Source organism: Mesorhizobium sp. M0139, assembly GCF_040322455.1.
Lineage (GTDB): Bacteria > Pseudomonadota > Alphaproteobacteria > Rhizobiales > Rhizobiaceae > Mesorhizobium.
In genome coordinates this window covers 1-40,507 of sequence record NZ_JAMYTN010000032.1, presented here as the reverse complement: position 1 = coordinate 40,507, position 40,507 = coordinate 1, and the positions used below count along the sequence as shown (strand labels likewise).

Genomic DNA, 40,507 nt, shown 5'->3' with positions numbered 1-40,507 from the left:
GCCAGGGCTGATCTTGCCGCATGGCTTGCCAAATGGTCGGCACGCTATCCGCGCCTGACAGGCTGGGCCGAGGATGCCATCGAACAAACCCTGACCTTCTTCAGGCTGCCGAGACAGCACCACAAGCATCTCAAATCCACCAACATGCTGGAGCGGCTCAACGAGGAAATCCGCCGGCGCACCTATGTCGTGCGCATCTTCCCCAACACCGAAAGCTGCCTGCGCCTGGTCAGGGCCTTGGCCGTCGAGACCAACGCAAACTGGATGGAGGCCAACCGATACATCAACATGGACGACCTGCGCGAGCACAAGAAGCTCGCTCTGCGCCAAGCCGCATGACCAGCATCATGGCTGCCCCATTTTGCAGAACTTGACGCACACAACCAATGGTTGCCGATAGCCGCATGCCGAGGCCTAAGCTCATCAACAGTCGCACGATTTGGGATCGTGTCACCCTCGATATCGCTTTCTCCTCCCTGCCAGACAAAGATAACGGCCTCCAAGAACTGTTAGATCGGAGTAAGCAGAAGGCGGCAACAAGATAGGAAGCTACGCGCATTGCGTATACGCTGTGGGCGTAGTACCATTATCCTCCGAGTGGAATGATGACGTGAACGAGAATGACAAGCTTGCGCGAGATGTGAAAGCCTGGCGTTCGAAGGGAGGTTTCACTGCTGAGAGTGCAGCGAAGGTGTTGGGAATACCGAAACGCACATACGAGGGCATCGAGCAAGGTCGAGGTTTCCCGTACCCGAAACTCCTACGCGTTGCCCTCGAAAGCAAAAACCTTTCGCTTGAAGCGATGATAGAGGTCTCTCCGCATGTGAAAAAGCGGCGGTAGAGGACTGGAAGGAGGCCTAATCGCCCGGCCATTCAAAGATGACACTTTCCCCGGCGTTTCGTCGCGCCTCAAAAATGGAAAGACAGTCTATCGCTATCGTGCAGAGGGAATGCCTGAAATCCGCCTCCCCGGCCAGCCCGGTGATCCGGAATTCGAGGCTGCCTACAAAGGGCGACCCAGAGCCAGGGCCTAAAGGCAATTATTATCGACCTACCCGGTCGGGCGTTGCCAAAGACGTTCGGTCATGCAGCGCGGCGACTTGAAGGGACTATGGAATGGCTGGACGAAGCAACGCAGCGGAAGAATGCCAGGCTGATTGAACGCTTCCTTCGGAGCAGGTCGAACCTGCCTACCCGCTGACTTGGCGCGATACGCCAGTAGAACATCTCGACGCCGACCATCTGCGTGCGATTGTCGAAAGCGCCTTTGCCGCCAACCGGACGGTTGCCAAGCACCTGCTGGTCGCAATCAAGAAGCTCCTGTGGGTGGGGATCGAAGTTGAGAAATGGATCAAACCGCAGAACAATCCCTCACTGTCGATCCGCGTCCGCATTCCTAAATCCACCACCAATCCCGCGTGGCCGGTCCCCATTCGTGAAAAGTTCGAGGCGCGCCATCCGATCGGCTCCCCGCCGCGCACCTGTTACGCGCTCGCCTTTTGGCTCGGCAACCGACGAGGCGATATCGCCTCGTTGCAATGGGACGATTTGGTTTTCGAGGAGATCGAACTGTTCGATGGCTCCCTAGGGGTGATCGAAGCCTTCGATTTCCGGCAGAAGAAGAACCGCAACCGTCACGGCGGTCGCGAGATGTTTATCCCCATCCTCGACAAGCTGGCGCAAGCCTTGGCGCCGCTCGACCGTTCGAAAGGCGGAACGGTACTGAAGAATGCCTATGGGCGTCCATTCGCGGAAAAGAGCCTCACCGGCATGATGGCACATTGGAACAAGCAGGCCGGCATTCCGGAGGGCTACACTCTCCACGGGCTACGCCGCACCTTCGGCACGTATCTCGCCGAATGCAACATCCAATCGCGTGCCATCATGGAGGCGATGGGGCATTCTTCCATGACGGTGACGGACGAATATGTCCGGGAGGCTAACAAGAAGCGAATGGCCGTCGACATAGCCCGCGCCATCAACGAGCGCGAGGCCAAACGATGCGATGAAGCACCGAGCGGCCCTGCGCGTCGTCAAGTAAGTGAAATCAACCGACCATGAGCAGGGTCCCATATCGGGTGCCCTTTTCTTCGGGCCCATAATGGGCCCAAAACGTTTTGGGCCGAGGCATATCTTTAATAATGAAATCAATGGTTATGGTGGGCCCGGAGGGACTCGAACCCCCAACCAAGCGGTTATGAGCCGCCGGCTCTAACCATTGAGCTACAGGCCCCACGCGCGCTGGATTAGTGTTTTTCCTTGCGCGGCACAAGGCTTTCCGGACGGGCTGGCCGAGATCGCCCAAATCAGCCCATATTCGCGCCCTAGTCGACAGGCGCGACTGGATCGCACACCGAGGAGATTTTCATGACCAGACATATTTTGCCGCTCGCACTTGCCGCCGCGATCGCTTTTCCGGCGATGGCAAGCGCTGCCGATTCGCTGCCCCCGCCCCGCATCATCGTGTCGGGTGAAGGCCAGTCGACCGTGGCGCCTGACCTGGCGCTGCTGACGCTCAGCGTCATGCGCGAGGCCAACACCGCACGCGCGGCACTCGACGCCAACAACGACGCCATGGCCGCCGTGATCGCGGCAATGAAGTCGGCAGGGATCAAGGACCGCGACCTGCAGACCGCCGGCATCCAGATCAACCCGCGTTACAACTACACCAACAAACCGGACGGCAGCCAGGAAGCCGAGCTTGTAGCCTACCAGGTGACCAACACACTCTCGGTGCGCATCCGCGACATCGACAAGACAGGTGAGATTCTCGACAAGGCTGTGTCGCTCGGCGTCAACCAGGGCGGCGGCATTTCGTTCTCCAACGAAGACCCGAAAGCTGCCGTCACCGAAGCCCGCAAGAAGGCGGTCGCCGATGCCATGGCCAAGGCCAAGACGCTGGCCGAAGCCGCCGGCGTCAGCATAGGCCGGGTGCTGGAAATCACCGACCAGAACGTTGCGCCGGCGCCGATGCCGATCAATGCCAAGGCCTTCGATGCGGCAGGCGCCGCGGTTCCCGTGCAGGCCGGCGAGAATGCCTACGCCGTGCAGGTAACAGTGACATTCGAGCTTAAGTAGCAGGCCGCCGGGCCGGGCGCGGTTCTGCTGAACCCGTCGGCCGGAACCGCAGATTTCCGACATGAAAAACCCCGGAGGACTGGCCTCCGGGGTTTTTTCGAGCCGCACCTTTCCGCGGAGGGAAAGGGGCTCCTGGCTGACCCTAGAAGGGTCATGCCGCTACTCCAGGCTGATCCTCGCAGAGGAACATGCCTCCGGATCGACCTTCGCAGAAGGTCGTATCCCAGACTGATCTTCGCAGAAGATCAGTCTGGTTCTCTTAGCGATAGATAACCGGGCAGCCGCGCTCATTGGCGAACACGACCACTACGCGATCGCCATACTGGCGGCCGGCGACCTTCACCACGCGGCGATTGACATCGACGATGCGGACGCGGTGCAGGCCCATGCGCTCGGCCTTGTCGAGGGCGCGGTCCGGCGAGCAGCGGCGCCAATTGCGGTCACGGCGAAAGCCGTCCTCATCGTCGCCGGTGTAGACGCCGACGCGGCGGTCATGGTTGTTGCCGAAGCCGAGATAGATCGAGTCCGCCTGAGCGGGCACTGCGGCAAGGGTGCCGAGAGCTACGAGACCCGAAAGGGCTGCCGTCTTGAATGAGTTGAACATTGTCTTCTCTCCTTGTTGAGGGCTTGCGCCCGTCTTGGTCGAACCGATGGGGGGAGAATGCTCCTTGCAATCTGAACTGTTCGCGAACCGGCCGTTCATTTTCGGTTAATCTGCCCGACAGGTTGAAAGCAACCGCCCCTTCCACCGCTGCAAACGATCCTGATCGTCAAAAACGTCCAATGGCGCAGAACGCCCTATGGCAGCGTCCGTTCCAGAATGCTCAGGGCTCGTCATCGAGCATATAGTCGAAATAGTCGTCCGGCTCGGCCAGATCGGTCTCACTGGCGCGGACGCGGCCGCGCATGGAGATGCCGGCATCATGAACGGTCTCGGCACTTCCCGACACCAGCCTGTGCCACCAATAGAGGTCGTGCCCCTCGGCAACCAGCCGGTAGGCACAGGTTTTCGGCAGCCACGTGATGGTGCGCACATTCTGCGGCGTCAGCCCGACACAGTCCGGCACGCGCGCCAGCCGGTTGGCATAGTCCGAACAGCGGCAGCTTTGCCCATCGAACAGCCGGCAGCCGACTGATGTCCAGTAGATCTCGCCGGTATCCTCGTCCTCGAGTTTAGACAGGCAGCATTTTCCGCAGCCGTCGCACAGCGATTCCCACTCGGTGGGCGTCATCGCTTCCAGCGTCTTGGTCTTCCAGAACGGCGTTTCCATTATGGGTCGAGATGTGGCCTCCGCATGCGGCAAGGTCAAGCTGTTGTGTGACTTCAAGTTCCGGCCGCACCATAGGAAAAACATGAAGTTGCCTTCAAAACGCCGGTCAATCGTCCTTGGGTGCGGGTAATGCCTGCAAACCGGAACCAATCCGGTCAAGGACAGTTTGGGCAGGGATGGGACCCCACAAGGAGAATTTAAGATGAAACGCCAACCACGGGTACTGGCAGGTACGGCACTTGGCCTGCTTATGGCATCCGCGCCGTTGGGCGCATCCCCGTTGCAGGGCAACGCCGTTTTCGGCCCCTTGCAGCACACGGCCGCGCCACTGATCCTGGTCCAGGACGACCCTGCTGCAGATGGTCAGCAGACCGACCAGGAACTGCCGCGCAAAAAGAAACGCCAGCAGGCCGAACAGGCAGCGCCGGCCGCCGAGCAGCCTGCACCGGCTGCAGAGCAACCCGCCCCTGCCGCCGAGGAACAACAGCCGCGCAGGAAGAAGCGGGATCAGCAGCAGACCGAGCAGGCCCCGGCCGAACAGGCCGCACCTGCCGCCGAGGAACAGCAGCCGCGCAAAAAGAAGCGCAATCAACAGCAGCAGATCGAGGCGGCGCCTGCGGATGAGGGCGGCGCCCAGGCAGCGCCGGCGACCGATGAGCAGCCGCTCAAGCCACGCAAGAAGAAGCGTGACCAGCAGCAGATCGAGGCAGCACCGGCTGAACAACCGGCCGAACAGGTAGCTCCGGCAAATGAAGAACAGCCGCTAAAGCCACGCAAGAAGAAGCGCGACCAACAGCAGATCGAAGCGGCGCCCGCTGAACAGCCGGCCCAGCAGCCTGCCGAGCAGGCAGCGCCCACCGAACAGGTGGCGCCGGCAAACGACAACAAGTCGGGCAAGAAAAAGCGCAAGCAGGATCAGCAGATTGAGGCCGCGCCTGCCGACAAAGCGCCAGACGTCAAAGTTGCGCCTGCCGGAGAGCCCGCGCCGCAGGCCGAGCCGATTCAGCCCCCGGCCGATCAGCAAGCGGCTCCCGCCGAAGGTGAACAGCCGAAGGATCAGGCGAAAAAGCACGGCAAAAAAACTGTCGGCGAACAGCCGGTGACGGGCGAACAGCAGCCTGCGACCGGTGAACCACAGCCTGCGGAGCAACCGGCCAATGCCGAGCAGCCCGCGCAACGTGAGACGCCGACGCAAGGCGAAGCCACGGCCAACCCCGACGAAGCACCCATCCTGGACAGCCAGAAGGATGCCAGGCGCAAGCACCGCAAGGACCAGGGCGGCAACAGCCAGAATGGCGACGGCCAAAATGGGAACGGCCAGAATGCTGGCGGCCAGACGGGCGAGCAGCCCGCGCAGGGCGGCACCGAGGCGCAAGCCCCGAAGCCGGCTCCGGTCGACCAGGGACCGCCGCCCACCGACGACAAGTCAGCTCAGCAGGCAATTCAGCCAGAAAAGATCGCCCCGGTGACGGAGGAAAAAGGCAAACGCGTCGAGCGTGCACCCGATGAGAACGTCCGCGACCGCCGGCGTCCGAAAGGCGTCGACGTCGTCAAGGAACTCGGCGACCGCGTCATCCTGCAGTTCAACAACCAGACGATCGTGGAAAGCAATGACGCTCCGCGCATGCACCGCGGCGCCAGGAATGTTTACTATGAGGAACTGTCGGGCGATCGCTCTCGGGAAATCGTCGAGCGCGACAATGGCATCCAGATCGTCACCATCCGCAACCGCAATGGCGACGTCATCAGGCGATCGCGCATCACGCCGGATGGGCACGAATATGTGCTGAGCTATGTCGACGAGCGCAGCTATGACGACGACAATGACTGGCGCGATCCCGGTGACGACCTGCCGCCGATGCGGCTCACCATCCCGCGCCGCGAGTACATCCTCGATTCGGAAGATGTCGAAAGCCCGGACGATTATTACGAGTTCCTCGAACAACCGCCGGTGGAGAAGGTCCAGCGCCTCTATTCCATCGACGAAGTGAAGCGTTCGGCGCGCGTGCGCGACATTGCCCGTCGCGTCGACCTCGATACATTGAACTTCGAGTTCGGCTCGGCCTCGATATCCGACACCGAAGTGCAGAAACTGGAAGGCGTCGCCACGGCCATGGAGAAACTGTTGAAGAAGAACCCGGCCGAAACCTTCCTGATCGAAGGCCACACCGATGCGGTTGGCACGCCGGAAGCAAACCTTGCTCTGTCCGACCGGCGCGCTGAGTCTGTCGCCGAAGCGCTGACCAATGCCTTCGGGATCCCGCCGGAAAACCTGACCACTCAGGGCTATGGCGAGGAATACCTGAAGGTCAACACCACGGCGCCCAACCGCGAGAACCGCCGTGTCGGCATCCGTCGCATCACCTCGCTGGTGGCACCGGTGGCGAGTAACAATTGATCTGCTTTCCAATGGCTTGAGCAGCTTTCTGGAATCAGATCGACAACAAGGACCCATCCCGGCAGATCGGGATGGGTCGAGCTGCGGACAGCAATCCCGGTTCAGCAAGAATTGTACTGGTATTAGAACCGGCTCATTGAATAGAGCGGCCGCCCTCCCCAGATTCAACCCTGGGCGTTCCCTGCCCCGTCCCGACTCCAGCGGGATGCATCGAACCCCGCCGGCCCTCCCGGCGGGGTTTTTTTGCGTCGCAATTTGCCTTGCAAACTGCGGCAAGCTGATCGAAATACCCCAGTCGACCTCAGAAAGCTGACCGGAACCGCTGCATGAAACGTCTCGAACTCGCCATCGAATCGATCATCCTCGCCTCACGCTGGTTGCTGGTGGTTTTCTACATCGGGCTGGCCCTGGCGCTCGCCGTCTATGCGCTGTCCTTCGGCAAAAAACTCTACGAGTTCGTCATGGTCGCCTTCACACTCGACGACACCGACACCATCCTGAAGATGCTCGGCCTCATCGACGCCGCACTTGTCGCCTCGCTGGTGGTGATGGTGATCATCTCCGGCTACGAGAATTTCGTCAGCCGCTTCGACGACCAGGATGGCGGTGTGCACTGGCTGGGTACGATCGATGTCGGTTCGCTGAAGGTCAAGGTCGCCTCGACCATCGTCGCTATTTCCTCGATCCACCTGTTGCAGGTGTTCCTGAATTCGTCTTCCTATACGATCGACCAGCTGATGTGGCTGACCATCATCCACCTCGCTTTCGTCGTCTCGGCGCTGATGCTGGCCTATATCGACCGGCTGATGGGACTGAGCAAAGGCAAGAAGGGCGAGGAGTGATGAGCCCCTTTCTCCCCGTTCATGGGGAGGTGAGGCTGGTCCGCACAGCGGGCGAAAAGCCAATTGCTTGGTTTTTCGAAAAACGCCGGCAGGTGGATGAGGAAGCAGCGCCGTCGGCCCGTGATTTCCGTCAGTAGATGCTTTTGACGTTCGTCGGCGAATTGGCAAATACCGCGTCCGGCACGAAAAAGTCGCCGGCCAGCGGCCCGGTCGCGCCCGGCGCATAGACCGCGAAATCGGTCACGCCCTCGGCCCGCAGCACCTCTTCATCGATGTAGAAATTGCCTGATGTCTCGCGCGATGAGCGCATGAAGATGGCGTGTGCGGCATCGGCCATGATGTCGGGTAAGCGGCTCATCGCCGCCACCGTCGCGCCGCCGAGCAGATTGCGCACCGCAGCCGTGTCGATGGTCGAGATCGGCCACAGCGAATTGACCGCGATGCCGTCCTTGGCAAACTCGGCGCTCATCCCCAGCGTGCACATCGACATGCCGAACTTGGCCATGGTGTAGGCGACATGGTTCTTGAACCATTTGGCCTTCATGTCGAGCGGCGGCGCCAGATTCAAGATGTGAGGATTGCTTGCCAACTTCAGGTGCGGAATGCACATTTTCGACACCAGGAAGGTGCCGCGCGTGTTGATCTGGTGCATCAGATCGTAGCGCTTCATGTCCGTCTCCAGCGTGCCGGTGAGCTGGATGGCGCTAGCATTGTTGACGCAAATATCGATGCCGCCGAACTTTTCGACGGTCTTGGCAACCGCCTCAGCCACCTGCGCCTCCTCGCGGATGTCGCACAAAACAGGCAGCGCCTTGCCGCCGGCCTGCTCAATCTCCTCAGCTGCCGAGTAGATCGTGCCCGGCAGCTTCGGGTGCGGCTCGGCGGTCTTGGCCGCGATCGTCACATTGGCCCCGTCGCGCGCAGCGCGCAGCGCGATCGAAAGACCGATGCCGCGCGACCCGCCGGAGATGAACAGCGTCTTTCCCTTGAGCGACATGTCTTGGCACCTCCCTTGCTACATCACTGACGCGAACCATTGCGCGGCGGCAATGCACTGCGCAAGGCCTCGGCAGCCTGCAACGGGTTACGCAACGTAGGCTCAAACGGAAAAGGGGGTTAGACCAGCACCAGGCCCTGCCGCATCGCGATCGCGATGGCATCCGTGCGGTTCGCAGCACCCAGCTTGATCAGGATCGCGGCGACGTGGAACTTTGCCGTATGCACGGAGATGTTCAGCCGCCGCGCGATCACCTTGTTGGGCGCGCCTTCGGCCAGCAGCGCCAGCACTTCGGCCTCGCGCGGCGACAGCGCCGGACGGGCGGTAGCGCCATCGTCCAACAGCTCCTCGCCGAACAGCCCGCTATGGCTTCCGCCGTTGGCGGCGCCATCGAAATCGTCGTGGCGAGCGGGCGTCGAACGCCCATCCCTGGACACCCGGTAGCCGGCCGCCGCTAGTCTGACGGCAGCCGCGATCAGATTCGCATCCGACGCCAAAGGCAGCACGGCAAGCACCCGGTTTTCTGGCCGGCCAGCGCTCGCGGATAGCAGCACCCGTGGGATTGCGCTGTTGCCACCATCGGCCCGATCGAGCCAGGCCGCACTGTTCGCAACAGCGTCATCGACGACAGCGACGTCGGCAATCCCGCTGCCGGCCACGACCGGAAGCAGATCGTCCGCCATGGCAAGCGAAGCCGACAGGCGCTCGGCACGCGCGGCATCGTGCAGCGCGATCAGCACCACGAGCTGGCGTCCGCCGCCCGCCACCTCCGGCCCACCCACCTCCGGCCCACCCGCCTCCGGCCTTGTCAGCGTGTCGCTTTCCATCGGCCCTCTCAGCTCAGCGGCTTTTCACCGACGGTCAGCGCGACATCGCGCTGCTCGCCGCCGCGCACCACGCCGAGCGTCACCGCGGCACCCGCGCTATCCGGCCCGAGCTTTCGGATCAGTTCGCGCGGGCCGTGCACGGCCTCGCCATTCCACGCCACGATGATGTCGCCCAGCGCAAGGCCGGCGGCCTTGGCCGGACCATTGTCGTCGAGGCTCATGACCATGGCGCCGCGCGCCGCGCCGTCACGGATCGGGTGCAGGCCGGCGCCGAGATAGCCGCGCGCGACATGGCCCTTTTCACGCAGCGTCGCCACGGCCCGCTCGACCGTCTCATAAGGCATGACCAGCGCACGACCACGCGGCCCGAACAGCAGCATGCCGATCAGCGCGCCCTTGGCGTCAAGCACCGGCCCGCCCTCGAAACGGCCGCCGGCATTGACGGCGAGATTGATGCGCCGATCGATGCTGCCGCCGCGCATCGAGCGCCAGGCGGGGCCGACCTCGCCGACCGAACCCGAGACGGCCAGCGCCGAACCCTGACTGCTGCCGATGGCGATGGCAAGATTGCCGGGCCGTACCGCGTCAGCCTTGGCGAGCGCAGGCGCCGCGACCGCGCCGGCCGGCTTCAGAAGCGCTACGCCGGTCGACGGATCGCGACCGACCAGTTCGGCCTTCACCGCTTCGCCCGAAGCCAATGTCAATTCGATCTCCTCACCGGCCTCGACCGCTTCCTCGGCGGTGACGAAATAGCCGTCACGCCAGTGGAAGGCGCTGGCGGTGCGATGGTGATGGGTGGTGAAACTTGCCGTTGCCGGCGCAGCCTTGGCGGCGAGATCGGCGATGGCCTCGGAAAATGCATTAAGGTTGAAGTCACTCATGATGATCTCCTGGGTTTTCTCATGCCCCAGATATCGCTCGGCAGTGCGCCCGGAGGTACTCGTCTGACGGCTAGTTACTGGTTTGACTGGCCATCTGGTCAGGTCGCGGCAGTTCGAGCCGCTCCGCACATATAGTCATCATAGCGCCTGAAAACACGGAGCCCCGCCAATGGCCCTCGCCGCCCACAAATTCGAAACCGACGACACACTGCTCGACGCCTATTCGACGACAGTCGCCGACGCCGTCGACCGCATCGGCCCAGCCGTCTGCCGCATCGAGCGCGTCGGTGGCCAAGGTGGCCATGGCTCCGGCTTCGTCATCGCGCCGGACGGGCTGGTCGTTACCAATTTCCATGTCGTTGGCGATGCCAAAACGGTGCGCGTCTCTATGCCCGACGGCGCCTCCAGCGAAGGCCGCGTGCTAGGCCGCGACCCTGACACCGACATCGCGCTGGTGCGCGCCGATGGCAGCTTCACCGAAGTCGCGCCGCTCGGCGATTCCAAGCGGCTGCGGCGCGGCCAGATCGCCATTGCCATCGGCAATCCGCTCGGCTTCGAATGGACCGTAACGTCAGGCGTGGTCTCCGCACTTGGCCGTTCGATGCGCGCCTCGACCGGGCGGCTGATCGACGATGTCGTCCAGACCGATGCCGCGCTCAATCCCGGCAATTCCGGCGGACCGCTGGTGTCGTCGGCAGGCGAAGTCATCGGCGTCAACACCGCCATGATCCACGGCGCGCAAGGCATCGCCTTCGCGGTCGCTTCCAACACCGCCAACTTCGTCATTTCGGAGATCATCCGCTTCGGCCGCGTGCGGCGCGCCTTCATCGGCATCTCGGCCGACACCACCAGTTTGCCGCGCCGCGCAGCGCTCCTGTCGCAGGTGACCACCAGTACTGCGGTGCGGCTGCGCAGCGTCGAGAAAGACGGACCCGCGGCGAAGGCCGGCCTCAGGGAAGGCGACATCATCGCGGCGATAGACGGTCGCCCGGTCACCGGCGTCGACGACCTCGTGCGCATGCTCGACGCCGAACGCATCGGCCGCGAGACGCTATGCACAGTGGTGCGCCGCACCGGCGTCAGCCAGGTGACGGTGACGCCGGTAGCAAGGGCGAGCTAAGCCTTTATCGAGGCTTGAGCACCCGCCCGAGCAGCGACACCAGCAGTCGCGCAAGGTCACCGGTCGGGTCGAGGTCGGGATCGTAGATCGTCATGTCCAAGCCGGTGCAGCGCTGGTCCGCTGCCAGCGCCGACAGAATGGCAACGAGTTCATCGGGGTCGATGCCGGGGCTGCCGGGCGAATCCACCGCCGGCATCACCGTCTGGTCGAGCACATCGACATCGAGATGCAGCCAGTAGGGACAGCCGGCGCGCGCCAGCGTCGCTCTTGTCTTTTGCAACACTCCAGCCGCGCCGAGTTCCTGCGCGGCAAAGACGTCGATGCGCGTCACGGCGGTCGCATTGATGTCGGGCCAGGCAAAATCGGCATCGCGGCTCTCGCGTTCGCCGATCTGAACCACCGCCTCGTCGGCGACGAGCGGACCGACAACACCTGGCCATTGCGCCAGCAAAGCCTCGCCGCGTCCGGTGGCAAGTGCCAGATCCATGCCGGCAACCGAGCCGAGTGAGGCATTGACATCGTAGTTGCCAGGATGGCGGAAATCGCTGTGGCCATCGAAATGGATCAGGGCGACTGCGCCCGAGCGCCGCGCGGCGACCAGTGCGCCAAGCAGGATCGAGCAGTCGCCGCCGATGATCAGCGGGAACTCGCCTTGCCCAAGCGCACGGGTGACGATCTCGGCAAGATCGAGGTTGAAGCGGCGGATCGCCGGACCATTACGCAGCCTAGTGCCCGGTTGCGGTTCGGTACTGTAGGCGGGTCTGTCGAGATCGACCACCCGCCCCGGCGCCAGCGACTCGATCAAACCAGCTTCGCTCAGCGCCTGCGGCGCACGCCAGGTGCCGGGCACATGGCCCGGCTCCAAGGGCCGAAGGCCGAGATTGGATGGCGCACGAACAAGGCAGATGTCACGCATGCGGCAGGCCCAGCTTCAACATCACCAACATAGACCGCATGGTGCGGGTCCGGCCACAGCGGCCGGAGCCGCTGCCGACATTTGCTGCCATTGTTCAGGCGCCCGCCGCGCCCGCCGCGAATTGCGCCTGAAATTCCGGGCTGAGCGGGATCGGCTTGATGACGTCGATCAGCACGCCATTGGGATCCCTGGTGATGAAATGGCGCTGGCCGAAGGGTTCGTCGCGCAGCGGGCACAGGATCGGCAGGCCGGCCGCAACGATCCGTTCATAGACAGCATCAGGATCCCTCACCTCGAAATTGAGCAGCAGCCCCGATGTGCGGCCGCGCCCCCCCTCGGGGATCGTCTCGTGGTCGCCCTGGACGATACCGAGATTGACCCGGCGATCCTCGGCAGACTGCAGATGCACATACCAGTTGCTCGCAAACAGCGGCTTGAAGCGGAAGTGATTGATATAGAAGGCTTTTGTGCCGGCTACGTCGCCCGTCATCAGCACCGGATAATAGCTCGTCGTCTTCATCTTTCTTTCTCCCGTTAGCCAACATACAGTTTGCATGTAATTCGAAATAACATACAGGCTGCATGTATGCAACGAGAAACCCCGCGCCGCTCCAACCGCGACCGCACCGAAGCGACGCGCGCCGACCTGATCGCTGCGGCGCGCAAACTGTTCATCGAAAAGTCCTATGCCGAGACCGGCACGCCGGAGATCGTTGCGGCCGCCGGCGTCACCCGCGGCGCGCTCTATCACCACTTTGCCGACAAGCAGGCGCTGTTTGCCGCCGTGGTCGAGCAGGAGGCGGCGGCGGTGGCGCAAGAGATCGAGCGCGCCTCGCCGCCTTCTTTGTTTGCCCGCAATGCGCTGATTGCCGGCTCGGACGCCTATCTCGCCGCCATGCGCGCGCCCGGCCGCACGCGGCTTTTGCTGCTCGACGGGCCGGCCGTGCTTGGCCGCGCCGCCATGGATGCGATCGACAATCGCCACGGCAACCGGTCGCTGCGCGAAGGCCTGGTTGCGGCAATGCGCGAACAGTCGATGACCAGACTGCCGGCCGATGCGCTGACCGCTTTGCTCGCCGCTGCCTTCGACCGCGCAGCACTTGCCGTCGAGGCCGGCGCCTCGGCCGAAGACTATCGCGCCGTGCTCATGGCTCTGATCGATGGGCTGTCTCCGGCTCATCCTCAGGCAGGTCGTCCGGGTCGAACTCGTTGAAGCAGCCGAGCTGGCGTTTGAACTGGTCGATCAGCCAGGCCGCCGCCGGTTTCGGGCTGCGGTCGGCGCGGTGCATGGCATAGAGCGATGAGCGCACCTCGCTAAAGGGTTCAAGGTCGAGTTCGACCAGCCTGCCGCTGGCCAAATCGTCCGCGATCAGCCAGCGCGGCAACCCGCCCCAGCCCAGCCCCTCGCGCATCAACGTATGCTTGATACGCACATCTGTCAGCCGCCATGTACGATAGGCAAAGACGCCGAAGTCGCGTCCCTTGGTGCGTTCCGACTGGTCGCTGACAACCAGCTGGGTGTGCTCTCGCGCATCCTCGAGCGCCACCGGTTTCGGCAGCAGTGCCAGAGGGTGGGTGGGGGCGGCAGCCAGCACGATCGACATGAAGCCGATGCGCACGAGATGCACGTCGACCTCGCCCAGCAAGCCACCGATGCCAAGATCCGACTGTCCGCTGACGACATGGTCGGGGATCAGACCGAGCGTGCCGATATGCAGTCGCATCATCACGGTCGGGAACTGCGCCTCGAACGCCTTCAGCACCCGCACCAGCACCGGCGAGGGCAGCGCCGCGTCAACCGATAGCGCAACTTCAGCCTCCAGCCCCTGATGGTGACCGTCGGCACGCGAACGGATGCGCTGCAGCACGCCGACCATGCGCCGGGCGTCCTCCAGCATCGCCCGGCCGATTTCGGTCAGCTGCGGCTCGCGCGTGCCCTCGCGCTCGAACAGTTTCAGGCCAAGCTGCGCTTCAAGATTGGCGATGCCGTAGCTGATGACGGACTGCGCGCGGTTAAGCTTGCGGCCGGCGGCTGAGAAGCTGCCGGTGTCGGCGACCGCAACCAGGATCTGCAATTGGTCGAGCGTCGGATTGGGTTGCACGGCATACCTACTTTATGGATGGATCGTATAGAAAATATACCAGTTTTTTGAATGGGTCGGTAGGCCCATATCAGGCGGGAGAAATCAATTCCCACTGGAGAGAACCGCTATGTCTATCCTGCTTGTAACCTCGAGCCCGCGCGGCGCTGCCTCGCACTCGACCCGTATCGCTACCGAATTCGCTGAAAAGCTCGTCGCCGCCGACCCGTCGAATACGCTCGTCGTACGCGACCTCGTGGCCAACCCGCTGCCGCACATCGACACCGATTATGCGACCGGCATCTACACCCCCGTTGAAGCCCGCACGCCGCGCCAGGCCGAAGTCGTCGGCGTCTCCGACATCGTGCTTGACGAACTGTTCGCAGCCGACACCGTGATCCTGGCCACCGGCTTCATCAACTTCAACATCTCCTCAACCCTGAAGTCCTGGGTCGATCACATCTCCCGCTCCGGCAAGAGCTTCTCTTATGGCGAGGGTGGTCCCAAGGGCCTCGTCACCGGCAAGAAGGTCTATATCGTACTCGCCTCGGGCGGCATCTATTCCGAAGGTGCGGCCGTGCAGTTCGATCACGCCATCCCCTATCTGCGCGGCGTGCTCGGCTTTCTCGGCATGACCGATGTCGACGTCATCCGCATCGAAGGCGTCGGCATGGGCCCTGATGCCGTCACCGCCGCACTTGCCAAGGCGACCGCCAAGGTCGATGCCGTGGTGGCCAAGACCGCGAGCGCGCAAATCGCCGCGTAAGCACACCCCGTCATTCGCATTGAAAAGGCGGGCGCTTCGGCGCCTGCCTTCTTGCTGTCCGGGGCCGAGAGCAGGGTCCACCGGCAGATGGCGTGGTGTTCGTGGCGGGGTTTTCGATGGCTGCCAACTATTCTTGCCCGTTCATCAGCTGGCCCTCATAGGCTTGGAGCCCCCGGCATCGCCATCGGATTTGCCGTTGGTCCACGGCCAATCTGTTTTTGCACCGACGGATCGGGCTAAACTCGTGCAACCCTGTCAAAACAGAGAGGCAACTTATGGCCGAATGTCCGAGTGGAGGAGAGAACAACGGAATTGTCGCAAGCGCTGTTGCCGACGATGATCCGCGTCTCGCGTTCATCTATCAGGAGGCGGTGAGAGGTCTCACTCAACAGCAGACGCTTGTGGAGAACATGAGCACCCGCGCCGGCAGCCTTGTCTTTGCCATCGCATTTGCCAACTCGCTACTCGGCGGTGCGGCGCTTTCCAACGGGCTTGGGCTTTGGGATTGGACCGCAGTGGCCCTGTTGTTCGGCATCGGCGGGCTGATCGTCTTCATGCTTTGGCCCTATCACCAATATACATTCCGCTTCGATCCGGAAGATCTGCTTGATCAATATGTCGACGGCGACAGGCCGACGACAATGTCGGCCATGCGCCGCGCGCTTGCCCTTCGGATCAAGGCGGACATGGCCGGCAACTGGCGAATTATCCAGCGGCTCCGGCTGGCGTTGCAGATTGCGCTGGTTTTTCTGCTGCTCGACATCCTGGCTTGGCTTTTGGCAATTGCGGGCATCTGATCACGTCTCAAGGTGCACCGGCCTCGGTCGCGCATCATACCTGCGTCCTAGGAAATGGACAGAATCTCAAGTTCGCGCGGCCCTAGCTGGACAAAGTCGCCAACGGTTTTTCCGGTCAGCGCGATGGCAACCGGCGAACCATGCGATATGGAAGCTTCAGACGGGTTGGCCTCATCCTCTCCGACGATGCGGAAGGTCTGAGTGCGGCCATCATCACGTTTGAAGGTAACGGTGTGCCCGAAGGCGATCACCTCATTAGAGGTGGGCACCGGCATAAGCTGTGCCGTACGGACGCGCTCGGCATAGTAACGCATATCTCGAACCGGAACCGCTGACTGGCGTCGCCGCTCATTGACATCTTCCAGCACGCTAGCGGCCTCGAGAGCTTGCTGGGCGCGAGTCAATTCAACCTGCAGCGTCTTGAGGCCCGCTTCCGTGACAAGGTTGACCCGATCGGAGACAGGGCGAGCCGGCAGGATGGTTTCCGATGCTGCCTCGGCGCTTTCCTCCTTGGCAAACGCTACGCTCAATTGTCGATACTTTCTGCTTGCCGCCCACTGCCGTTATTCGAGATTCTGGCGACGGATGACCGGCGCAAAACCTATGTTCGGCGCCTCGACCAGTTCGGCCCTTACCCGAACATCCTCTCGCCTTGCTCGTCGACCAACTGCATGCCCTTCTTGATCGAGATGTCGACGGCGTCGTCCAGTCCGGCAAAGCGATCGGCGCGGATGAATTTGTGTTCCTTCATCACGCCGTCGACTTCCTTCGAAACCACGCCGCAGGTCTGGTATTGGCCCCCCTCCGCCTTGTAGGGCGTGGCGCTGATCAAAAATCCCTTGTGCTCAACCTGCTTTGCCGGTGCTGCGCTCTTGGGCTCGCCCCCCTCACCGCCACCACCGAAAAGACGCTTCAGAAAAGACATGGGGCTTCCTCCAACGGCAATCATCCTGCACCACGTCTCGCGGTGCAGGATGATTTTCAGTACCGTTCCTCAGTCGAACGGGCAAGCGTTCTCGCCAGGGGTCAACCGTGCGATAGCGCTTCCAGGGCTTCAGCGGCGGCTTCCAGGACTGCAATCGCCTCAGCCTGCTTTTTAGCCGGCGCGTCGACGAGATCGCCGAGAGCGGCACGCAGCCGGTGGCGCACGGCGCGGAACTCGTCGCGGGCTTCCGAGCGACCACCACGCCGTGCGCCTTCCTCGCCGTCGTCGTTCCAGCCGAACCAGTCCCGCGCTTTGGCCATCTTGCGGCCGAAGCGCTCGAGATGCTCCAGCACGCCGTCGATCATTTCGCGATTTTCGTTGAGATGCGCCTGGCCCGCCTCGGTGATCGAAAACACCTTCTTGTTGCCGTCGGCGGCTGAAGCCGCATAGCCGGCCTCTTCCAGGAAGGTCAGCGTCGGATAGACGACGCCCGGGCTCGGGCTGTAGATGCCGCTGGTGCGCTCTTCCAGCGCCTTGATGATGTCGTAGCCGTGGCGCGGCGCCTCGGCCAGCAGCGACAGCGTGATCAGCTTGAGATCGCCGTCGGCCAGCATGCGCCCGGCACGAAACATGTCGCCCGGGCCGCCGCGTCCACCGCCGCGTCCGCCGTGGCCGAACGGACCAAAGCCGCCCCCTCTGCCACCAAATTTGCCGGCCATATGCAGGAAAGCGCGCTCGGCGCGCTCGCCAAAGGGATGATGTCTGTGCATGAATTGCTCCTTGAGTTATATCTTACGATACATCTTAATTAGGTTTGCCCCGCCGATGAGTCAAGATATATCTTACGATGTATCTAAAGACGGCGCCAGAAGGTTGATTTCGCCGCCGCCGGCAGCTAGAAAGCGCGTGAGGGCCAAAACCTCTCCGTAAGCGTCTGACGTCAAGCAACGCATCCACCCCGGTCTTTCCGGGCAGTTCCGCCGGAAACCCGGCGCAATGGATGCCAAATGCGACGGACCGGATGTTCAGGAAAATCCAAAAATGACCACGACCCGTAAGCGCGGCAAGCTGCCGGCGCGCTATGCCGCGATCGTCAGCCCGCTGGTGCTGTCGCTGCTGATGACCTTCATCGTCTCGTTCATATCGACGCTGAAAAGCCTTGGACTGCAACCTGATTTGCCGGCTGTCTGGCTCACTGCCTGGGGCCTGTCCTGGCTGGTAGCGTTCCCAACGTTGCTGATGGTGCTGCCGGCGGTGCGCCGCATTGTCGGCTGGCTTTGCGAGCCGGCGTCCCGGTAACGCCCATGACGGTAAGGCCCGCAGTTATCTTCGGGCCTTGCCTCGCTACCAGCGGCCCTTGCGCCGGTTCCAGGCATAGAGAAGATCGGCGAAACGATCATAGGCCAAGCGCGTCAGCGGCAGCGCGACCGGATTGCCGAAGAGCGTCGCCAGCCAGCCCTCGCCCGGCGTCGCCCGCCAGACGGCAACCGCGACATCGGCGCCGACCAGCAGCCTGCCTTCGGCATCGGTGGCATGCAGCCGGCGGCGTATGTCCTCCAGCGAGGCGCTGTAGCCAGAGAGCGCCGCCGGTTCGAGGTTGATGTCGCGGAATTCGATCCGCCCGGCCTTGATCGCCTCGATCAGCCGCCGTTTCTGCCGGGTGATGCCGCCATCGCAAACCGGGCAGCGTGTGTTGTACCAGACGGTCAGCGCAGGCTTGGACATGGCGCGACTATCACCCTGACGGCACGGCCCCGCAATATGACGCCGAGCCGCACGGACCCGCGCCCAGCGCTATCCAAGCGAAGTGACGATCTCGCGATAGGCAAATTCCGGGAAAGCCTTGAGCGTTCGCGTCTTGACGCTGCCACCCGTTGCCAGCATCAGGGCGAAACGAGCAAGCACAGCATCGTCGGGCGCCTCGATAATCGCCACCATGTCATATTCGCCCATAGTCAGGTAAAACGCCTTGAACGAGCCGCCCATGTCGGCCAGTTGCTTCTTGGCGGCATCGAGCCGCTTCGGCGACTCTCGGATATTTCTGGCGCCCTGTTCCGTCCAGTTCATCAGCAGGATGTAGGTTGTCATCACACACCTCCCTCCGGCGCCACGGAGCACGGCTGAGGACATCAGCCGGGGCGGACATCCGGTTTTTCGCCCAGAACATGCATCCGACCAGGCAAGTATCCTCCCGACGGAGATGGGCGACAAGAGCCTTCACCCGGCAACAAAAAGGGCGCCATCGGCGCCCTTTTCGAATGCTGGTCTGTTGCCGGTATCAGCTGTCGAGGAAGCTCCTCAGCTTGCGGCTCCGGCTCGGGTGCTTGAGCTTGCGCAGCGCCTTGGCTTCGATCTGGCGGATACGCTCGCGCGTCACCGAGAACTGCTGGCCGACTTCTTCCAGCGTGTGGTCGGTGTTCATGCCGATGCCGAAGCGCATGCGCAGCACCCGCTCCTCGCGCGGCGTCAGCGAGGCGAGCACCCGCGTGGTGGTCTCGCGCAGATTGGCTTGGATCGCCGCATCGATCGGCAGGATCGCCATCTTGTCCTCGATGAAATCGCCCAGATGCGAATCCTCTTCGTCACCCACAGGGGTTTCGAGCGAGATCGGCTCCTTGGCGATCTTCAACACCTTGCGCACTTTTTCGAGCGGCATTGCGAGCTTTTCTGCCAGTTCCTCCGGCGTCGGCTCGCGGCCGATTTCATGCAGCATCTGGCGCGACGTGCGCACGATCTTGTTGATCGTTTCGATCATGTGCACCGGGATGCGGATGGTGCGCGCCTGGTCGGCGATCGAACGCGTGATCGCCTGCCGGATCCACCATGTCGCGTAGGTCGAGAACTTGTAGCCGCGGCGGTATTCGAATTTGTCGACCGCCTTCATCAAGCCGATATTGCCTTCCTGGATCAGGTCGAGGAACTGCAGGCCGCGATTGGTATATTTCTTGGCGATGGAGATGACGAGGCGCAGATTGGCCTCGACCATTTCCTTCTTGGCGATCGCGGCTTCGCGCTCGCCCTTCTGCACCTGGTTGACGATCTTGCGGAATTCCAGGATTGAGATCGCCGTCTCGGTTGCGAGGTTCTGGATTTCCGAACGCAGATCCTTGATCGCGTCTTTCTCGTTCTTGGTGAATTCCTTCCAACCGCGCGAGGTCAGGTTGCCGATCGAGCGCGTCCAGTTCGGGTCGAGCTCGGAGCCCTGATATTCCTTGAGGAACTCCTCGCGGCGCACGCCATAGCTTTCGGCCAGGCGCAGCAGCTTGCCTTCGTTCTGCACCAGCCGCTTGTTGATGTCGTAGAGCTGCTCGACCAGCGCCTCGATGCGCGCCGTGTTGAGTGACAGCGACTTCACCGCCTTGATCAGTTGGTCCTTCAGCTCCTTCAGGCGGCGGTCCTGGCTTGGCGACAGCGTGCCGGTCGCGGCCAGACGGTTCTCGACCTGCTGGTCCTGCAGCTTGCGCAGCTTCTTGTAGGTGTCGGCGATGACGTCGAGCGTCTCCATCACCTGCGGGCGCAGTTCCGCTTCCATCGCCGCCAGCGACAGGCTCGCCTCGTCCTCGTCTTCCTCGTCGTCATCGACCAGGCCGCGCGTGTCGGCGCCGACATTGGTGATGTCGTCTTCCTCGTCGCGTCCACGCCTCGGCTTGTCCTCGGCCTTGGGCGCCTCCTCGATGCGCTCGACCACCGGCGCCTGCTTGGCTTCGGGGCCGGCATAGGTGGCTTCGAGGTCGATGATCTCGCGCAGCAGGATCTTGGATTCGTTGAGCTCGTCACGCCAGATGATGATGGCCTGGAAGGTCAGCGGGCTTTCGCAGAGGCCCGCAATCATCGTCTCGCGGCCGGCCTCGATGCGCTTGGCGATCGCGATTTCGCCCTCGCGCGACAGGAGCTCGACCGAGCCCATCTCGCGCAGATACATGCGCACCGGGTCATCGGTGCGGTCGGTCGGCTCTTTCTTGGTGGTCGTGGCGGCGACGGCGGTGCCGGTCTGCTCGGCCAGCTCGTTGGCGTCTTCCTCGGCGTCGGCATTGCTGTCGGCGGCCTCGGGCTCCTCGCTCTGATCGTCGTCCTCGACCACGTTGATGCCCATGTCGGACAGCATCGCATTGATATCTTCGATGCGGTCCGGATCGGTCTCTTCCGACGGCAGCACCGCGTTCAGCTCGTCGAGAGTCACATAGCCGCGCTTCTTCGCGGCCTTGATCATCTTCTTGACAGCATCATCGGAAAGGTCGAGCAGAGGCCCATCGGTGGCGCCTTCACGTTCGGTCTCGACCTCTTCCTTTTCCTTTGTCGCCATAGTCTTTATCTTCTCCTAGCGGCCGAGCATCGAAGCCGCGTAGCTGCCGCACCGGTCAAACTACATGCGCTGGTGGCGCTTAACCGGGCCGGTAACCGAATCAACTCTTTTGTTTGTTCATATCGTGCCCCCAAAACCGGTTTTCACTTTTGGGCGATATGCATTAAGTCCAGATTAACCCTGATATCTGTGGCAGGCTGACAGCCTGTCCAGTGATCAGCACCTCGCGTCAGTGCATTTCCATCGACGCCGGCGCGGGCTAAGGTTTCGAATCGTCCTGATTCCGTCATTCTGCCAGAAGGTCAAGCGCCTCTCGCATGATTCGCATCAAAAAAGCGAATCAATTACCCGACTTAGAGGCGTCGATTCGACGCGCAGCACGTACAACATTCATTCTTGCGCAGGTTTCGACCTAGACGCGCCCACCCCTGCCCGAGGATACACCGAACCCTTCGATCAGCGCTTCCGTTGCTTGTACATCACGGAATTGCGCCTGAATCTCGATGAGGTGCCGGTAGTTTTCGTCAGTGGGATCGCTGGCGAGCGCTGCTTCCGCCTGTTTCAGCTCCTTATGTAAGGTGCGCGCGCTGCGCTGCAAGTGCAGCGCCTGGTTGAAGGCGTCGCGGGCATCGTCAAGCGCTGCGGTTTCCAGCGCGGGCCATTGCCTGGCCCGTTGGATGAGCGCCACGGCGCGCCCCCAGATATCGCTGCAGCCGGCACGTTCGATGGTGGCGATCACCGCGCTACGGTCATTGGCCATGTCGTGCGCCATCGCATCGAGGATGGCGGCGTGCAGCCGCTGCAGATCGGTGTTGGCGAGATCGAGGAACTCGACATGGGCGAAGTTCTCGTCGATCAGCGCCGGATGGTTGACGAGGGCTACGATGATCGTCGCCTCGCGCACCGACATCATCTCGCCACCGCGTTTGACCATGGCGGAGCGGCCGAGGCTTTCGGTGATCGCGGCGCGCGCGCCTGCCCCGCTGCCTTTGGCGAACTGTCCGCCGGGTGCGGGCGTTTTGCCCTGCCCAGGTTTCCAGTCCTGGCGACCTTGCCGCACTTCGCGCTGGGCGCTGAAGAAGGTCAGCTCCCGCTCGCGCATCCACTGCTGGTAGTGGTAGCGCTGGCTCTCATCGCGGATGCGGCTGGTCAGTTCGCGCAGCGTCTTTGTCAGCCCCGCCCGCCGCTCCGGCGTGTCGAAGACGCCACCGGATGTCTCACGCATCCACAACAAATCAGCGAGAGGCCGCGCTTCCGCCAGCACGGCACGAAACGCGTCCGGCCCTTCTGCCTTGACCAGATCGTCGGGATCCTTGCCCTCCGGCAACAGTGCAAAGCGCACCGACCGCCCGGCCTGCACCGACGGCAGCGCGAGATCCGCGGCCCGCCACGCCGCCTTCAGCCCGGCCTGGTCGCCGTCGAAGCACAGCATCGGCTCAGGCGCCATGCGCCACAGAAGTTCGAGCTGGTTTTCGGTGAGCGCGGTGCCGAGCGGCGCCACGGCATTCTCGAAGCCGGCCTGCGCCAGCGCAATCACGTCCATATAGCCTTCGACGGCAATCACCGTGCCGCCTTTCGCCAGCGCTTTGCGGGCTCGGGCGAAATTGTAGAGCACGTTGCCCTTGTGGAAGAGCTCTGTGTCGGGCGAATTCATGTATTTGGCCAGCGCATCGGGCGCCAGTGCGCGGCCGCCAAAGGCGATGATCTTGCCGCGCGAATCCGGGATCGGGAACATGATGCGATCGCGGAACCAGTCATAGGAGACCGGGATGTCGTCGCCATGACGCACCAGCCCGCAGGCCTCGATGTCGGCCTTGGGCACACCCTTGGCGGCAAGATGTTCCTTCAGCGCATTGCGGCTGTCGGGCGCAAAGCCCAGCCGGAACGATTGCTGCGTCGCCGGCGTCAGCCCGCGATCCCTGAGATAGGCGCGGGCTTTTGCACCCTCCGGTCCTTGCAGCCGCTCCTGGAAGAAGGCAGTCGCCATCTCCATGACATCGGTCAGGCTGGCGCGTTCCTTCTCACGCTGTTCTTCCCGCTCGTCGCGCACCGGCATCGGCACGCCGGCCATGTCGGCGATCTTCTCGACCGCTTCGGGAAAGCTTAATCCGTCGAGCTCGGTCAGGAACTTGAAATGATCGCCCGACACCGAACAGCCGAAACAGTGATAGCGGCCCTTCTTGTCCTCGCAGTGGAAGGAGGGGCTCTTTTCGCCATGGAACGGACAACAGGCCCAATAGTCGCCGCGCGAGGCGTTGGTCTTCTTCCTGTCCCATGCGACGCGCTGGCCGATGACCGATGAAATCGGCACACGGTCGCGTATCTCATCGAGAAAGGCGGGCGGAAAGCGCATTGGGGAACTCGTTTGTCCCTCATATAATCATGCTCGCGGAATCCGACGACCCTTATTGCGGACCATACCCGGTTTCCACAGCCAAAAAGCCCGGTTTCTACAGCCAAAAGAAAGGCGGCCCTTTCGGGCCGCCTCCTTTCAAGTCTCTGCATTGCGCCGGCGAGGCCGGGCTTAATGCGCGGCAATGGCGCCGAAGATGATGCCGGACAGGACGCTGACCAGCACATAGTCGTTGCCGACGCGGATCCATTCCTGGCCGCGGCCGGGGCGATGCAGGCCATAGCGGCCATAATCGCGGATCGGCTGGTGCCGCTTCCAGCTGGAATATTTCCGGCCATTGCGCCAATGGCTGCGCTTGACGACCACCGTCTTCTTCACGACGCGCTTCCTGATATCGACATGCTTGCCGGGCCTCTGCCAGTCGACCTGCGTGTAATTCGACTGCGGTGCGACCGGTGCGTTCACCGGTGCGGCCTGGCCGGTAAGCGAAGTGGCGGCCAGCATCGAGAAAGCGAGGGCGGAAAGAACAATACGTTTCATAGCGGGGCTCCTTGGTGTCGATGCCTAGGGAATAGCGCCCGAAGGATGAACCGAAACTGAACACTAGCATTACATTTACGCAATGAAATCCGGCGCTTATCCTGGATATTTGAACATCATCGCAAAGGCGATTGCCGGGAGTCCGGCAAACCGGGACGATCCGCTGCCATCACCAGGGATCCGCCATGCAACCATTTGCGCATCCGTCCATTTTCCGACACGCCCTGTCGCGCCGCGACGGCTCTTGAAATCGACAAGATTTTATTACCCGGCTAAAATATTCCGGATATTGTTCAAGACTGTCATGACCATGATTCGCAGCCCCGTTTTCATCCCTGCACTGCGCGCCCTCCGCGTCGCGGTAGCTGTCTGCGTGCGGGTTTCGAAATGAGCGGCTCCGTCGTCCTGCTGCATCTGGCGGGCTCGGTGGCGCTGATGCTGTTTGCCACCCGCATGGTCAAGACAGGCGTCGAGCGCGCCTATGGCGACGTGCTGCGTCACCGGCTGCGCTCCACCATGCGCAATCCGATCATGGCGGTGCTGGCCGGCTGCGGCCTGTCCATCGCGCTGCAGAGCTCGACCGCCGTCACGCTTCTCGTCGGCTCCTTCGCCGGCGCCGGCATCGTCTCGGGCATGTCGGGCCAATTGGCTGTGCGCGGCGCCGAGATCGGCTCGGCGCTGGTGGTCAAGCTCTTGACCTTCGATCTGACGCTGCTGGTGCCGATCTGCCTCGTCGCCGGCACGGTCATGTTCATGGCCACCGAGCGGCGCGACTGGCGCCAGTTCGGCCGCATCCTGGTCGGCATCGGCCTTTTGGTACTGTCGCTGGAGATGATCGGCCAGGCCTCGGAGCCGCTGCGCCAGAGCACGCTGATGCCGCTCATCATCGAATATTTCTCCAGCGACTACGTCACCGCCTATCTGCTCGCCGCGCTCGTTACCTGGCTCTTCCACTCCTCGATCGCCGCCGTGCTTTTGATGGTGACGCTGGCCGGCCGCGGCTTCATCCCGCCCGAACTCGGCATCGTGCTGGTGCTCGGCGTCAATCTCGGCTCGTCGATCATCGCGCCGCTGCTCACCCGAAGTGCCGAACCTGGCGTGCGCGTCGTGCCGATCGGCAATCTGTTGATGCGCGGCATGGGCTCGCTGGTGATGCTGATCCTGTTCATGACGCTGAAGCCACCGGTCGCCTTCCTCGGCGCCACCGTGCCCGACCAGATCGTCAACGCCCACATCCTGTTCAATGTGCTGATCCTGCTCGCCGGCCTGCCGCTTGCCAGCCTGATCTATCGTGCTTCCGAGAAGATCGTCGCAATGGGCACCAAGCCGGCGCTGGCTACAGAGCTCGATGTGGTCGAACTCTCCGCCCTCAACGACGGCGCGCTCGACGTTCCGAGCCAGGCGCTGGCCAACGCCACCCGCGAGGTGGTCCGCGTCTGCGAGACGGTCGAGATCATGCTCAAGCGTATCATCGAGCTGTATGAAAGCGCCGACGGCGACAAGATCAAGGCGCTGGCCGCCCTTGACGACCGCGTCGACAGGAAGCACGCGGCGATCAAGCTCTATCTGGCCAAATTGACCAGGAACTCGCTCACAGAGGACGAGGCGCTGCGCTGCCAGGAGCTGATAGGCGCCTGCGTCAAGCTCGAGCAGGTCGGCGACATCATCGTGCGCAACATGCTGGTGCATGTGAAGAAGAAGTTCGAGCGCGGGCTGGAGTTCACGCCCGAGGGCTGGAGCGAGCTGCTCGCCTTTCACACCTCGGTGCTGGCCAATGCCAGGCTTGCCTTCAACGTGCTGGTGTCGCGCGACCCTGAGACTGCCCGCCAGCTGGTGCTGGAAAAGGACCGGCTGCGCGACCGCGAAAAGGAAACCAGCGCCAGCCATTTCGTGCGCCTGCGCGACGGCACCGCCAAGAGCGTCGAGACAAGTTCCATCCACCTCGACACCATCCGCGACCTGAAGCAGATCAACTCGCTGCTGGCGTCGATGGCCTATCCGGTGCTGGAAGAGCGCGGGTTGCTCGGCGGCTCCAGGTTGAAGGCGAGCTGATCAAGAAAACCTAAACCGGCCGCAAAAATTTCTGCATTGCCGGCAAGCGCCATCCATGATTTGAGGCCAACTCATTCAAGGATCGCTTCCGCGCCATGCTTCCGCTCATTGCCCTGTTCATCGCCGCCTTCGCTTTCGGCACCACCGAATTCGTCATTGCCGGCGTGCTGCCGCAAGTGGCCGACGGCCTTGGCGTTTCGATCCCGACCTCCGGCTATCTCGTCTCAGGCTATGCCGGCGGCATCGCGATTGGCGGGCCATTGCTGGCGCTCGCCACCAAGGGCATTTCCCGCAAGACGCTGCTGCTTTGCCTGACCGTCGCCTTCACCATCGGCCAGGCCGCTTGCGCGCTGGCGCCCGATTTTACCTCGATGCTGGTCTTGCGCATTGCGGTCGCCGTCGCACACGGCGCCTATTTCGGCGTCGCCATGGTGGTGGCTGTCGGCCTCGTGCCCGAGGACAAGCGCGGCATGGCCGTGGCTGTGATCCTCTCCGGCCTCACCGTATCCAATGTCATCGGCGTGCCGGCCGGCACCGCAATCGGCAATCTCTGGGGCTGGCGCGCCACCTTCTGGGTGATGTGCGCGCTGGGCGTGGTGGCGTTTGCCGCCATGGCCGCCCTCCTGCCGCGCAAAACGGGCGCATCGAGCCCATCCACCAGCCTTGGCAGCGAGGTTCGCGTGCTGGCGCGCCAGCAAGTCTGGACCTCGCTGATCCTGATGCTGATGTTGATGATCGGCCAGTTCGGCCTGTTCACCTACATCACCCCGACACTGCTTGAGGTGAGCCATCTCGACGAGAGCCTGATCCCCTGGGTGCTGCTGCTCAACGGCGTCGGCGCCACGGTCGGCGTCTTTCTCGGCGGCAAGCTTTCCGATTGGAAGCTGATGCCGTCGCTGATCACCATGCTTGCGCTGCAGGCGGTGATGTTGGGCGTGATCTATGCCGTCAGCCCCTACCCCGTGCCGATGGTCATCGCCATCGTTGTCTGGGGTGGCCTCAACTTCGCCATAGGCACGCCGATCCAGACCCGCATCCTGGCCTGGACGGCGGACGCCTCCAACCTCGCCTCCTCGCTCATCCCCTCCGGCTTCAATGTCGGCATCGCGCTCGCCGCGTCGCTGGGCGCTGCCATGCTCAATGCCGGCTACGGCTTTCGCAGCCTGCCGGTTGTGGGCGCTGCCGCCATGCTGGTGGCGGTGGTGGTGGCACTTGCCTCCTACATCTGGGAGGGGCGCAGCCGGGCAGCGCCACCGCTGCCAGCAGCGGCCGAATAGCGTCGGACTACAAATCGATCCGGAACAACAAACTCTCGGCGCCGCCATACGCGGCGTCCTTGATGAACGGACCGACCACACGGCCGCCATTGGCCAGCACCACCTTCTGCGAGGCCGGATTGTCGAGGTCGGTGGTGAGCTCGACATATGGCAAACCAACAGCCCTCGCCTCGTCCAGCATCAGCCGCAGCGCCTCGGTCGCATAGCCTCGTCCGCGCTTCCACGGCACCACGGCATAGCCGATATGGCCGAGCACATGCGACGGCAGTGCGGCCGTACCCGGCTGCCAGCGAAAGCCGATCGAGCCAGCGGCCTCGCCGTCCCAGATCCAGCGCCGGAAGCCCGGCAGCCGCGGCACGGTCGTGCCGTCCGGCAAGGTAATCGGGCCTCCTTTGGCCTCGGGATCGTCGAGGCTGGCAAGGAACGCCGCGGGATCCTCGTCGATCGCCGCAAGTTGCTCGCGCGTCGCTTCCATCAGCCGGACATTGTCCGGCGACCAGCCACGCTCGAGCGCCGCCTTGTAGGAGGGCAGATGTTCGAGCGTGGGTTTGACGATTTCGATTATGGTGGGGCTCTCCGGCAGGTCAAGGCTTGGCTCGCTTAAGCCGGTGCGGACCGTTTCTTGCCCAGAGGTGATGTCCCGCCCCCTGCTCTCCTTCGCCATTGAAGTGGTGTCGGCTCCTACTGCAGCAGGCCTTTGACGATGCCGCTGGCCTTGCCGAAATCCATCTGGCCGGCATATTTCTGCTTCAGCACAGCGATCACCTTGCCCATGTCCTTCTGGCTGGTCGCACCGGTAGCAGTGATCGCTTCGCGCGCTGCTGCAGTCACCGCCGCCTCGTCCAACTGCGTCGGCAGGAAGCCGCGGATGATCTCCATCTCGCCACGCTCCTGCGCCGCCAGTTCCGGGCGCTTGCCGTCCTCGAACGCCTTGGCCGATTCCTCGCGCTGCTTCACCATTTTGGCCAGGATCTGCAGGATCTCCTCGTCGCTGGCGGGGTCCTTGGCCGAGCCGCGATTGGCGATGTCGCGGTCGTGAATGGCGGCCTGGATGAGCCGCAGCGTCGGCAGCCGGTGCTTGTCCTGCGCCTTCATCGCGCTTTTCAGGGATTCGGCGATTTTTGCGCGCATGATGCTTTCTCCTTCGAACGGCGCGGACAATAACCGCGGCCCATCCGCAAAGCAAACGCGCCAAAGCCCTGATATCGTTCGACGAAACAAATGCTCGCCGTTTTTGGCACGGGCATCATTGACCGCTCTGGCGCCTTCCCCTATGTACTCGGCCTTGCACAAGACAAAGAATTGATGCGCGCAGGCTCGAGAGATCGGCCGCGCCGTTTGCTGCGCAGATGGCCCGCCATCGAAGCGCGCAGCGTGACAGGAGCGTCGCCATGGCCGAGATGACCCCCGAACTGACCCCGCCTTGGGCAACCGAAAAGCCGACCGCCGTCCTGGTGCTGGCCGACGGCACCGTCATCGAGGGTCGCGGCCTCGGCGCCACCGGTTCCGCCGTTGCCGAAGTCTGCTTCAACACCGCGCTCACCGGCTACCAGGAAATTCTCACCGACCCGTCCTATGCCGGCCAGATCGTCACCTTCACTTTCCCGCATATCGGCAACATCGGCACCAATGACGAGGACATCGAGGACCTCAACCCGGTCGCCCGCGCCGGCGCCGTCGGTGCGGTGTTCAAGGCCGATGTCACCAACCCGTCCAACTACCGCGCCGGAGCCGGGCTGGACCAGTGGCTGAAGAAGCGCGGCATCGTCGCGCTGTCGGGCATCGACACCCGCGCGCTCACCGCGCTGATCCGCGAAAAGGGCATGCCCAACGCCGTCATTGCGCACGCGCCCGACGGCATCTTCGACATCGACGATTTGAAGCGGCGCGCCGCCGCCTGGTCGGGCCTGATCGGGCTTGACCTCGCCAAGGAAGTCACCTCGGGCCAGTCCTCGGTCTGGCGTGAAACGCCCTGGGTGTGGAACGAAGGCTTTGGCGAACAGGCCGAGCCGTCGATGCACGTCGTCGCCATCGACTACGGCGTCAAGCGTAACATCCTTCGCCTGCTTTCCGGCCTCGGCGCCAAGGTCACCGTGGTTCCGGCCGGCACCGGCTCGGAAGAGATCCTGGCCATGCAGCCCGACGGCATCTTCCTCTCCAACGGGCCCGGCGACCCGGAAGCCACCGGCGACTACGCCGTGCCGGTCATCCAGGATCTGCTCAAGACCGATATTCCGGTGTTCGGCATCTGCCTCGGCCACCAGATGCTGGCCCTGGCGCTGGGCGGCAAGACCGCCAAGATGCACCAGGGCCATCACGGCGCCAACCACCCGGTCAAGGATCATACCACCGGCAAGGTCGAGATCGTCTCGATGAACCACGGCTTTGCCGTCGATGCCGACTCCTTGCCCGAGGGCGTCGAGGAAACCCATGTCTCGCTGTTCGATGGCTCGAACTGCGGCATCGCGCTGACCGGACGTCCGGTGTTCTCGGTCCAGCACCACCCCGAGGCCTCGCCCGGCCCGCAGGACTCGCACTATCTGTTCCGCCGCTTCGTCAACCTGATCCGCGAAAAGCGCGGCGAGGAACTGCTGGCCGAACGGGCCTGAGCCCTCTGTGTAGCAGCGATAATATCGCTTAGCCTCGAGCGATAAATCTGCGGTATTGCGCGAGTGAAGACGATCATCCTCTCGGTGTCGGCAGCTCGCGATCTCGACAACCTGCCGGCCGATGTCCGCGAGCAGGTCTCTGAGGGTTTGAACACTTATGCCATCAGCGGGCGTGGGGATGTAGAACGTCTTGCCGGCCGAGACGGTTACAGACTTCGGATCGGTTGCTACCGCGTTATATTGATGAAGATCGCACGACAATCCTCGCGATCTACATCGGCAAGCGCGAAACGACGACCTACAGCCGGCCATAGGACAGCACATCATGAACGCTCCGCAAATCATAAGGACTTCAACCGGGGAAGAACTGGTCGTCATCCCGAAGGCTGACTACGAGGCATTGCTGCATGCCGCCGAAGAAGCCAGAGAAGACGCTGCGGATGTGGCGATCTACGATGAGCGGAAGGCCGAGTTCAAAACGGAAAAGCCTCTGCCCGCCGAGGTGACCATGGATATTTTGCGAGGTTCCAGCCGGGCTCAAGGCGCTGCGCAACTGGCGCAAGCTGACGCAGGGCGAGTTCGCTGATGCCATCGGTGTCAGCCAGGGCTTCCTGTCGGACCTTGAATCCAATCGCCGCAAGCCATCGGCGCAAACCAGCACCATGCTGTCGAAGGCATTGGACGTGCCCAGCGAATGGATCGAAGCCTAGTATCTAACCTTACGCCACCGGCCGGCCTTCGCTGGCCTCCAGTATGGCAAACCATTGCTGGCGGTCGAGGTCGATCTCCAGCGCCTTGACCATGACGGCCAGCCGCTCGGGCTTCATCGTGCCGAGCACCGGCGCCAGCCGCGCCGGATGACGCAGCAGCCAGGCGATGGCGACGGCGGCGAGATCGCCGGCGCCGATCTCGGCAGCCACCGCCGCGATTGCCGCCCTGACCCGCGCCTCGCGCCCTTCCTTGCCGGTGAACAGCAAGCCGCCGCCGAGCGGCGACCAGATCATCGGCGCATAGCCGAGGCGTTGCGCGTGATCGAGGCTGCCATCCACCAGCGCATTGGTTTTCAGCACCGACATCTCGATCTGGTTGGTGGCCAAGGCAAACGGCAGCCGCGAAGCCAGAAGGTCGAACTGCGACGGCGTGAAATTGGAGACCCCGACCGCTCTCACCTTGCCCGACTTGACCAGCCCGGCAAGGGCCGCCGCCGTCTCGTCGGCATCCATCAGCGGATCCGGTCGGTGCAGCAGCAACAGGTCGAGATAGTCGGTGCCGAGATTGGCGAGCGAACGGTCGACCGAGGCGGCAATGTGGGCCGCACTGGTGTCGTAATGCTTCAGCCGGTTCTGAGGCCGGTTGGCCGATGCCAGAATGATGTCGCATTTCGAGATCAGCTCGATGCTGTCGCGCTTGCCCTTCCAGCGCGACAAGCCGGCGCCAAAGGCAGCTTCCACCTGGTAATGCCCGTAAATATCGGCGTGGTCGAAGCTGGTCAGGCCGAGATCGACCGCAGTGCCGATCAGCCGCGCGATCTGGTCGGCGTCCGGGCGCGCGGCGTTGTCGAGCAGGCGCCAGGCGCCGAACACCAGCCGCGACAGCGACACTCCGTCCTTGGTTAGCTCTATGCGGCTGTCATGGCTCATATCTGGGCTCCATCTTCCGCAGCGCCGGTGGCAACGCTTCTCACCGCCGTCGGCCTCGCAACTTTCGTCACAAAGACAATGACGGCAAGCGTCAGGAAGCACGCGCCAACCAGATAGGGGGCGCCGCCGAACACTACGGGCGCATTCGGTCCGGTGAACCAGGAAAAGATCGCGGTGTAGAGCAGCGGCGTGATGATCGAGGTGATCGAGAAGATCGACGTCATCGCACCCTGCAATTCGCCTTGCGCCGATGGCGGCACCTTGGCGGCGGCAAGGCTTCTCAGCGGCGGATCGGCCAGTGCTTCGAGGCAGCCGACGACGATCACCGCATAGATCATCCAGCCTTGCGAGGCGAAGGCGTAGCCGAAGGCGCTGGCCGCAGTAAATGTCAGGCCGATCACCGCCGTCCTCCATTCGCCAAGTTTGGGGATCACGCGCGGCAGCACCGTCGCCATGACGATCGCCCCACACAGGCCGAAGGCGCCGAGCGAGAAGCCGATCTGCTGCTCGCTCCAGCCATAGCGGTAGTTGGACACGAACGACCACACCGCAGGATACATCATGTGGCCGAGCGTCATCAGGAAGAAGGCGAGCCCGATCCAGCCGATGCCCTGATATTGGCGCATCTGCAGCAGCGTGCCGACCGGGTTGGCGCGTTTCCACTCGAAGCGGCGGCGGTGCTTTTCATCGAGCGTTTCAGGCAGGAAGAACATGGCGATGAGGAAGTTCACGAAGGCAAGCCCGGCGGCAAAGTAAAACGGCACTCGCGGCCCGAACGTGCCGAGCAGCCCGCCCAGCACCGGCCCAATGACGAAGCCGACGCCGAAGGCGATGCCGAGCAGACCGAAATTCTTCGCCCGGTTGTCGTCGTTCGAGATGTCGGCAATGAAGGCCGACGTCGTCGAATAGCTGGCGCCCGAAACGCCGGCCAGCACGCGGCCGATGAACAGCATCGGATAGGACCAGGCGATGGCGCAGATCAGATTGTCGATCGAGAATGTAAGCACCGAGGCAAGCAGGATCGGCCGCCGCCCGAAGCGGTCGCTCAATCCACCCATGATTGGCGCGAAGAAGAACTGCATCGCCGCATAGACGAAGAACAGCCAGCCGCCTTCGATCGCCGCTTCGCTGATGCCGACGCCGGAAAGCTCCCTGAGAAAGGCCGGCAACACCGGCATGATCATGCCGAAGCCGATAATGTCGAGCAGCAGCGTGGTGAAGACGAGCGCAAGGCCCCGCCTGGCGGTTTTGGGGTCGATCATGATGGCGTCTGCTCCCTGAGACCGCCCTTGGGCGGGCGCCCGTTATAGGCGAGGCGCCACTTTGGAACAATAGGAGAACGCCTCAGGCGTTCTCCTCCTGACATCTGTTGCCGGTGGTGAATCGGCCCGCCGACGGATGCGCTTTGAACCGCGGTCGGCTGGAACTTGCGAGCGCCTCAAACCGGACCGGTCAGCGTGTTGCAATCCGACAGCTTGCCGCTCTTGTAGCCGCGCGCCAGCCAGGTCTGCCTTTGCTGCGACGTCCCGTGGTTGAAGCTTTCCGGAACGACATAGCCCTGCATCTTCTTCTGCAGCGTATCGTCGCCGATCTGCTTGGCGGCGTTGAGCGCCTCTTCGATGTCGCCCTGTTCCAGAATGCCCTTCTGCGCGGTGAAATGCGCCCAAACGCCGGCGAAGCAGTCGGCCTGCAGCTCGATGCGCACCGACATCTGGTTGGCTTCCGCCTCACCCATCGACTGCCGCATCTGGTTGAACTTGGGCAGGATGCCGGTGAGGTTCTGCACATGGTGACCGACTTCATGGGCGATCACATATGCCTGGGCGAAATCCCCCGAGGCGCCGAACTGCTGGTCGAGCTGCTGGAAGAAGGTGGTGTCGAGGTAGACCTTGTGGTCGCCGGGACAATAGAACGGTCCGGCTGCCGTCGAGGCGGAGCCGCAGGCCGAGCGGATCTGGCCGCTGAACAGCACAAGCTTCGGGTCCTCGTATTTCAGGCCCTGCGACTGGAAGATGCCGGTCCAGGTCTCTTCGGTCTCGGCCAGCACGGTCGCCACGAACTGCTTCATCTCGTCGGAAGCAGGCGTGCCGGCGCCGTCGTCCTGGCCGCCGCTGTTGTCGGTAATCTGGCCACCGCCACCCGGCAGCACGCCGCCGCCGTCGCCGCTGCCCAGGATCTGCGACGGGTCGAAGCCGAAATACCATCCGGCCAGCACCACGAGGACGACCAGCAATATGCTGCCGCCGCCGCCGGTGCGGCCGCCGATCGGGATGCGGAACTGGCCAGGGCTGCCGCCGCCGAAACCACCACCGCCGCCGCTGTCGCTGCGCTCGTCCTCGACATTGTCACTCTGACGGCGGCCCTTCCAGAGCATGGCAACTCCCCGTATGCAAACTTCGGCTGGCGTGGCCGATGTCGTGGCCCAGTCCGACCCAACAGACAATTATCGCAATGGTTGCGCCAAGTCACAGTATTTTTCGTGGCAGCGGCATCGTGTTCGCACTCTGGTCGAGGCGGCATGCGCGCTGTAGCATCCGGTTCGAACGGGGGTGTCGGGGACTTGCGGACAATCGGTCGATTTCTGCTGCTGGCGGTGGTGCTATGCCTCGGCCCGTCGCCGGCGCGCGCCGTGACGCTCGATTCCAGCGTCGCCGTAACCGATCCCGAGACATTGCAGGCGCTTGAGCGTGGCGGCCTCTCGATCAGCCGCCTGCTCGGCCCGGCGCTGGGTCTCACGCGCGAGGTCGACAATCGGGGCCTGTTTTCGGTGCGCGCGCTGACCCCTGTGCGCAACGCCGTCAAGCAGGAGATCGCCGACGAGCCTGCCAATAGCCCCGATCCTTACGTCGCGGCCATGGCCAAGTCGAAGGACACCAGCCAGAAATTCAACCCGAAATACATCGACGATGACGGCTCGACGCTCGACCTGACCGGCGTCGTCAACCGCATGGACCGCGGCTATCTCGGCCACACCGAATGCGGCGAGATCAGGCTGATCTACCGCTTCCACTATTCGGTGGCGGAGAAGCCCACGAAGGGAAAGACAGCGCAACGCATCTCGTCGCGGCTGCCGCTGACCATGGGTCTGGTCTTCAACGCCAGGCCCGGCGAGGCTCGCCCCCGCGCTTCGAGAGACCGTCCAAGCGCCACCGCCGTTTCCTGTGCCGAAATCGCCAAGCGCTGGCTCGCCGCCGGCCAGAAGAACCTTGCGCCCGAGCAACTGGCAGCCTGGCTGCGCTCCGACGAAGGGCCGCTCTCCAACGCCATGCTGAATTCGTCGCAGATCATGCGGCTTGAGCTGAACATGCAGGTTCTCCGGCTGTCGGCCTCGAGCCGCCGCGACTTCGGTGGCCACGCCGAATATCTCCTCAAGATTTTCAAATGGGACCCAACGACGTCCACCTTCCAGGAATCGAAGATGGAGAACCAGATCGACCGGAAAGTGGTTCTGGCCGACCGGCCGGCCTTCGCCAAATGGCTGCTCACCGACCGCAACCTCTACGACCTCGATCGCGGCCGGCTGGTCATCGACGACAAGTTCCTGGCGACCAGCGCCGTCTCGGTCGCACCCGGCGGCATGGCCAGGTCGCAAAACAATATCGCCTATGGGCTGCTCGACGATGCCGACATCGACAAGGCACTGCAGGACTATGTCGCCAAGGGCAACGAGCTGCGCAGCGTGAAATCGGTGGCCGGCTTCAATCTGCGTCTCAACGAAATGACCTGCACCGGCTGCCACCAGACGCACGGCATTGCCGGCTTCCATTACACCGGCGCCGATCCGGCCAGCGAGCCGCGCCGCAACGCCGTCTTCGTCCCCGGCTCGGCGGTGTTCTTCGCCGACCTGCCGCGCCGCCGCGCGATCGTCGAGGACTTCGCCACAGGCGGCCATCCGGATTTCTCACGCGGCTTCGCCGCCCGTCCGGACGCCAAACTCGCCGAAGCGCTGAAAGGCACCGATCTCTACAATGGCTGGGGGTCGATCTGCTACAGTGGCGAGGATACGAGCTTCAAGGACTGGAACTGCGGCGAAAGCCTGCGCTGCGCCGGCGTCCATGAAAGCGACATCCATCCGGGCTTCGGCACCTGCGTCAGCGAGGCGGCCACCGCAGTCGGCGACCCCGTCGAGTTCGGCGAGATTAAGATGTCGAGCTGGGGCAGCGACAAATATTGCCGCCTGTCGCCGGCCACCGCAAAAGCCTGCGCCATCGATCCGGCGCGCGACAAGAAACCGGTAATCAAGCTCGCCGGCTATGGCGCGGCGCGCCAACGCTACGACAACCCCGAGCAGAAGACCGGTGGCTTTCCCGGGGGCATGCTGCGCAAGGCAAGCTGCGACAAGCTTCCCGACGAGGCGACTTGCGGCCGCCTCGCCAAGACCGGTTTCAACGACTGCATCGCGTCGGGCAAGGACCACAAATTCTGCACCAAGGAATTCACCAAGACCGCCGGCCTGCGCGCCTGCGACAAGGCGCATCCCTGCCGCGAGGACTATATCTGCACCGCCGGCTACGACGATCTGGCCGCAGCCAAGCCTGGCAAGGGCTCCTGCATTCCGCCCTATTTCATATTCCAGTTCCGCGTCGACGGCCATCCGCGCAGTTGGGTGCAGGACACCGAGGAATGAGCGGCAGGTTGCCGCTTGCGAACAGAATCAGATCTTCTGCTTGGTGCCGGCGCTTTTGCCGTCCGAGCTTTTGGAGCGTTCCTCGAAACGCGCGGCGCCCTTTTTCAGCGCATGGCCGGTTTCGACCTCGGTCTTGCGTTCGTCCTTTGCCGCTGCCTGCCTCAAACCCTCGGCCGCCTGCTTGCCCTTCGCGGTCGGTGCCTGTTCGACGCCCATGTTTTCCTCCTTGGCGCGCGACAATCACGCGCAACGTCAGGAGCAACGAGCCTGACGTGCGGAGGTTCCAGTGGTGCGGCCCCGGCACCCCTCAGCGCGGCGCGATCATCGCCTTGCGAAAGGCTTCCAGCGTCTCGGCGCTGACATGATGCTCGATGCCCTCGGCATCGATGCGCGCCGTCTCGGCGCTGACACCGAGCGAACGCAAAAACGCTTCTACCGTCTGGTGGCGGATGCGGCTCTCTTCCGCCACCTTGCGCCCGGCGTCGGTCAGGAACACACCGCGATAGGGTTTTCTGGAAACGAGCCCGTCGGCGCACAGCCTGGTCAGCATCTTGGCCACCGTCGGCTGGGCGACACCGAGCCGCGCAGCAATATCGACCTGACGCGCCTCATTGCCGTCCTCGATCAGGTCGGCGATCAGCTCGACATAATCCTCGACCAGCGCGCCGCGGCGCGCTTCGCGCTGCTGCCGGAACCCTTTCGAATGAATCTCGGCGTCAGGCAGCGGCTCCTCGCGTCCAACCGGTCTGTGCTTCAGCGCCAACACGCGCTCCTTCCTATCTTTTGACAAGAATCGGCTTTGGGCAAAGCAATCGCCCTTTGCCATTCATAGCACGGGCTTAACTGTTCCAGCCGTTTATTTCCATTCCATGGTAGGCGCAACCGGCGTTTGCGATCCCCGGCCGGCCTGCCGGTCGGCGCAACAGGAAGCACATACAATGAAATATAGCCTATTGCATAATGTTGAGCCCTGGCATAGATAGGATGACGTCAACCGATCCACCCAGTGGAAAGCCCTCCATGTCCGAAGCTGACGCTACCTTGGGATCATCCTGGCGATTTGACAGGCCGGAGGACAATCCTCCCAGCCTGCGCGAGGTGAACTCCACGATCGCGGTGCCGCAGTCCGGCGTCTGGTTCCGTCGCCTGTTCGCCTTCATGGGACCGGGCTACATGGTCTCGGTCGGCTATATGGATCCGGGCAACTGGGCCACCGACCTCGCCGGCGGCGCCCAGTTCGGCTACACGCTATTGTTCATCATCATGCTGTCCAACCTGATGGCGATCCTGCTGCAGGCGCTTGCCGCCCGGCTTGGCATCGCCACCGGCCGCGACCTCGCCCAGGCCTGCCGCGCCTATTATCCGCGTCCCGTCAGTTTCGTGCTGTGGATCGCCTGCGAACTCGCCATCATCGCCTGCGACCTCGCCGAGGTGATCGGCACGGCGATCGCGCTGCAGCTTCTGTTCGGCATTCCGCTGATCGGCGGCGCGTTGCTGACGGCGCTCGACGCCTTCATCGTGCTGCTCTTGATGAACAAGGGTTTCCGCTATCTCGAAGCCTTCGTCATCGCGCTTTTGATCATCATCTTCGGCTGTTTCGCCATCCAGATCTTTGCCGCTGCCCCTCCGGTCGGCTCGATCCTGCATTCGATGTTCGTGCCGTCGACGGAGATCGTCACCAATCCGGCGATGCTCTACATCGCCATCGGCATCATCGGCGCCACGGTGATGCCGCACAATCTCTACCTGCACTCCTCGATCGTACAGACACGCGCCTATGAACGGACCGAAAAAGGCAAGCGCGACGCCATTAAATGGGCGACGACGGACTCGACCATCGCGCTCGTCCTGGCGCTGTTCGTCAACGCCTCGATCCTGATCGTCTCGGCGGTGGCCTTCCATGGCACCGGCCATCAGGATGTCGCCGAGATCGGCCAAGCCTTCGAGCTCTTGTCGCCATTGCTCGGCCTCGGCATCGCCTCCATCCTGTTTGCGGTGGCGCTGCTGGCCTCCGGCCTCAACTCGACGGTTACGGCAACGCTTGCCGGCCAGATCGTCATGGAAGGCTTTTTGCGCCTGCGCATTCCGCAATGGGCGCGCCGGCTGCTGACGCGCGGCATCGCCATCGTCCCGGTGGTGGTCGTCACCGCGCTCTATGGCGAAAAGGGCACCGGCCAGTTGCTGGTCTTCAGCCAGGTGGTACTGTCGATGCAGCTGCCCTTCGCAGTCATCCCGCTGGTGCAGTTCGTCTCCGACAAGAAGAAGATGGGCAACCTTGCCATTCCCCGCGGCGTGGCGGTCCTCGCCTGGGTCGTCGCGGCGGTCATCCTGGTGCTCAACTTCAAGCTGCTCTACGACACCGTCTTCGGCGTCGGCTGAGTTTCATTCCCGACCGCGACAAACCGGCCGCTTGCGCTATCTTGATCGCCATCATGACAAGTGTCGAAGACGCCAGGAAATTTTACGCGCAACTGATGGCGGCCAATGCCGGCTCGGCCGACCCGCGCCTCGAAGAGGCGTTTGCCACCGTGCCGCGCGAGGCCTTTCTCGGTCCCGGACCCTGGGCGGTCGTCGCCGGCAGGGCGCTCACCACCGGCAACGGCAAGATCATGACGCCGAGCGCCGATCCTGTTCACATCTATCAGGACGTGCTGGTGGCGCTCGATGCCGACAAGGGCATCAACAATGGCGAACCCTCCCTGCACGCCATGTGGATAGGCAGGATCGCTCCCAGGCCGGACGAGGCCGTCACCCATGTCGGCGCCGGCACCGGCTACTACACCGCCTTGCTGGCCCGGCTGGTTGCGCCCGGCCCGGTGACAGCCTTCGAACTGGAGGCCGATCTTGCTGCCAGAGCGACAAAGAATCTCGAGACCTACGGCAATGTAAGCGTCATCCACGGCGATGCCGTCACCGGCGATCTGCCGCCGTCCGACATCATCTATGTCAATGCCGGTGTCGTCGCACCGCCGGCTGCCTGGCTGCGGGCGCTGAAAGCGGGCGGCCGCATGATCTTTCCCTGGCGCCCGTCCCAGGGCGTCGGCCTGGCCGTAATGGTGACCCGCACCAAACAAGGTTTTGCCTGCGACCCCTTCATGCGCTCGTGGTTCATCCCCTGCGTCGGCGCCTCGGTCGCCGGTTCGGCGGCCAAAATCCCCGACCTCCAGAAGGCCGCGCGCAGCCGTTCGATCTGGCTGACATCAGACAGGGCGCCGGACCGGACCGCCACCGCCATCATCGGCGATGTCTGGTTTTCGTCGCAGGCGCTTGGCGGCGGGCGACGGCGGTAGGTACTCTTGTCGGCCGCAGCGTTTTTTTGCCAACGCCTGTCGGGCGGCCGCCGGCCTGTCCGTCCTTAGATCGAAATCCGGCCCTGACGGCGCGGATCCTGGAAAAGGAAAATCCAATGCGAAAGATCATCGCCGCTACCTTCGTCAGCCTCGACGGCGTCATGCAGGCGCCGGGCGGCCCGGAAGAAGACCCGGTTGGCGGCTTCGAGTTCGGCGGCTGGACGTTCCACTACTTCGACGAGGTGGCGGGCGTGGCCATGGAGGAATTGTTCACTAAGCCCTTCGCCCTGCTGCTCGGCCGCAGAACCTACGACATCTTCGCCGCTTACTGGCCGTACCAGAAAGATGCCATCGGAGATGCCTTCAACCCTGCGACTAAATATGTGGCGACGCATCGGCCGGATTCGCTCACCTGGGAAAATACGCAATGGCTTGGAGAAGATATCGTCGCGGCGTTGCGCCGCCTCAAGAAGGAAGATGGGCCTGACCTGCTCATCCAGGGTTCGAGCGAACTGATCCAGACCTTGCTGGCCAACGGTCTGATCGACGAAATCCGGCTGATGATCTTCCCGCTGCTGCTGGGCAAGGGCAAGCGGCTGTTCGATGGTGGTGCGATGCCCGCCGCTTTCAAGCTGGTCAAGTCGCAGGCCACTACCACAGGCGTCATCATGGCGACCTACGAACGCGGGGGTGAGGTCAAGGTCGGGTCGTTCGCTACGCAGAAGCCGTCAGAGGCCGAGCTCGAGCGGCGTAAGAACTGGAAGTAACAGGGACAGGCTTGGCACCTTTCCTCTCCCCCGATCGACGGGGGAGAGGAAATGCTGTCCGAACCGGATAGATAGGTAACAGAATGGACCGATAGCATGGGTGACAGTTTTCTTGTCCGCCGGAGGACCGGCGATGGTTTGGCGAGAGAC

43 protein-coding genes and 1 tRNA gene are annotated in these 40,507 nt (G+C 63.1%); 20 read left to right on the top strand and 24 right to left on the bottom strand.

Annotation, left to right across the window (positions count from 1 at the left end):
* From NKJ58_RS30615 to NKJ58_RS30605, 3 genes are all read left to right on the top strand, one after another.
* The coding region (locus NKJ58_RS30615) for a transposase (RefSeq protein WP_352854616.1) at window positions 1–339 on the top strand (339 nt) is incomplete at its 5' end.
* Between the two features lie 271 nt (window positions 340–610).
* A complete protein-coding gene (locus NKJ58_RS30610; RefSeq protein ID WP_084566247.1) occupies window positions 611–841 on the top strand; it encodes a helix-turn-helix domain-containing protein in 231 nt (76 codons plus the stop codon).
* A gap of 485 nt (window positions 842–1,326) precedes the next feature.
* Window positions 1,327–2,061, top strand: a complete 735-nt coding sequence (locus NKJ58_RS30605) for a tyrosine-type recombinase/integrase (RefSeq protein ID WP_245259832.1) — start codon at window positions 1,327–1,329, stop codon at window positions 2,059–2,061.
* Between the two features lie 96 nt (window positions 2,062–2,157).
* On the opposite strand, the gene NKJ58_RS30600 is transcribed toward NKJ58_RS30605, so the two are convergent.
* A tRNA-Ile gene (locus tag NKJ58_RS30600) sits at window positions 2,158–2,233 on the bottom strand.
* Between the two features lie 134 nt (window positions 2,234–2,367).
* On the opposite strand from NKJ58_RS30600, the gene NKJ58_RS30595 reads away from it, so the two are divergent.
* The gene (locus NKJ58_RS30595) at window positions 2,368–3,078 is read left to right on the top strand and encodes an SIMPL domain-containing protein (RefSeq protein ID WP_023686087.1); all 711 of its coding nucleotides are present in this window, start codon (window positions 2,368–2,370) and stop codon (window positions 3,076–3,078) included.
* Between the two features lie 259 nt (window positions 3,079–3,337).
* Here NKJ58_RS30595 and NKJ58_RS30590 read toward each other — a convergent pair whose 3' ends face one another.
* Both NKJ58_RS30590 and NKJ58_RS30585 read right to left on the bottom strand, forming a co-directional pair.
* Window positions 3,338–3,682: a hypothetical protein gene (locus NKJ58_RS30590; protein ID WP_023672466.1), complete on the bottom strand. Its 345-nt coding sequence runs from the start codon at window positions 3,680–3,682 to the stop codon at window positions 3,338–3,340.
* 220 nt (window positions 3,683–3,902) lie between these two features.
* Complete coding sequence (locus tag NKJ58_RS30585; RefSeq protein WP_023672465.1) at window positions 3,903–4,349, bottom strand: YcgN family cysteine cluster protein; 447 nt, start codon at window positions 4,347–4,349, stop codon at window positions 3,903–3,905.
* A 202-nt stretch (window positions 4,350–4,551) separates the two neighbouring features.
* Between NKJ58_RS30585 and NKJ58_RS30580 the strand changes: the two genes are divergently transcribed.
* Together NKJ58_RS30580 and NKJ58_RS30575 are read left to right on the top strand one after the other, a co-directional pair.
* The gene (locus NKJ58_RS30580; protein ID WP_352519631.1) at window positions 4,552–6,747 is read left to right on the top strand and encodes an OmpA family protein; all 2,196 of its coding nucleotides are present in this window, start codon (window positions 4,552–4,554) and stop codon (window positions 6,745–6,747) included.
* A 326-nt stretch (window positions 6,748–7,073) separates the two neighbouring features.
* Window positions 7,074–7,589, top strand: a complete 516-nt coding sequence (locus tag NKJ58_RS30575) for a TIGR00645 family protein (RefSeq protein ID WP_023672463.1) — start codon at window positions 7,074–7,076, stop codon at window positions 7,587–7,589.
* 130 nt (window positions 7,590–7,719) lie between these two features.
* Here NKJ58_RS30575 and NKJ58_RS30570 read toward each other — a convergent pair whose 3' ends face one another.
* The 3 genes from NKJ58_RS30570 to NKJ58_RS30560 all read right to left on the bottom strand — a co-directional run bounded on the left by NKJ58_RS30570 (window position 7,720) and on the right by NKJ58_RS30560 (window position 10,294).
* Window positions 7,720–8,586 carry an SDR family oxidoreductase gene (locus NKJ58_RS30570; RefSeq protein ID WP_023672462.1) on the bottom strand — a complete coding sequence of 289 codons (867 nt, stop codon included), beginning with the start codon at window positions 8,584–8,586 and terminating at the stop codon, window positions 7,720–7,722.
* Window positions 8,587–8,705: 119 nt separating this feature from the next.
* Window positions 8,706–9,413 carry a helix-turn-helix transcriptional regulator gene (locus tag NKJ58_RS30565; RefSeq protein ID WP_155924148.1) on the bottom strand — a complete coding sequence of 236 codons (708 nt, stop codon included), beginning with the start codon at window positions 9,411–9,413 and terminating at the stop codon, window positions 8,706–8,708.
* 8 nt (window positions 9,414–9,421) lie between these two features.
* Window positions 9,422–10,294 (bottom strand): S1C family serine protease, encoded by an 873-nt coding sequence (locus NKJ58_RS30560; protein WP_023817694.1) that lies wholly within the window; start codon window positions 10,292–10,294, stop codon window positions 9,422–9,424.
* 169 nt (window positions 10,295–10,463) lie between these two features.
* Between NKJ58_RS30560 and NKJ58_RS30555 the strand changes: the two genes are divergently transcribed.
* Window positions 10,464–11,414, top strand: a complete 951-nt coding sequence (locus tag NKJ58_RS30555; RefSeq protein WP_023689759.1) for a S1C family serine protease — start codon at window positions 10,464–10,466, stop codon at window positions 11,412–11,414.
* 4 nt (window positions 11,415–11,418) lie between these two features.
* Here NKJ58_RS30555 and NKJ58_RS30550 read toward each other — a convergent pair whose 3' ends face one another.
* Complete coding sequence (locus tag NKJ58_RS30550) at window positions 11,419–12,330, bottom strand: arginase family protein (RefSeq protein ID WP_023711211.1); 912 nt, start codon at window positions 12,328–12,330, stop codon at window positions 11,419–11,421.
* A 94-nt stretch (window positions 12,331–12,424) separates the two neighbouring features.
* A complete protein-coding gene (locus tag NKJ58_RS30545; RefSeq protein WP_023711210.1) occupies window positions 12,425–12,850 on the bottom strand; it encodes a VOC family protein in 426 nt (141 codons plus the stop codon).
* Window positions 12,851–12,916: 66 nt separating this feature from the next.
* Here NKJ58_RS30545 and NKJ58_RS30540 point away from each other — a divergent pair, with 66 nt between their 5' ends.
* Entirely contained in the window at window positions 12,917–13,543 is a 627-nt protein-coding gene (locus tag NKJ58_RS30540) for a TetR/AcrR family transcriptional regulator (RefSeq protein ID WP_023672456.1), read from the top strand.
* On the opposite strand, the gene NKJ58_RS30535 is transcribed toward NKJ58_RS30540, so the two are convergent.
* Window positions 13,476–14,432 (bottom strand): LysR family transcriptional regulator, encoded by a 957-nt coding sequence (locus NKJ58_RS30535; protein WP_023683802.1) that lies wholly within the window; start codon window positions 14,430–14,432, stop codon window positions 13,476–13,478. The genes NKJ58_RS30540 and NKJ58_RS30535 overlap by 68 nt on opposite strands.
* Before the next feature lie 109 nt (window positions 14,433–14,541).
* Here NKJ58_RS30535 and NKJ58_RS30530 point away from each other — a divergent pair, with 109 nt between their 5' ends.
* Both NKJ58_RS30530 and NKJ58_RS30525 read left to right on the top strand, forming a co-directional pair.
* A complete protein-coding gene (locus NKJ58_RS30530) occupies window positions 14,542–15,177 on the top strand; it encodes an FMN-dependent NADH-azoreductase (RefSeq protein ID WP_023689756.1) in 636 nt (211 codons plus the stop codon).
* 218 nt (window positions 15,178–15,395) lie between these two features.
* Window positions 15,396–15,974 (top strand): hypothetical protein, encoded by a 579-nt coding sequence (locus tag NKJ58_RS30525; RefSeq protein WP_245260622.1) that lies wholly within the window; start codon window positions 15,396–15,398, stop codon window positions 15,972–15,974.
* Between the two features lie 47 nt (window positions 15,975–16,021).
* On the opposite strand, the gene greA is transcribed toward NKJ58_RS30525, so the two are convergent.
* The 3 genes from greA to NKJ58_RS30510 all read right to left on the bottom strand — a co-directional run bounded on the left by greA (window position 16,022) and on the right by NKJ58_RS30510 (window position 17,669).
* The gene (gene greA / locus NKJ58_RS30520; RefSeq protein ID WP_023683799.1) at window positions 16,022–16,504 is read right to left on the bottom strand and encodes a transcription elongation factor GreA; all 483 of its coding nucleotides are present in this window, start codon (window positions 16,502–16,504) and stop codon (window positions 16,022–16,024) included.
* A 101-nt stretch (window positions 16,505–16,605) separates the two neighbouring features.
* Complete coding sequence (locus NKJ58_RS30515) at window positions 16,606–16,899, bottom strand: HlyU family transcriptional regulator (protein ID WP_023672451.1); 294 nt, start codon at window positions 16,897–16,899, stop codon at window positions 16,606–16,608.
* Between the two features lie 101 nt (window positions 16,900–17,000).
* Window positions 17,001–17,669: a PadR family transcriptional regulator gene (locus tag NKJ58_RS30510; protein ID WP_352519632.1), complete on the bottom strand. Its 669-nt coding sequence runs from the start codon at window positions 17,667–17,669 to the stop codon at window positions 17,001–17,003.
* Between the two features lie 271 nt (window positions 17,670–17,940).
* Between NKJ58_RS30510 and NKJ58_RS30505 the strand changes: the two genes are divergently transcribed.
* The gene (locus NKJ58_RS30505; protein ID WP_023672449.1) at window positions 17,941–18,198 is read left to right on the top strand and encodes a DUF2798 domain-containing protein; all 258 of its coding nucleotides are present in this window, start codon (window positions 17,941–17,943) and stop codon (window positions 18,196–18,198) included.
* Between the two features lie 45 nt (window positions 18,199–18,243).
* Here the strand turns inward: NKJ58_RS30505 and NKJ58_RS30500 are convergent, their stop codons facing one another.
* The 5 genes from NKJ58_RS30500 to NKJ58_RS30480 all read right to left on the bottom strand — a co-directional run bounded on the left by NKJ58_RS30500 (window position 18,244) and on the right by NKJ58_RS30480 (window position 24,095).
* A complete protein-coding gene (locus tag NKJ58_RS30500; protein ID WP_023697082.1) occupies window positions 18,244–18,624 on the bottom strand; it encodes a thiol-disulfide oxidoreductase DCC family protein in 381 nt (126 codons plus the stop codon).
* Window positions 18,625–18,693: 69 nt separating this feature from the next.
* Window positions 18,694–18,987, bottom strand: a complete 294-nt coding sequence (locus tag NKJ58_RS30495) for a GYD domain-containing protein (protein ID WP_023672447.1) — start codon at window positions 18,985–18,987, stop codon at window positions 18,694–18,696.
* Window positions 18,988–19,177: 190 nt separating this feature from the next.
* Window positions 19,178–21,202, bottom strand: a complete 2,025-nt coding sequence (rpoD, locus tag NKJ58_RS30490; RefSeq protein ID WP_023672446.1) for an RNA polymerase sigma factor RpoD — start codon at window positions 21,200–21,202, stop codon at window positions 19,178–19,180.
* Between the two features lie 412 nt (window positions 21,203–21,614).
* Complete coding sequence (dnaG, locus tag NKJ58_RS30485; protein ID WP_023683795.1) at window positions 21,615–23,555, bottom strand: DNA primase; 1,941 nt, start codon at window positions 23,553–23,555, stop codon at window positions 21,615–21,617.
* Between the two features lie 171 nt (window positions 23,556–23,726).
* Window positions 23,727–24,095 (bottom strand): RcnB family protein, encoded by a 369-nt coding sequence (locus tag NKJ58_RS30480; RefSeq protein WP_352519633.1) that lies wholly within the window; start codon window positions 24,093–24,095, stop codon window positions 23,727–23,729.
* Between the two features lie 387 nt (window positions 24,096–24,482).
* On the opposite strand from NKJ58_RS30480, the gene NKJ58_RS30475 reads away from it, so the two are divergent.
* Together NKJ58_RS30475 and NKJ58_RS30470 are read left to right on the top strand one after the other, a co-directional pair.
* Entirely contained in the window at window positions 24,483–26,147 is a 1,665-nt protein-coding gene (locus NKJ58_RS30475; protein ID WP_352519634.1) for a Na/Pi cotransporter family protein, read from the top strand.
* A 95-nt stretch (window positions 26,148–26,242) separates the two neighbouring features.
* Complete coding sequence (locus tag NKJ58_RS30470) at window positions 26,243–27,424, top strand: MFS transporter (protein WP_352854615.1); 1,182 nt, start codon at window positions 26,243–26,245, stop codon at window positions 27,422–27,424.
* 7 nt (window positions 27,425–27,431) lie between these two features.
* Here the strand turns inward: NKJ58_RS30470 and NKJ58_RS30465 are convergent, their stop codons facing one another.
* Both NKJ58_RS30465 and NKJ58_RS30460 read right to left on the bottom strand, forming a co-directional pair.
* On the bottom strand, window positions 27,432–27,989 hold the full coding sequence (locus tag NKJ58_RS30465) for a GNAT family N-acetyltransferase (protein ID WP_023672441.1): 558 nt from the start codon (window positions 27,987–27,989) through the stop codon (window positions 27,432–27,434).
* A gap of 116 nt (window positions 27,990–28,105) precedes the next feature.
* Window positions 28,106–28,555, bottom strand: coding sequence for a GatB/YqeY domain-containing protein (locus tag NKJ58_RS30460; protein WP_031197556.1), 450 nt, complete (start codon window positions 28,553–28,555; stop codon window positions 28,106–28,108).
* 260 nt (window positions 28,556–28,815) lie between these two features.
* Between NKJ58_RS30460 and carA the strand changes: the two genes are divergently transcribed.
* The 3 genes from carA to NKJ58_RS30445 all read left to right on the top strand — a co-directional run bounded on the left by carA (window position 28,816) and on the right by NKJ58_RS30445 (window position 30,743).
* Window positions 28,816–30,033: a glutamine-hydrolyzing carbamoyl-phosphate synthase small subunit gene (gene carA / locus NKJ58_RS30455; RefSeq protein ID WP_352519636.1), complete on the top strand. Its 1,218-nt coding sequence runs from the start codon at window positions 28,816–28,818 to the stop codon at window positions 30,031–30,033.
* Window positions 30,034–30,358: 325 nt separating this feature from the next.
* The gene (locus NKJ58_RS30450) at window positions 30,359–30,619 is read left to right on the top strand and encodes a hypothetical protein (RefSeq protein WP_245260143.1); all 261 of its coding nucleotides are present in this window, start codon (window positions 30,359–30,361) and stop codon (window positions 30,617–30,619) included.
* Window positions 30,546–30,743 (top strand): helix-turn-helix domain-containing protein, encoded by a 198-nt coding sequence (locus NKJ58_RS30445; RefSeq protein ID WP_348524580.1) that lies wholly within the window; start codon window positions 30,546–30,548, stop codon window positions 30,741–30,743. The genes NKJ58_RS30450 and NKJ58_RS30445 overlap by 74 nt, the downstream gene beginning before the upstream one ends.
* Before the next feature lie 9 nt (window positions 30,744–30,752).
* Here the strand turns inward: NKJ58_RS30445 and NKJ58_RS30440 are convergent, their stop codons facing one another.
* The 3 genes from NKJ58_RS30440 to ypfJ form a co-directional block, all read right to left on the bottom strand.
* Window positions 30,753–31,673: an aldo/keto reductase gene (locus tag NKJ58_RS30440; protein ID WP_023825080.1), complete on the bottom strand. Its 921-nt coding sequence runs from the start codon at window positions 31,671–31,673 to the stop codon at window positions 30,753–30,755.
* Complete coding sequence (locus NKJ58_RS30435; protein ID WP_023733296.1) at window positions 31,670–32,935, bottom strand: TCR/Tet family MFS transporter; 1,266 nt, start codon at window positions 32,933–32,935, stop codon at window positions 31,670–31,672. The genes NKJ58_RS30440 and NKJ58_RS30435 overlap by 4 nt, the downstream gene beginning before the upstream one ends.
* Before the next feature lie 176 nt (window positions 32,936–33,111).
* Window positions 33,112–34,047, bottom strand: a complete 936-nt coding sequence (ypfJ, locus tag NKJ58_RS30430) for a KPN_02809 family neutral zinc metallopeptidase (protein WP_023672436.1) — start codon at window positions 34,045–34,047, stop codon at window positions 33,112–33,114.
* Window positions 34,048–34,233: 186 nt separating this feature from the next.
* On the opposite strand from ypfJ, the gene NKJ58_RS30425 reads away from it, so the two are divergent.
* Window positions 34,234–36,300, top strand: a complete 2,067-nt coding sequence (locus NKJ58_RS30425) for a hypothetical protein (RefSeq protein WP_352519637.1) — start codon at window positions 34,234–34,236, stop codon at window positions 36,298–36,300.
* 27 nt (window positions 36,301–36,327) lie between these two features.
* Here the strand turns inward: NKJ58_RS30425 and NKJ58_RS30420 are convergent, their stop codons facing one another.
* Both NKJ58_RS30420 and mntR read right to left on the bottom strand, forming a co-directional pair.
* Window positions 36,328–36,516, bottom strand: a complete 189-nt coding sequence (locus NKJ58_RS30420) for a hypothetical protein (RefSeq protein ID WP_023672434.1) — start codon at window positions 36,514–36,516, stop codon at window positions 36,328–36,330.
* Window positions 36,517–36,607: 91 nt separating this feature from the next.
* Entirely contained in the window at window positions 36,608–37,063 is a 456-nt protein-coding gene (gene mntR / locus NKJ58_RS30415) for a manganese-binding transcriptional regulator MntR (protein ID WP_023672433.1), read from the bottom strand.
* A gap of 257 nt (window positions 37,064–37,320) precedes the next feature.
* Here mntR and NKJ58_RS30410 point away from each other — a divergent pair, with 257 nt between their 5' ends.
* The 3 genes from NKJ58_RS30410 (at window position 37,321) to NKJ58_RS30400 (ending at window position 40,357) form a co-directional block, all read left to right on the top strand.
* Window positions 37,321–38,679 carry an Nramp family divalent metal transporter gene (locus NKJ58_RS30410; RefSeq protein ID WP_023672432.1) on the top strand — a complete coding sequence of 453 codons (1,359 nt, stop codon included), beginning with the start codon at window positions 37,321–37,323 and terminating at the stop codon, window positions 38,677–38,679.
* Between the two features lie 53 nt (window positions 38,680–38,732).
* Entirely contained in the window at window positions 38,733–39,590 is an 858-nt protein-coding gene (locus NKJ58_RS30405; RefSeq protein ID WP_352520205.1) for a protein-L-isoaspartate O-methyltransferase family protein, read from the top strand.
* A 116-nt stretch (window positions 39,591–39,706) separates the two neighbouring features.
* The gene (locus NKJ58_RS30400; RefSeq protein WP_352520204.1) at window positions 39,707–40,357 is read left to right on the top strand and encodes a dihydrofolate reductase family protein; all 651 of its coding nucleotides are present in this window, start codon (window positions 39,707–39,709) and stop codon (window positions 40,355–40,357) included.
* Window positions 40,358–40,507 lie beyond the last annotated feature (150 nt).

What these genes read in the sequence shown, in the direction of transcription:
- NKJ58_RS30590 (WP_023672466.1), bottom strand. Translation starts at nt 3,682, where the DNA reads ATGTTCAACTCATTCAAGACGGCAGCCCTTTCGGGTCTCGTAGCTCTC.
- NKJ58_RS30435 (WP_023733296.1), bottom strand. Translation starts at nt 32,935, where the DNA reads ATGATCGACCCCAAAACCGCCAGGCGGGGCCTTGCGCTCGTCTTCACC.
- NKJ58_RS30495 (WP_023672447.1), bottom strand. Translation starts at nt 18,987, where the DNA reads ATGACAACCTACATCCTGCTGATGAACTGGACGGAACAGGGCGCCAGA.
- NKJ58_RS30440 (WP_023825080.1), bottom strand. Translation starts at nt 31,673, where the DNA reads ATGAGCCATGACAGCCGCATAGAGCTAACCAAGGACGGAGTGTCGCTG.
- rpoD (WP_023672446.1), bottom strand. Translation starts at nt 21,202, where the DNA reads ATGGCGACAAAGGAAAAGGAAGAGGTCGAGACCGAACGTGAAGGCGCC.
- NKJ58_RS30555 (WP_023689759.1), top strand. Translation starts at nt 10,464, where the DNA reads ATGGCCCTCGCCGCCCACAAATTCGAAACCGACGACACACTGCTCGAC.
- NKJ58_RS30405 (WP_352520205.1), top strand. Translation starts at nt 38,733, where the DNA reads ATGACAAGTGTCGAAGACGCCAGGAAATTTTACGCGCAACTGATGGCG.
- NKJ58_RS30480 (WP_352519633.1), bottom strand. Translation starts at nt 24,095, where the DNA reads ATGAAACGTATTGTTCTTTCCGCCCTCGCTTTCTCGATGCTGGCCGCC.
- NKJ58_RS30565 (WP_155924148.1), bottom strand. Translation starts at nt 9,413, where the DNA reads ATGGAAAGCGACACGCTGACAAGGCCGGAGGCGGGTGGGCCGGAGGTG.
- NKJ58_RS30585 (WP_023672465.1), bottom strand. Translation starts at nt 4,349, where the DNA reads ATGGAAACGCCGTTCTGGAAGACCAAGACGCTGGAAGCGATGACGCCC.
- NKJ58_RS30560 (WP_023817694.1), bottom strand. Translation starts at nt 10,294, where the DNA reads ATGAGTGACTTCAACCTTAATGCATTTTCCGAGGCCATCGCCGATCTC.
- NKJ58_RS30540 (WP_023672456.1), top strand. Translation starts at nt 12,917, where the DNA reads ATGCAACGAGAAACCCCGCGCCGCTCCAACCGCGACCGCACCGAAGCG.
- NKJ58_RS30475 (WP_352519634.1), top strand. Translation starts at nt 24,483, where the DNA reads ATGAGCGGCTCCGTCGTCCTGCTGCATCTGGCGGGCTCGGTGGCGCTG.
- ypfJ (WP_023672436.1), bottom strand. Translation starts at nt 34,047, where the DNA reads ATGCTCTGGAAGGGCCGCCGTCAGAGTGACAATGTCGAGGACGAGCGC.
- NKJ58_RS30505 (WP_023672449.1), top strand. Translation starts at nt 17,941, where the DNA reads ATGACCACGACCCGTAAGCGCGGCAAGCTGCCGGCGCGCTATGCCGCG.
- NKJ58_RS30550 (WP_023711211.1), bottom strand. Translation starts at nt 12,330, where the DNA reads ATGCGTGACATCTGCCTTGTTCGTGCGCCATCCAATCTCGGCCTTCGG.
- NKJ58_RS30575 (WP_023672463.1), top strand. Translation starts at nt 7,074, where the DNA reads ATGAAACGTCTCGAACTCGCCATCGAATCGATCATCCTCGCCTCACGC.
- dnaG (WP_023683795.1), bottom strand. Translation starts at nt 23,555, where the DNA reads ATGCGCTTTCCGCCCGCCTTTCTCGATGAGATACGCGACCGTGTGCCG.
- NKJ58_RS30460 (WP_031197556.1), bottom strand. Translation starts at nt 28,555, where the DNA reads ATGCGCGCAAAAATCGCCGAATCCCTGAAAAGCGCGATGAAGGCGCAG.
- NKJ58_RS30470 (WP_352854615.1), top strand. Translation starts at nt 26,243, where the DNA reads ATGCTTCCGCTCATTGCCCTGTTCATCGCCGCCTTCGCTTTCGGCACC.
- NKJ58_RS30515 (WP_023672451.1), bottom strand. Translation starts at nt 16,899, where the DNA reads ATGTCTTTTCTGAAGCGTCTTTTCGGTGGTGGCGGTGAGGGGGGCGAG.
- NKJ58_RS30420 (WP_023672434.1), bottom strand. Translation starts at nt 36,516, where the DNA reads ATGGGCGTCGAACAGGCACCGACCGCGAAGGGCAAGCAGGCGGCCGAG.
- NKJ58_RS30500 (WP_023697082.1), bottom strand. Translation starts at nt 18,624, where the DNA reads ATGTCCAAGCCTGCGCTGACCGTCTGGTACAACACACGCTGCCCGGTT.
- carA (WP_352519636.1), top strand. Translation starts at nt 28,816, where the DNA reads ATGGCCGAGATGACCCCCGAACTGACCCCGCCTTGGGCAACCGAAAAG.
- NKJ58_RS30450 (WP_245260143.1), top strand. Translation starts at nt 30,359, where the DNA reads ATGAACGCTCCGCAAATCATAAGGACTTCAACCGGGGAAGAACTGGTC.
- NKJ58_RS30595 (WP_023686087.1), top strand. Translation starts at nt 2,368, where the DNA reads ATGACCAGACATATTTTGCCGCTCGCACTTGCCGCCGCGATCGCTTTT.
- NKJ58_RS30530 (WP_023689756.1), top strand. Translation starts at nt 14,542, where the DNA reads ATGTCTATCCTGCTTGTAACCTCGAGCCCGCGCGGCGCTGCCTCGCAC.
- NKJ58_RS30410 (WP_023672432.1), top strand. Translation starts at nt 37,321, where the DNA reads ATGTCCGAAGCTGACGCTACCTTGGGATCATCCTGGCGATTTGACAGG.
- NKJ58_RS30400 (WP_352520204.1), top strand. Translation starts at nt 39,707, where the DNA reads ATGCGAAAGATCATCGCCGCTACCTTCGTCAGCCTCGACGGCGTCATG.
- NKJ58_RS30545 (WP_023711210.1), bottom strand. Translation starts at nt 12,850, where the DNA reads ATGAAGACGACGAGCTATTATCCGGTGCTGATGACGGGCGACGTAGCC.
- NKJ58_RS30570 (WP_023672462.1), bottom strand. Translation starts at nt 8,586, where the DNA reads ATGTCGCTCAAGGGAAAGACGCTGTTCATCTCCGGCGGGTCGCGCGGC.
- NKJ58_RS30580 (WP_352519631.1), top strand. Translation starts at nt 4,552, where the DNA reads ATGAAACGCCAACCACGGGTACTGGCAGGTACGGCACTTGGCCTGCTT.
- NKJ58_RS30510 (WP_352519632.1), bottom strand. Translation starts at nt 17,669, where the DNA reads ATGCACAGACATCATCCCTTTGGCGAGCGCGCCGAGCGCGCTTTCCTG.